Source organism: Pseudoalteromonas arctica, assembly GCF_012927645.1.
In the GTDB taxonomy this organism is placed as follows: domain Bacteria; phylum Pseudomonadota; class Gammaproteobacteria; order Enterobacterales; family Alteromonadaceae; genus Pseudoalteromonas; species Pseudoalteromonas arctica_A.
On the sequence record NZ_JABBMT010000006.1, the window covers coordinates 1 to 57,671 of the forward strand.

At 41.2% G+C, this 57,671-nt stretch carries 47 protein-coding genes (1 of these 47 running past the window's edge); 13 read left to right on the forward strand and 34 right to left on the reverse strand.

The annotated features are described in order from the left end of the window. Window positions 1-115 precede the first annotated feature (115 nt). From HHO47_RS05435 to prlC, 6 genes are all read right to left on the reverse strand, one after another. Window positions 116-736, reverse strand: a complete 621-nt coding sequence (locus tag HHO47_RS05435) for a TniB family NTP-binding protein (RefSeq protein ID WP_248290932.1) — start codon at window positions 734-736, stop codon at window positions 116-118. Beyond that, on the reverse strand, window positions 733-2,574 hold the full coding sequence (locus HHO47_RS05440; RefSeq protein WP_064668640.1) for a Mu transposase C-terminal domain-containing protein: 1,842 nt from the start codon (window positions 2,572-2,574) through the stop codon (window positions 733-735). Before HHO47_RS05440 ends, HHO47_RS05435 begins: the two co-directional genes overlap by 4 nt. Beyond that, entirely contained in the window at window positions 2,571-3,119 is a 549-nt protein-coding gene (locus tag HHO47_RS05445; protein ID WP_227008880.1) for a TnsA endonuclease N-terminal domain-containing protein, read from the reverse strand. Before HHO47_RS05445 ends, HHO47_RS05440 begins: the two co-directional genes overlap by 4 nt. A 329-nt stretch (window positions 3,120-3,448) precedes the next feature. Continuing rightward, complete coding sequence (locus HHO47_RS05450) at window positions 3,449-4,204, reverse strand: class I SAM-dependent methyltransferase (protein WP_169019371.1); 756 nt, start codon at window positions 4,202-4,204, stop codon at window positions 3,449-3,451. A 57-nt stretch (window positions 4,205-4,261) separates the two neighbouring features. Beyond that, complete coding sequence (locus HHO47_RS05455) at window positions 4,262-5,443, reverse strand: response regulator (protein ID WP_169019372.1); 1,182 nt, start codon at window positions 5,441-5,443, stop codon at window positions 4,262-4,264. Window positions 5,444-5,569: 126 nt separating this feature from the next. Beyond that, entirely contained in the window at window positions 5,570-7,621 is a 2,052-nt protein-coding gene (gene prlC, locus HHO47_RS05460; protein ID WP_169019373.1) for an oligopeptidase A, read from the reverse strand. A 131-nt stretch (window positions 7,622-7,752) separates the two neighbouring features. On the opposite strand from prlC, the gene gorA reads away from it, so the two are divergent. Both gorA and HHO47_RS05470 read left to right on the forward strand, forming a co-directional pair. After that, window positions 7,753-9,114: a glutathione-disulfide reductase gene (gene gorA, locus HHO47_RS05465; RefSeq protein ID WP_169019374.1), complete on the forward strand. Its 1,362-nt coding sequence runs from the start codon at window positions 7,753-7,755 to the stop codon at window positions 9,112-9,114. A gap of 164 nt (window positions 9,115-9,278) precedes the next feature. Further along, complete coding sequence (locus HHO47_RS05470; RefSeq protein ID WP_169019375.1) at window positions 9,279-10,106, forward strand: mechanosensitive ion channel family protein; 828 nt, start codon at window positions 9,279-9,281, stop codon at window positions 10,104-10,106. Between the two features lie 95 nt (window positions 10,107-10,201). Here the strand turns inward: HHO47_RS05470 and tldD are convergent, their stop codons facing one another. The 9 genes from tldD to HHO47_RS05515 form a co-directional block, all read right to left on the reverse strand. Beyond that, complete coding sequence (gene tldD, locus HHO47_RS05475) at window positions 10,202-11,641, reverse strand: metalloprotease TldD (protein ID WP_169019376.1); 1,440 nt, start codon at window positions 11,639-11,641, stop codon at window positions 10,202-10,204. Next, window positions 11,638-12,447 (reverse strand): carbon-nitrogen hydrolase family protein, encoded by an 810-nt coding sequence (locus tag HHO47_RS05480; RefSeq protein WP_169019377.1) that lies wholly within the window; start codon window positions 12,445-12,447, stop codon window positions 11,638-11,640. Before HHO47_RS05480 ends, tldD begins: the two co-directional genes overlap by 4 nt. After that, a complete protein-coding gene (locus HHO47_RS05485; RefSeq protein ID WP_169019378.1) occupies window positions 12,444-16,304 on the reverse strand; it encodes a YhdP family protein in 3,861 nt (1,286 codons plus the stop codon). Before HHO47_RS05485 ends, HHO47_RS05480 begins: the two co-directional genes overlap by 4 nt. Continuing rightward, window positions 16,304-17,776, reverse strand: coding sequence for a ribonuclease G (gene rng / locus HHO47_RS05490; RefSeq protein WP_169019379.1), 1,473 nt, complete (start codon window positions 17,774-17,776; stop codon window positions 16,304-16,306). The genes HHO47_RS05485 and rng overlap by 1 nt, the downstream gene beginning before the upstream one ends. Before the next feature lies 1 nt (window position 17,777). After that, entirely contained in the window at window positions 17,778-18,347 is a 570-nt protein-coding gene (locus tag HHO47_RS05495; RefSeq protein WP_169019380.1) for a Maf family protein, read from the reverse strand. Next, window positions 18,347-18,826 (reverse strand): rod shape-determining protein MreD, encoded by a 480-nt coding sequence (gene mreD / locus HHO47_RS05500; RefSeq protein WP_169019381.1) that lies wholly within the window; start codon window positions 18,824-18,826, stop codon window positions 18,347-18,349. The genes HHO47_RS05495 and mreD overlap by 1 nt, the downstream gene beginning before the upstream one ends. Continuing rightward, window positions 18,819-19,661, reverse strand: a complete 843-nt coding sequence (gene mreC, locus HHO47_RS05505; protein WP_211183620.1) for a rod shape-determining protein MreC — start codon at window positions 19,659-19,661, stop codon at window positions 18,819-18,821. Before mreC ends, mreD begins: the two co-directional genes overlap by 8 nt. Then, the gene (locus HHO47_RS05510; RefSeq protein ID WP_016709506.1) at window positions 19,661-20,704 is read right to left on the reverse strand and encodes a rod shape-determining protein; all 1,044 of its coding nucleotides are present in this window, start codon (window positions 20,702-20,704) and stop codon (window positions 19,661-19,663) included. The genes mreC and HHO47_RS05510 overlap by 1 nt, the downstream gene beginning before the upstream one ends. 138 nt (window positions 20,705-20,842) lie before the next feature. After that, window positions 20,843-22,867, reverse strand: coding sequence for an SUMF1/EgtB/PvdO family nonheme iron enzyme (locus tag HHO47_RS05515; RefSeq protein ID WP_169019382.1), 2,025 nt, complete (start codon window positions 22,865-22,867; stop codon window positions 20,843-20,845). A gap of 303 nt (window positions 22,868-23,170) precedes the next feature. Between HHO47_RS05515 and HHO47_RS05520 the strand changes: the two genes are divergently transcribed. Next, the gene (locus tag HHO47_RS05520; RefSeq protein WP_169019493.1) at window positions 23,171-24,025 is read left to right on the forward strand and encodes a 1-aminocyclopropane-1-carboxylate deaminase/D-cysteine desulfhydrase; all 855 of its coding nucleotides are present in this window, start codon (window positions 23,171-23,173) and stop codon (window positions 24,023-24,025) included. Here HHO47_RS05520 and HHO47_RS05525 read toward each other — a convergent pair. The 3 genes from HHO47_RS05525 to HHO47_RS05535 all read right to left on the reverse strand — a co-directional run bounded on the left by HHO47_RS05525 (window position 24,022) and on the right by HHO47_RS05535 (window position 28,194). Continuing rightward, window positions 24,022-25,821: an EAL domain-containing protein gene (locus tag HHO47_RS05525; protein ID WP_169019383.1), complete on the reverse strand. Its 1,800-nt coding sequence runs from the start codon at window positions 25,819-25,821 to the stop codon at window positions 24,022-24,024. The two genes, HHO47_RS05520 and HHO47_RS05525, sit on opposite strands and share 4 nt — an antisense overlap. Before the next feature lie 280 nt (window positions 25,822-26,101). Then, window positions 26,102-26,806, reverse strand: a complete 705-nt coding sequence (gene ssb, locus HHO47_RS05530) for a single-stranded DNA-binding protein (protein ID WP_169019384.1) — start codon at window positions 26,804-26,806, stop codon at window positions 26,102-26,104. A 20-nt stretch (window positions 26,807-26,826) separates the two neighbouring features. Then, complete coding sequence (locus tag HHO47_RS05535) at window positions 26,827-28,194, reverse strand: MFS transporter (RefSeq protein ID WP_169019385.1); 1,368 nt, start codon at window positions 28,192-28,194, stop codon at window positions 26,827-26,829. 164 nt (window positions 28,195-28,358) lie between these two features. Between HHO47_RS05535 and uvrA the strand changes: the two genes are divergently transcribed. Then, entirely contained in the window at window positions 28,359-31,184 is a 2,826-nt protein-coding gene (gene uvrA / locus HHO47_RS05540) for an excinuclease ABC subunit UvrA (protein ID WP_169019386.1), read from the forward strand. A 215-nt stretch (window positions 31,185-31,399) separates the two neighbouring features. Here the strand turns inward: uvrA and trpS are convergent, their stop codons facing one another. From trpS to rpe, 3 genes are read right to left on the reverse strand one after another with little or no spacing between them, the layout of a single operon-like run. Beyond that, the gene (gene trpS, locus HHO47_RS05545; protein ID WP_169019387.1) at window positions 31,400-32,404 is read right to left on the reverse strand and encodes a tryptophan--tRNA ligase; all 1,005 of its coding nucleotides are present in this window, start codon (window positions 32,402-32,404) and stop codon (window positions 31,400-31,402) included. 48 nt (window positions 32,405-32,452) lie between these two features. Next, the gene (locus tag HHO47_RS05550; RefSeq protein ID WP_169019388.1) at window positions 32,453-33,118 is read right to left on the reverse strand and encodes an HAD-IA family hydrolase; all 666 of its coding nucleotides are present in this window, start codon (window positions 33,116-33,118) and stop codon (window positions 32,453-32,455) included. Next, window positions 33,118-33,801 (reverse strand): ribulose-phosphate 3-epimerase, encoded by a 684-nt coding sequence (rpe, locus tag HHO47_RS05555; protein ID WP_169019389.1) that lies wholly within the window; start codon window positions 33,799-33,801, stop codon window positions 33,118-33,120. The genes HHO47_RS05550 and rpe overlap by 1 nt, the downstream gene beginning before the upstream one ends. Window positions 33,802-34,085: 284 nt before the next feature. Here rpe and HHO47_RS05560 point away from each other — a divergent pair, with 284 nt between their 5' ends. Together HHO47_RS05560 and HHO47_RS05565 are read left to right on the forward strand one after the other, a co-directional pair. After that, complete coding sequence (locus HHO47_RS05560; RefSeq protein WP_169019390.1) at window positions 34,086-34,379, forward strand: hypothetical protein; 294 nt, start codon at window positions 34,086-34,088, stop codon at window positions 34,377-34,379. Between the two features lie 4 nt (window positions 34,380-34,383). Next, window positions 34,384-34,569: a DUF2970 domain-containing protein gene (locus HHO47_RS05565; RefSeq protein WP_169019391.1), complete on the forward strand. Its 186-nt coding sequence runs from the start codon at window positions 34,384-34,386 to the stop codon at window positions 34,567-34,569. Here the strand turns inward: HHO47_RS05565 and HHO47_RS05570 are convergent. The 9 genes from HHO47_RS05570 to HHO47_RS05610 form a co-directional block, all read right to left on the reverse strand. Then, complete coding sequence (locus tag HHO47_RS05570; RefSeq protein ID WP_169019392.1) at window positions 34,532-35,383, reverse strand: Dam family site-specific DNA-(adenine-N6)-methyltransferase; 852 nt, start codon at window positions 35,381-35,383, stop codon at window positions 34,532-34,534. The genes HHO47_RS05565 and HHO47_RS05570 overlap by 38 nt on opposite strands. Window positions 35,384-35,436: 53 nt before the next feature. Continuing rightward, the gene (locus tag HHO47_RS05575; protein WP_169019393.1) at window positions 35,437-36,756 is read right to left on the reverse strand and encodes an AAA family ATPase; all 1,320 of its coding nucleotides are present in this window, start codon (window positions 36,754-36,756) and stop codon (window positions 35,437-35,439) included. Beyond that, window positions 36,756-37,826, reverse strand: coding sequence for a 3-dehydroquinate synthase (gene aroB, locus HHO47_RS05580; RefSeq protein ID WP_169019394.1), 1,071 nt, complete (start codon window positions 37,824-37,826; stop codon window positions 36,756-36,758). Before aroB ends, HHO47_RS05575 begins: the two co-directional genes overlap by 1 nt. 25 nt (window positions 37,827-37,851) lie before the next feature. Further along, a complete protein-coding gene (gene aroK, locus HHO47_RS05585; RefSeq protein ID WP_008466255.1) occupies window positions 37,852-38,370 on the reverse strand; it encodes a shikimate kinase AroK in 519 nt (172 codons plus the stop codon). Between the two features lie 184 nt (window positions 38,371-38,554). Further along, entirely contained in the window at window positions 38,555-40,639 is a 2,085-nt protein-coding gene (locus HHO47_RS05590) for a type IV pilus secretin PilQ (RefSeq protein ID WP_169019395.1), read from the reverse strand. After that, entirely contained in the window at window positions 40,626-41,162 is a 537-nt protein-coding gene (locus tag HHO47_RS05595; RefSeq protein ID WP_169019396.1) for a pilus assembly protein PilP, read from the reverse strand. Before HHO47_RS05595 ends, HHO47_RS05590 begins: the two co-directional genes overlap by 14 nt. Further along, window positions 41,159-41,779 (reverse strand): type 4a pilus biogenesis protein PilO, encoded by a 621-nt coding sequence (locus tag HHO47_RS05600; RefSeq protein WP_169019397.1) that lies wholly within the window; start codon window positions 41,777-41,779, stop codon window positions 41,159-41,161. The genes HHO47_RS05595 and HHO47_RS05600 overlap by 4 nt, the downstream gene beginning before the upstream one ends. Continuing rightward, a complete protein-coding gene (locus tag HHO47_RS05605; protein WP_169019398.1) occupies window positions 41,779-42,342 on the reverse strand; it encodes a PilN domain-containing protein in 564 nt (187 codons plus the stop codon). The genes HHO47_RS05600 and HHO47_RS05605 overlap by 1 nt, the downstream gene beginning before the upstream one ends. Then, a complete protein-coding gene (locus HHO47_RS05610; RefSeq protein ID WP_169019399.1) occupies window positions 42,330-43,409 on the reverse strand; it encodes a pilus assembly protein PilM in 1,080 nt (359 codons plus the stop codon). The genes HHO47_RS05605 and HHO47_RS05610 overlap by 13 nt, the downstream gene beginning before the upstream one ends. A gap of 132 nt (window positions 43,410-43,541) precedes the next feature. Here HHO47_RS05610 and HHO47_RS05615 point away from each other — a divergent pair, with 132 nt between their 5' ends. Further along, a complete protein-coding gene (locus tag HHO47_RS05615; protein ID WP_169019400.1) occupies window positions 43,542-46,037 on the forward strand; it encodes a PBP1A family penicillin-binding protein in 2,496 nt (831 codons plus the stop codon). Window positions 46,038-46,108: 71 nt separating this feature from the next. On the opposite strand, the gene metL is transcribed toward HHO47_RS05615, so the two are convergent. Together metL and metB are read right to left on the reverse strand one after the other, a co-directional pair. Then, a complete protein-coding gene (gene metL / locus HHO47_RS05620) occupies window positions 46,109-48,454 on the reverse strand; it encodes a bifunctional aspartate kinase/homoserine dehydrogenase II (protein ID WP_169019401.1) in 2,346 nt (781 codons plus the stop codon). A 6-nt stretch (window positions 48,455-48,460) separates the two neighbouring features. After that, the gene (gene metB, locus HHO47_RS05625; protein ID WP_169019402.1) at window positions 48,461-49,723 is read right to left on the reverse strand and encodes a cystathionine gamma-synthase; all 1,263 of its coding nucleotides are present in this window, start codon (window positions 49,721-49,723) and stop codon (window positions 48,461-48,463) included. Window positions 49,724-49,958: 235 nt separating this feature from the next. On the opposite strand from metB, the gene metJ reads away from it, so the two are divergent. Further along, entirely contained in the window at window positions 49,959-50,279 is a 321-nt protein-coding gene (gene metJ / locus HHO47_RS05630; protein WP_016709540.1) for a met regulon transcriptional regulator MetJ, read from the forward strand. 109 nt (window positions 50,280-50,388) lie between these two features. Here the strand turns inward: metJ and HHO47_RS05635 are convergent, their stop codons facing one another. Then, window positions 50,389-51,630 carry a malic enzyme-like NAD(P)-binding protein gene (locus tag HHO47_RS05635; protein WP_169019403.1) on the reverse strand — a complete coding sequence of 414 codons (1,242 nt, stop codon included), beginning with the start codon at window positions 51,628-51,630 and terminating at the stop codon, window positions 50,389-50,391. 564 nt (window positions 51,631-52,194) lie between these two features. Continuing rightward, window positions 52,195-52,407, reverse strand: a complete 213-nt coding sequence (gene rpmE, locus HHO47_RS05640; protein WP_145238505.1) for a 50S ribosomal protein L31 — start codon at window positions 52,405-52,407, stop codon at window positions 52,195-52,197. A 233-nt stretch (window positions 52,408-52,640) separates the two neighbouring features. Here rpmE and priA point away from each other — a divergent pair, with 233 nt between their 5' ends. The 5 genes from priA to HHO47_RS05665 all read left to right on the forward strand — a co-directional run. Next, window positions 52,641-54,827 carry a primosomal protein N' gene (gene priA / locus HHO47_RS05645; RefSeq protein ID WP_169019404.1) on the forward strand — a complete coding sequence of 729 codons (2,187 nt, stop codon included), beginning with the start codon at window positions 52,641-52,643 and terminating at the stop codon, window positions 54,825-54,827. A gap of 21 nt (window positions 54,828-54,848) precedes the next feature. Further along, window positions 54,849-55,379 carry an SPOR domain-containing protein gene (locus HHO47_RS05650; RefSeq protein WP_169019405.1) on the forward strand — a complete coding sequence of 177 codons (531 nt, stop codon included), beginning with the start codon at window positions 54,849-54,851 and terminating at the stop codon, window positions 55,377-55,379. Window positions 55,380-55,460: 81 nt separating this feature from the next. Then, on the forward strand, window positions 55,461-55,979 hold the full coding sequence (gene hslV, locus HHO47_RS05655) for an ATP-dependent protease subunit HslV (RefSeq protein ID WP_054204888.1): 519 nt from the start codon (window positions 55,461-55,463) through the stop codon (window positions 55,977-55,979). A gap of 11 nt (window positions 55,980-55,990) precedes the next feature. Then, the gene (hslU, locus tag HHO47_RS05660) at window positions 55,991-57,319 is read left to right on the forward strand and encodes an HslU--HslV peptidase ATPase subunit (protein WP_169019406.1); all 1,329 of its coding nucleotides are present in this window, start codon (window positions 55,991-55,993) and stop codon (window positions 57,317-57,319) included. Window positions 57,320-57,401: 82 nt separating this feature from the next. After that, window positions 57,402-57,671, forward strand: the 5' portion of a protein-coding gene (locus HHO47_RS05665; RefSeq protein WP_169019407.1) for a gamma-butyrobetaine hydroxylase-like domain-containing protein. The gene runs 105 nt beyond the window's last position; only the first 270 of its 375 coding nucleotides appear in the window; its start codon is at window positions 57,402-57,404; its stop codon lies beyond the right edge, outside the window.

Consider the following 57,671-nt stretch of genomic DNA (forward strand, 5'->3'; position numbering starts at 1 on the left):
AATGACCTTGTGGTGCATGACTATATCACTACTTGCTTACAGCACCTTGCTGAGCAGCCAGATAACCTTGAGCCACTGCTACCTTGGAATATTAAGCAAGGCTAGGTGTCGTTAGCTATACGCTTACGCTGAAGTATTCAAGTTTTCTTTTTCTGACTAACCGAGAAGACCATTGTGGTTCTTCAGCTATTTTTGCAGCCCAAGGCATACCAACTAGCACTATTGGCACTTTGGCTTCTTCACTAATAAACTTTAGCCCATTTGCGATTTGTTGCCTTTCTTGTACGCTTTTAAACTCTATTAACTCCTGAAACTCGTTAATAATTAATAACTCTACTTGAGCTTTAATTAAGCTTTCTACAAGCTTTTTAGTAAGGTCTGTTTTGTAGCCTCGTTTTTTCATTTGGCTACTTCCGAATAGCTCCAGATCTGCCAGCATTTGGATTAAAGTTGCATCTAAGCCTTTCCCCCTAGATATACGACTTACTAATACTGGCATAGTGTTTCGACTATAGCTTTGTGTAGCTAGGACTCTTTTTTTATAGTGATTAATGGTATGGCTTTTTCCTACTCCTGTATCACCAATTAATAGCATACATTGCTGATCTGACTGAAATTTACGATTTAATCTTAGCTCATCAAAGTCATTAAAAATTGTTTTAATTTGAGGATGCATAACGATGCAATCGCTAAAGTTGCGTAACTGTTCTATCTGTATTTCTGTTAAGGCATTCATTCAAATGCCTCTAAGTCATCATCCCAATCATCACAAGTGTTGTTACTAATATTTTTTTGCACAGGGACTGCATCATCTTCAGAGACCTTAATAGTTCCTTTGCCTGTATTACTTACATCTGCTATTTGAGCCTGCTTTTTAACAGCTGTAATCTTTGCTTTAGTTTTTGACTCAATAAAAGCTTCTTGTTCTTGCTTTACTCGCTCATGAATAGCCATGCGAGCTTTAGCTAAACCCAAACTATTTTTAGATTCCCTAATGATTTCTCTGTTAATTTTTTTTATTGTTTTATGCTCATAGACACTTAACCCATCCGTATAACCGGTAGGGTCTGTACACGGTACTTCTAGGTAGCTTTCTAACTCTTCTAAATAAACATAAATTTTTGAAATATCATCAGGGTCGACTTTAATCAGTTTTTTTAAAGTTTCTTTTGTTTGCGGATAATGTTTACGATAATCAGCTAAAGCAGTCGAGTCATACATTAGCTCTTGATATTTGATACCATTTCTCGATAATGTTCTTGAGTCTGAGATGCGCATTAACATTGAAAAACGCGCTTCCTCCTCTTCATTCATAGTCAATGGTGGATAAACATCAAACCCTTGTTCCCATCGCTTAATTGGGATACGAGTTTCACGTGAGTTACTATCTTGGTGGTATACATCAACAATCCAGCGGTGAAATTCTTCTACAAACGTTGAAAAACGCATGATCGCATCTTTCTCAGGTTTATATTCTTCTTTTTCTAAAATATTTGAGAATGTTTTCCCTGGTAATTCTGGTAAGAAATATTCATTAATCACTCCAAAAAAGCGCTCTATAAACGGTTTTAACCAAGGCTTACGTACAGGGTTATATTGAATATTTATTCCTGCTGACTGACAAGCATGCTCTAAGTTTTTTGACCAGAACTCAGCACCATTATCTACTACTAAGTTTTCAAATTTTCCAAAGCAAGGCCAATCATTTTGTAGTTGTATATTCAGAGCATCAAGTGACTTTGGCTTAATCGCATGAGCAATAGCCTTCGCTGCAGATACATACGAAGGAGATTTATAACTAAGATGAAAACCAAGAACACAGCCACTAAATACATCAATAAGTAATGTTAGGTAAGGTCTTCCTATAGGGATAAGTAACTCATCATCAAGTAGAATTAAATCAAGTGGGGTATGATCAATCTCTACACGCTCTAATATTCTTGTGGGGGGGACATGAGCAGCGCAGTAAGCAAACCATTGATCTGCTTTAAATTTGCCATGTCTTGCCACCGCGACCGCATATGGGGGTATTGCTTTGATTCTTTTATTAAAGGCAGTGTAAGATATTATTGGGATCTTACCATCAACAATACTCTCATTTTCAATAATAATAAGGTCTTTATAGTACTGATAGGCAGTTGCTATAGTCGGTCTTTTAGCGTCTAAAAATCGCTCTAAAGCTTTATCAAAAAACTTATCATCCCCTTCTATACGGTTGGTTCTGTTTCCCATTTTATGGCTTTTATCAGCAAGGGAGGCAATATCCCCATTGCTGTCGATGTATTTTTTACGCCAACGAGCAACAGTCCGCCAATTTGGCCGAACTTCGTCACGCCCTTTAAAAATCTCATCTAAAATAGGGTTTAAATTTAGCTGGGTCCATCCACGTGAAAGTTTTTTATCTATAAAGCTAATTAGCTTATACCTTTGTAGCGCTTGGTTTTTCAAATCATCCGTAAAGGTATCCAAATCACGCTTGATCAAGTTAGTGTCATCTAATTTGACATATTGTGTAGGTGTTTGTGGTTTGAGTGGCGCTAACGACTCGTCAAATTCATCGAAAAAATCTGTCATTGTGAAATCCATAATGTTGGGTTATTCGTTAGATCATCATCCTCTAAATCTGCTTTCAGCAAACCTTTATGAATCAACGCATATAAAAAAGACCGTGCTTCACCAATTGGTAAACCAAGCTGAGAACTTATATCATTTAGCTTGATTGCCCCTGATTTATGAATAAAACTGAGCAGTTCGTTTTGAATGCCACTAACACCATAAACACCGGAATAACGGTGTAATAGTTTTAAGTTATTTAATATTGGATCTACCCTAATTTGCCTATCAGTTACTAGAACAAGGTCAATTCCCATTTTTAATGATGCATCTCGTCTAGCAGCAAATTTTGCTCTAAATAGTGGAGAAGCAATTTTAGAGCAAGGTTTATATTCGTGGTATTTTTGGGTTTTATTCGTATACGAAATCAGTGCATCAGGTGTGTATGGTAAGCTTTTACCCATAAACTCATATTTAAAGCCTTCAGGCTGACTCCCAAAACTCTCTATCAAGTCGTTATATTCATGATGAAAACATGCATCAAACTCTAATGTACTTTCACACATGATTACACTACAGACTTTAGTGCTTGCAAATTTGAATACATTTTTATTAGGAGAAGGCTTTCTTAAGTTGCGTATATACATGAGTAAAATAACTATTTTTTATTTGCATTGTACACATACTATACAAATAAAAATAAGTTATGTCACACTATGGTTTAAAATAAAAATAACCAACTGATATTAAAGAGGTTAATTATTTACCTCTATTTTCATAAGAGGTTTTATGTCAAAGTATGATTTAATTATGTCAAGCTATGGTTATATTATGTCAAACTATGGTTTCAGCGACACAATTAATGAGAATATGACAAAAAAATACGAATAAAGAATTACACCATAGCAGCTTTGACATACACATCAAAACGGTTCTTTTTGGTTTTAATCTGCATACTAGGCGTTTGGCTATTTAAAAACGGGGCGTAATCGGGGCGCTTAACCACCACTCGCTTACTGGCAAGTGGGTAGGCAAATGCGAGTAAGTCATCAGCATCATTATCAGCACCAACCAAGTCTTGGAATACCCGCATTTCTTTTTTTACTAGCGCTGATTTTTCACGGTGTGGAAACATAGGATCAAGGTAAACTACATCGGGCATGCTGTCACATTGCGCAAGTAAAGTATGGCTTGAGCCAAATACTAAGCTCATGTTTTGCTGCATCCATAAGCCAATTTCAGCGTCATTGTAAGCGCGTTGCAAGCCATCATAAAGTAATGCCGCAACAACCGGGTGGCGTTCATATAAAATTACTTTACAACCCAGCGATGCCAATACAAAACCATCACGTCCAAGGCCAGCTGTGGCATCAAGTACAACCGGTGTTGCGCCTTTATTCAAACCCACCGCTTTGGCGATAGACTGCCCTTTACCGCCGCCAAATTTACGACGATGGGCCACAGCACCGGTAACAAAGTCAACGCTAATAGCGCCAAGTTTTGGTTCATCGGTTTTTCGTAAGCTTAATCCTTGATCATCATAATGAAGTGAAAAGCCTTCAATTTGTGCAGCCCACTCAGCAAGCCCAAAGCGCTGTTCAATTTCATTAAGATAAGCACGTACTTCTTTAAAAGGACACTGTATAACCAAAATAAACTCCGACCATAAATAGCCCGCGAAGTATATCAACTGCTTGGCGCTATAGCACTAAAATAGCTCAATACCAGTTTGCGCATTAACGTCTTGAGTGTGCTCCGGCGTAACAGTTTTACTCAAGCTGTCGATAAACTCGCTGCGCGATTCAATAATATGATTGAGCTGATGCTTAATAAAAGCCAAGTCATCATTTAAGATTGTTAACTGTAATTGTGTTTGCTCTAATTGCTCAACTTGCAGTGGCAACGCTTGATGCGCAGCAAAAGTGGGATCTTGCTGTATAAGAGTGCGTAAATCAGATAGCTGAGTTGCTAGTTTTGCTACGGCATCTTCACGCGCCTCGCTACTGACAAATAATTGCGAAGAAAGCTCATTAAAAGCATTACCAACCGCATGCGCTTGGGCCAGTGCTTTTTCGTTTACTTCCATATCTTGGATTTTAGCATTGGTTACTTCCAAAATATGCGGGAATAAATCTTTATAGCGGCCATACAACACAACATCATCTAAAGGCATATTTTTAATTAAAATAGACACTTTCGGGTAATTAACAATAGTACGACTACTAAAATCAACAAAGCGATTAGAATAACGATGCTTTTCTAATAACTCTTGCTCTAACGGACAAACACCACCGTCATCAGTACACACAATCCCTACATCTTGATACCAAAATGCCACAACCACATCGAGATTTAATGGTCGGAAGAGTTCAAAAAAATAGGCTGATAATGCTTGCACATCATGGGCGTGATAGATTTGCCCAACATAACGCATTATGCGACCCATATCACCGGAGTCAGTCATGGCTATTTCAGCGGTGTTCTGCGCACGCGCTACATCATTTTTTAACTTAATAGAATGCTGACGATATTGATATAGCACCTGAATACGCGCCATTAACTCCTCTGTATTAAAGGGCTTTACAATGTAATCTGCAGCACCGGCATTATAACCTTTAACACGCTCTGGTAACTCACTCTTACCTGATAAAAACATAACCGGGATATCTTTGGTTTGCTCAATATTTTTTAACTCAGTGCATACTTGGTAACCACTTTTACCGGGCATTTCTACATCCAGTAAAATTATATCTGGGTTATATTTTAGCGCTTGTCTTAACCCTTCATCACCATTTTTAGCATGAATTAACTGACAAAACCCCGCTAATGATTCTTCAATTACATGGTGAACATATTTATCGTCATCAATTGCCAGTACCAGTTTTGTCATGCCCCATTCCTTTTTATGGATTACCTAAAAAGCATAGTACGGAGCCCTAGTTTTGCGAAGAATTATTAGCTTAAAAGTAAAAAAGCGCCAAACGGCGCTTTTAAAACAATAAAATCAACTTACGATTTAAGCTGCGATACCGCTGTGGCGCAATAGTGCATCTACACTTGGCTCACGCCCACGGAAGTTTTTAAACAATTCCATTGGCTCTTCACTGCCGCCTTTTTCTAAAATATGCTGCATAAAAGCTTGCCCTGTTTCTGGGTTAAAAATACCTTCTTCTTCAAATTTAGAAAACGCATCAGCCGAAAGCACTTCAGCCCATTTATACGAATAATAACCCGCGCTATAGCCACCTGCAAAAATATGACTAAAACCATGTTGAAAACGGTTAAACTCTGGCGCTTTAACAACTGACGTATGGCTACGTACTTCATCTAAACGCGCTTGAATTTGGCACTCTTCACCCGCTTGATAATCGTTATGGATTCTAAAATCAAATAACGAGAATTCGATTTGACGCAGCATTTGCATGCCTGAGTTATAGTTTTTAGCTGCTAGCAGCTTATCCAATAACTCTTTAGGCAATGGCTCACCCGTTTCATAGTGACCTGAAATAAAATTAAGTGCTTGTTCTTCATAACACCAGTTTTCTAAAAATTGGCTTGGTAGCTCAACAGCATCCCATGCAACACCATTAATACCCGCAACTGGCGCTGCATCAACTTGGGTTAGCATATGGTGAATACCATGACCAAACTCATGGAATAAAGTGGTAACTTCATTATGAGTAAACAGTGCAGGCTTATCGCCAACCGCTTTATTAAAGTTACACACCAAATACGCAACTGGCGTTTGTAACTCGCCATTGGCGCGTACTTTGCGACCCATACAGTCATCCATCCACGCGCCACCGCGTTTGTGATCACGCGCGTATAAATCAAGATAAAAACGGCCACGCAGGGTATTGCTACTGTCGTAAATTTCAAAAAAGCGTACATCTTTATGATAACTATCAATGTCTTTTAACTCTTTAACACTAATACCAAATAAACGATTTACGGTTTCAAACAAGCCGCTTAGTACTTTATCAGCAGGGAAATACGGACGCAGTACTTCATCTGATATTGAATATTTTTCTTGCTTGAGTTTTTCACCGTAATAGCCATAGTCCCATGCAGCTAATTCATCCATGCCGTGTTTTTCCTTGGCGTACGCTTGTAGTTCAGCGAGCTCTTGCTCAGCTTGCGGTTTAGATTTAGCGGCTAAGTCTTCTAAAAATGAGAATACTTGCTCTGGTGTTTCAGCCATTTTAGTAGCGAGTGACTTTTCAGCATAACTGGCAAAACCTAACAGTTGCGCAATTTCATGACGCAGCGCGAGTTCTTCGCTCATGATCGCTGAATTATCAAACTCACCTGCGTTAGGCCCTTGATCAGACGCACGAGTGATAAATGCTGTGTACGTTTCTTCACGTAATTCGCGATTATCAGCATACGTCATGATCGGTAAGTAAGACGGGAAATCAAGGGTAAATACCCAGCCGTCCAATTCTTTGCTTGCTGCGGTATCTGCCGCTAGCGCTAATGCCGACTCAGGTAAACCAGCAAGCTCAGTTTCATCTGTTATGTGCTTTTGCCACGCCAGAGTTGCATCCATCACGTTATTACCAAACTTAGCCGCGAGCTCTGATAAGCGCGCGCTGATTTCGCCGTAACGCTTTTGCTGCTCAGGCGCCAAGGCAATACCTGACAATTCAAAGTCACGCAAGGCATTGGTGATGGTTTTTTGTTGCGCTGTATTTAAGGTTTTAAACTCGTCGCTGTTGTGTAGAGCGTTGTAGGCTTCATATAAGCCTTGGTGTTGACCTACAAAGGTTGAATACTCAGAGATAAGCGGTAAACACTGTTCGTATGCTTCACGTAATTCATCGCTATTAACTACTGAGTTCATATGCGATACCGGCGAAAACATTCGGGATAATTTATCGTCAACTTCTTCAAGAGGTAACACTAAGCCCTGCCAAGTGAATGATTTATTAGCCAGCACTTCATCTATTTTAGCGCGGCATTCATCAATACCCGCTTTTAGCGCTGGCACAACATGCGCTGGCTTTATTTTTGAAAACGGTGGCAAGCCTTCAAGGCCTACTAGTGGGTTATTTTGTAAATCGCTCATGTTAGCTCTCAAATCGTTTCGAATATGATTTTTAAGTTGGGGCGCAGCGCTTGAAATACAAGGGGCTTTTAACGGGTCTTTCATGTGTTATTATCGGATAAATACGTTTTATATAAACTTGAGGAATAACTATGGCTCAGCATTTTGACTACATTGCAATTGGCGGCGGCAGCGGCGGAATAGCGTCAGCTAACCGTGCAGCAATGCGTGGCGCGAAAGTGGCACTAATTGAAGCAAAACATATGGGTGGAACCTGTGTAAATGTAGGCTGTGTGCCAAAAAAAGTAATGTGGCATGGCGCTCAAGTTGCTGAAGCAATTAACTTATACGCTCCAGATTACGGCTTTAATGTTGAAGTAAAAGATTTCAACTGGAGTAAGCTAGTAGAAAGCCGTGAAGCCTATATAGGCCGTATTCACAAAGGCTATGACAATGGCCTAGCTAAAAACGGCGTAACTGTTATAAAAGGTTTTGCTAAATTTGTTGATAGCAACACAGTTGAAGTTGATGGCGAACTTTATACCGCTGATCATATTTTAATTGCCGTAGGCGGTCGCCCTAGCATTCCAAATATCCCAGGTGCTGAACACGGCATCGATTCAAATGGCTTTTTTGAGCTAAACGAGCAACCAAAACGCGTTGCCGTTGTGGGTGCCGGTTATATCGCAGTAGAGATTGCCGGAGTACTACACAGCCTAGGAACAGAAACCCATTTATTTGTGCGTAAAAATAAACCACTACGCTCATTTGACCCATACATCATCGACACATTAGTTGATATTATGGCCAAAGAAGGCTCGACGCTACACACTGAATGCACAGCAAAAGAAGTGGTTAAAGAAAACGATGGTAGCTTAACCATTCATTTTGAAAACGGCTACAGCCATAATGTTGACCAGGTTATTTGGGCTATTGGTCGCCAGCCAACAACTGATAAAATCAACCTAGCAGCAGCTGGCGTTAAAGTAAACGAAAGTGGCTTTGTAAAAGTAGATGAATATCAAAATACCACGGCTAACAATGTTTATGCTGTGGGTGATATCATCGAAGGCGGCATTGAGCTTACCCCTGTTGCGGTAAAAGCAGGCCGTACCTTATCAGAGCGTTTGTTCAATAAAGAGCTGCCAGACGATTTAAAAATGGATTACAGCCTAGTACCTACCGTGGTATTTAGCCACCCACCAATAGGCACTATTGGTTTAACTGAGCAAGAAGCTATTTCGCAATACGGCAACGAGAACGTAAAAGTGTATAAATCAACGTTTGCTGCTATGTACACTGCGGTAACCCAGCACCGCCAAGCATGTAACATGATGCTAGTGTGCGCAGGCTCTGACGAGAAAGTTGTAGGCTTACACGGCTTAGGTTTTGCTGTTGATGAAATGATCCAAGGCTTTGCCGTGGCCATGAAAATGGGCGCAACCAAAGCAGATTTTGATTCAGTAGTGGCAATTCACCCGACTGGATCTGAAGAGTTCGTTACTATGCGCTAGTTAAAGGCTCAAAAAATAAAACCTTGCAGTTAACGCTGCAAGGTTTTTTATTGCCACCAGCTTAGATTAGTCACTTTATTACTGTTCTATCGTGGTTAAATCTGCAAAATTTCGCTAGTATTGCGGGGTGTTATTTTTATTAACGCTCCATCAATTAGGAATTTATGAACAAAGATTTACTGCTCCATCCGGTACTTATTTCATTAGCAATGATCACCATTGCGTTTGCTCTTAAAGCGCTGGTTGACAGATTTACGCGCCATAAAGCAGAAAAAAAAGAAAAAGATATTCGCTATATTTCACACAATATTAAGCACTCGATTAACTTAGCAACGGTGCTATTACTGCTATTTGTATGGTCTACTGAAATCCAGAACTTTGCGCTGTCGATAGCGGCATTTGCAGTGGCTATTGTATTTGCGACCAGAGAGTTTATTCAATGTATTATTGGCTTTTTCTATTTAGTCACTACCCGTCCGTTTCGGGTTGGCGACTGGGTGCAGGTTGGTGAATATTATGGTGAAATAGCAGAAACTGATTGGATCAAAACCACTATGCATGAAATTGACATGCACACCTATCAGTTTTCTCGCAAAACTATTTATATTCCGAATAATAAATTGATCACTAACCCAATTAAAAACTTAAACTTTGTAAAACGTTTTACCACACATCACTTTAGTGTTGTGCGTAAAGAAAGTTTTAATCCGTACCCAATTTACGCAACGCTACTCGATAAAGCGAAGCAATATTGTGAAGAGTTTCAAGATGTGGCAGGTCGTTATAATTCGATTATCGAAAGAAAGTTAGATGCAAAAATCTCTGGACCTGAGCCTGAAATACACTTTAGTACCACAGAGTTAGGCGAGTTTAAAGCCAGCTTTACGCTATTTTGCCCAACTGACAAGGCGCTTGAAATAGAGCATAAGCTAACGGCCTTTTTTATGGAGCTTTGGTACAGTGAAGCTGCAAAAAGTGAATTAAAAAACTAAATTCAAGCACTTTTAGTTATCAATCAATAAAGAAAAAGCTTAGCTCTATCAGGGACTAAGCTTTCTTTTTTACAGCTCACTGGCAGTTACAAACATTAAGCTGTGCCACCCACTGTTAAGCTATCTATTTTCAGGCTTGGTTGGCCAACTCCTACAGGCACACTTTGACCGTCTTTACCACATACGCCCACGCCTTTATCAAGCGCTAAATCATTACCTACCATCGAGATTTGCTGCATAACTTCAGGGCCGTTACCAATTAATGTAGCGCCTTTAATTGGTTGGGTGATTTTGCCATTTTCGATTAAGTATGCTTCTGAGGCACTAAATACAAACTTACCTGAGGTGATATCTACTTGGCCACCACCAAAGTTAGGCGCGAAGATGCCTTTTTTAACCGTGCTAATAATATCGGCTTGGCTGTGCTCGCCGCCTAACATATAAGTGTTGGTCATACGCGGCATAGGTAAATGCGCGTATGATTCACGACGGGCGTTACCGGTTAGACTAACACCCATCAAACGCGCATTCATTTTATCTTGCATGTAGCCTTTTAAAATTCCGTTTTCGATAAGCACGTTATAGGCTGCTGGCGTGCCTTCATCATCTACATTCAGCGAACCACGGCGATCAGCAATAGTACCATCATCAACTATAGTACATAGCTCTGAAGCAACTTTTTGACCTACTTTACCGCTAAACGCAGACGCGCCTTTACGATTAAAGTCGCCCTCAAGGCCATGACCTACCGCTTCGTGTAACAACACGCCTGGCCAGCCATTACCTAATACCACTTCCATAGTACCTGCTGGGGCATCAATAGCTTCTAAGTTTACTTTAGCTTGACGAACGGCTTCTTCTGCAAAACCCATCCAACGAGGTTTACCTTCTACTAACTCTTTAAAATAACCATAATCTAAACGTGCACCGCCACCTGCACCACCACGTTCACGGCGGCCATTTTTTTCCAACAACACAGAGCAGTTTAAACGGATCAATGGGCGAATATCGGTGGCAAATGTACCATCACTGGCCGCGATTAATACCTCTTCATAGACCGCTGACATTGAGCTGATCACTTGCTCAGCATCGGGGGCCAGTTCGCGAATGTAGTTTTCAAGCTCACGTAATAAACTTACTTTGTCTGTATCAGTCATGCTTTGAATCGGCTGTAATGGGGCAAACTGCTGTTTTACTGCCACATCACTAAATACTTGAATCGCTTTGCTTTCACCTGCTTCGGCAATGCTGCGCGCAGCAGTTGCGGCTTTGTTAAGCGCTTCTAAGTTAATTGCATCAGAATAGGAAAAACCGGTTTTTTCACCGCTAACTGCGCGTACACCGACGCCGCGTTCAACGTTGTAAGAGCCTTCTTTAACTAACCCATCTTCAAGCACCCACGATTCATGGTGGCTTGATTGAAAATACAGATCCGCATAATCAACGTTACGCTGATGAATAAAACCGAGCGTTTTTTCGAGTTCTTCTCGATTTAGCTGGCTGTCGTGTAATAAATGCTGTTCAACTGTGTTCATAATAAATGCTCTTTAAATCGTTGGTGAGATTGCACTGGCATATCTCGACGAATGGCGTGTAAGCGGTTTAGATCTGGCTGACAACCAATAAACCCAATGCCATTTGCAAGCTCGCTGAGGACATCGCCCCAAGGAGAAATAATAATACTGTGGCCGTATGTCGCGCGACCATTTTCGTGTTGCCCTACTTGTGCAGCAGCAATAACATAACTTTGTGTTTCTATCGCTCTGGCCGTTAATAACGGTTGCCAATGGGCTGCACCGGTTACGGTGGTGAACGCACTGGGCACTAAAATGATTTCAGCCCCAGCTCGTTGCAAAGCACTAAATAAGCCACTAAAGCGTAGATCATAACATACTGTAAGGCCTATTTTACCAAACGGTGAATCGACCACAACGGTGTCACTGCCCGCTTGAGTGAAGTTAGACTCGCGATACGCGCCAGTTCTATCAGCAACATTAACGTCAAATAAATGTATCTTATTATACTGAGCCAGCACTTCACCTTGATCATTAAACAACAAAGATGCTGCAAAGTATTTTTTGTGCACAGTGGCAATAGGTAAAGTTCCAGCGGCTAACCAAATATCATGCTGGCAACATAACTCACTTAATTGCTGCTTATAAACATCACTTTGCTTTGCAACAACAAGTGTTTTATGACCGCTATTGGTAAATACTAAGAAGCTCTCAGGTAAACACACCAATAACGGACGTGTTGCAGGAAGCTTAGTTAACAGCTGTTTAAGTTGATTCATGTTGTCATCAGCACACAATCCTGAGCACATTTGTAGAGCAACTATCATCGTTTAATGCCTGATTGGGTGACTGTATCTACGGCACCTTTAAGTGTTAGTTCATTAGAAGCTGCGGCTTGAGGTTGGTTTTGTGCAGCTTGCGGAAGAGTCACTTCACGACTTTTACGGTCTACTTCTTTCACCACAGGATCAGTCATACTGCCTGTCACTTTAAAATTAATTTCTGAAATAACCCGCGCCGAGTGGATCACTTTATCTATCGCCAGTGCAGCCAATCCGGTTACGGGATTAACCATCCAAGCAACAATCACCGGAATACTCGATGTTACTTGTGGAGCAACCGCTAAATCATAATCTATTTCCATGGTATTGAGATTAGTATGGCCTTTAATGGTTAAGTCGGCAGGAACACCATCCATTTTCGTATCTTGGGTATAGGCAACACCTTTATCTAACTGCATAGTACCTTGTAAGCTGTTATAGAAAAACCCCTTCGAAAATACATCTCTAAAGTCGAGCTTTAACTTACGCACTAATGAATCAAGGCTCAGTAACGAAAATACCCGCGCTCCGCCATCGCTTATCTCAGCTAAGTGCCCTTCACCTAAGCGCCAATCTAAATTACCCGACAAACTTGCTACATCAAATAAATAAGGCGCATCTTGCCACCCGAGATTAAATTGAATGTCCGCAGTTGAATCTTCAACTGTAGTAGTAATATCAAACTCATCAAATAGTTCACCAATATCATCACTGTGCATATTACCGCTAAATTGGCTTATCCCTTCTTGCCATTGCCCTTTAGCACGTAACACATGTTCGCCTTTATCAACTACTAGCTCAGATATGGTGAGCTTATGACCATCACCATAAAGCGATGCGCTGACCTTATCTAATTGATAGCTAGCCACTTTACAATCAGTACACTCAAATTCAATGGCCGGTATGTCACTCAGCCAAGTGTAATCTTGTGGAGTTTCAGATAGCGGCAATACGTCTGTTGCTGGGGCAAAATTAACACGTAAATAATCACTGTTAATATGAATCGGACGACCTGATTTATCGAGCGGAATAAGTACTTGCGAGCGTAATTCTTTGGCGTTAAGGCGCAAGCTCAAATCACTGGCAACTGGCGCTAAGCGCATTTCAAAATCATTAAAGGCGATATCGGCTATGGTTAATTGCTGTATATTACCGACAACTTCTTTTAGTGGTGGCAACACACTTTGTTGCTCACCCTCTGCTTGGCTAATAGTGATGATCTGCTGGATCAAATCAAGCCATGGTAATAAATCTGTTTGCTCTAAATTTATAGCAACAGTTAAGTCTTGCTGATTTAATCCTAAATCTTGTTTGCCTAAGATGATGTGTGCATTGTTTAACACGCTGCTGCTGTTCTCTAAGATGCCATTAAAATATAAATTGTTATTGATATTGGCCGTGATCAAATTAGAGATATCATCACCTTGAACAACCGCTGTTAGCGGCCAAACCTGATCCGCGCTTTTACTATAGGGGGCAGGTAACTCACTGCTCAGCCCTTCGAGTTGCGAACTAACATTAGCGCGATAATCAAAGCCGTCCGTTAAAAAGTTTAGATCAAGGTTAATAGCCACTTCACTTTCCCCATGCACGTAACCTTTTAATAAGTCTTGGTTATGAGAAATTAACGTCTCAGCATTTAACTGTGCTTTTATATCAACGTCGGCACGGTAGTTTGGACCAATATTTTTACCATTAACGTTAACTTTCAGCGGCATTCCTAACCAGCTTGCGTTAGCATTTTCTAAAGTGATCTGATCATCATTGAAATAGAGTTTACCTGTTACATCTTCAAGCTGCAGCCCTGGTTGTGCTAAATACACTGGCAGATCTTTTAAATTAACCATGCCTTTAGCTGTTACATCTAATTCATTTAAATCAACCAATAACTCAATATCAGCGCTGGCAGTGCCTTTACCTTGGATCACCGCAAATACATTCGCTAGTGGGTCAGCAATTGGCGTTGCTTTAAAAAACGGAAGTAATGTTTCCATCTCAGCACGTTTATTAATTTTTACGCTCAGTAGATCTGCGTTCATTAGATCTGCAATGCTGACATGCACGGCATCTGCAACGGCTAAATTAACTAATTGTCCCTGCTGAGAATAGATGTCCATACGTTGATTTTCAAAGTGTAATTTTGCACCAGCTTTAGTGACTTCAGGCCAATCAGGGGCGAATTGATAAGTGGCGTTATCGACCTGTGCTAACACTTCAAACTGTCCTGAGTTATCAGCAAACGGGAAACCCGTTAATGGTCCAGAAAACAGCACTTGTGTTTGCGTGAGTTCGCCACTTTTAATAGCCCCAGTTAAGTAATCAACTAAGTTTTTAGTCATTACAGGGCGTGGGAAATAATGGCTGGCAATACTGACATCCGGCGCAAATGCTTCTGCGTATAAATCTAGCCGTGGCTGCTCGCCTAAGCTAAGCTTCATTTCGGCTGCAACAGTAACGTCTTCATTATCAAGCCACATATTATCACTGCTGATCTGCCAACCTTGCTTACTATTGGCTAAATCAATTTGCATATTCAGTTGCTTATATTTGATTGGCTGACTAAAAGTATCAGCGGTAAGTAACTCGCTGTTTTCACCAAACAGATTGATACGACCACGATCTTGATTTAACAAACCATCGACAAGTAAACCCTGTACACCAGGCACGCTTTGCTCTGCAAGCCAACCCAACTGCTGAGCTTCAAACCATAATTGCCATTGCTGTGTTGATGTAAACTGCACATAAGCGCGTTTAACTTGACCACTGGGTTGACGATTTAACAGCGGATCTAATTCAGCAAAATCACTTAACTGGGCTAACCTTGTAACCAAATCAAAATCGAGCTCTTGCAACCAAATCTGTTGTTGCTTGTTATCCAACTGCGCTTCAAATTGAAAGTCGGGCCAATGCTGTTGATCGTTTGAAAGCCGCACCCCTGAACTTTTTAGCCGCCAACCTTGCTGCCAAGGGTAAAGGTGAACCCCCCCTTCACTTAAACTAAATTGATGATTTTTTGTATCTTGCTGCCAATTAATAAAGCTTGGTAACCATTTAACTGTGACATCTTTGATCAAGCCTTTTTCAATACTCAACCATGATTCTAAGTTGATGTCAGAATTGAGCTGCTCTTTACTCGTATTAATATACTGAGCCAGCCATTTCGACACATCAACATTATTTGCGTGCACATAAACATCACCCAACATAGTTTCTAGCGTGGTTCCGGTTAATGCTAAACGAGCATCAAAAGTCCCCACTGAAATCCCAGGTAGTGCTAACGTGCCACTACCCAAGTGTTGCTCGCGTTGGTTTTGCCAAACGATGTTCTCAAGCACCACCCGACGCTTTTTACCATCTGCCAATATAAAATTAAGACTACTATTTTCAACTGCAAAATGACCAGTTTTACCCAAGAACAAGCCTTCAATTAGCTCTTTTTGTTCAAAGGTTACCGCACTGCTGTTTGACTGCAACATAGTCGACATATCAACATCAGCATGAAAACCATTGATCACAAAATAGTTAGATTTTAACTGTCGTGTTTTAATGGTTTCCCATACGTTTAATTCAAGACTAGCTTTAGCGATGGTCAGTGCAATGGGTGAGGTTTCATTATCTTCAAAGGTGATATCTTCCAAGACAATAGAAGGACCTTTGCCATGCCAGTTGGCAGAAATAGCTCCAATTGATAAATTAACAGCAAACTTATCAAATAGGTAACTCTCTAGGTCACCTTTATAGTCATTGGCATACGGCAGGGTATATTTTACAACCGAAACAACAACGGCCAATAGTACCAAAGTGATAGCACACATTTGCCATAACTTGTGGATACAAAAAAAACAGACCGTATTTGCTTTCATTACATCATAACCACATCAAACTGCTCTTGGCTGTAAAGGCTTTCGGTTTGAATGCTCACTTGCTTACCAATAAATAACTCTAGCTCTGCAAGGTTATGATACTCGTCATTAAGTAATGCCTCACTTACTGCAGGAGCGGCATAAACCATAAATTTATCAGCCGCGTAAGCACGGTTTACGCGGACAATTTCACGCAGTATTTCATAGCATACGGTTTCCACGGTTTTTTGTGAACCGCGCCCAGAGCAGGCCGGACATACATCACATAAAATATGTTCAAGACTTTCTCGAGTACGCTTGCGGGTCATTTCCACTAGGCCTAGTGCCGATAAACCATTAATATTTGATTTAACGCGATCTTTACCCAGCGCAGACTCCAGTGAATGCAATACCCTGCGCTTATGCTCTTCGCTAATCATATCAATAAAGTCGATAATGATAATACCGCCCAAGTTACGCAACCTAAGCTGACGGGCAATCGCAGACGTGGCTTCTACGTTAGTGTTAAAAATAGTTTCTTCGAGATTTCGATGACCAACAAAGGCTCCGGTATTAACATCGACCGTGGTCATCGCTTCGGTTTGGTCGATAATTAAATAGCCACCAGACTTTAACGTCACTTTACGATGTAAGGCTTTTTGTATTTCGTTTTCAACATCAAACAAATCAAAAATTGGTCGCTCGCCTGGGTAATACTCTAAAGCATCGGAAAGGATTGGTACAAACTCTGCGGTAAAGCTTTTTAGCTCTTCATAAGTTAGCTTTGAGTCAACCCGAATACGCTCCATATCTTCCCCTACGTAATCTCGTAGAGTTCTAAATGCTAGGGTTAAATCTTCATGCAGAATACTTTCTTTGCTGGTTTTTTTACGTTTAGTGACGATTTTTTTCCATAGTTTCTTTAAAAACTCGGCATCGTGACGCAATTCAGCTTCGCTGGCGCCTTCTGCGGCGGTACGAACTATAAAGCTGCCATCTTCATCCCCATACTCACCAACAATGCTTTTTAAGCGTGCGCGTTCTTCTTCAGTTTCTATGCGCTGGCTCACACCAACATGGGTGGCATCTGGCATAAACACTAAATAACGAGAAGGAATGGTGATGTCAGTTGTTAAACGTGCGCCTTTAGTACCCAGTGGATCTTTTACCACTTGCACCATAATGTATTGACCTTGGCGCACTAACTCGCGAATATCTTGTACTTTTTTGATTGGTTGCTCGTCAACACCTTCAACAATAGAGGCGCTATTTACAATATCAGACGCGTGTAAAAAAGCCGCTTTATCTAAGCCAATATCAACAAACGCAGCTTGCATACCCGGTAGCACTCGGCTTATTTTACCTAAATAAATATTACCGACGATACCTAAATTGCCAATACGCTCTAGTTGAATTTCTTGTAATACACCGTTTTCAATCAGGGCAACACGGCTTTCACTCGGGGTGACGTTGATCAGTAATTCTATACTCATGTTACCTACTTAGGAATTCGCTTAATAATTTTTCGCATTCATATAAAGGTAAGCCTACTACTGCAAAATAGCTACCGGAAATATTGGTAATAAAGCGCCCACCGAGTCCTTGAATGCCATAGCCACCCGCTTTATCTTGTGGCTCACCAGTTTGCCAGTATGCTGCTAATTCTTGTTCTGAGAGTGTTTTAAAACTCACTTGCGTGGTCACTACACTACTCATGACCTGATGCTCAGTGGCAAATGCAATTGCCGTTAATACTTGATGACTGCGCCCAGACAAACGTTTTAGGGTTGCCATAAAGTCAGCTTTATCGCGGGGTTTACCAAGTGACTGATTATCGATGACCACCACGGTATCACTGCCGAGTACGGGGCGATCTGTATATCCCATAGCAACACCGGTTTGAGCTTTTAGACGCGCTAAACGCTCAACAAGTTCAAGAGGAGTTTCGTCTGCTAGCTGGCTTTCATCAGCATCGACGCTAAATTGTGAAAATTCGATACCAAGCTGAGTGAGTAATTCTTTGCGCCGAGGAGAAGCTGACGCTAAATAAATGGCAGTTTGCATTACCTGATCCTAAAATGACGGCGATATTTACGTAGCAATAAGAAAATCCAAGGCCAACTTAACATGCCAGTCACCACCGGCCATAAATACTGCGGGTTGAAATAAACGTCCATTAAAAAGTGATTAAGCCAAAATTGCATTAAGTGATATAGGGTTAAAAATAATCCCACCAGTATCGCTTGCTGCCAAATTGAAAAATTACGAATTTTTTGAAAGTTACTTACGGTTACAAAAATACAAATTGAGTAAGTGAGTGAGTTAATTCCTAGCGGCGACCCTGTGGCTAAATCAATCAGCAAGCCAACCACCCAAGCCGTACCAATATTTAATCGATGTGGAACAGCTAACGCCCAGTACATTAATACTAATAACACCCAGTCAGGACGAAAGGGGTCAAACGAAAAAGGCAATGGCATCAATGCCATGATCAACGCAAGGAAGATGCTCACGGCTATCAATAAAAAGTAACGACTATTCATTGCTGATAGTTTCCTGCTGATTACGCCATAAGATCACTAGTAAGCGAATACGATCTAACTGAGCTATCGGCTCGGCGTATACTTGAGCAAACGGGCGACCCTCATCACGATTAATTTCAGTTACTACCGCAACCGGGTAGCCCTCAGGAAAAGTGCCTCCAAGTCCTGATGTAACCAGCACATCGCCAATCCGTACATCTAAACTATGGGGTACATGAGAGAGTTTAACTGAATTGATTTTACCAATCCCTTCAACCACAGTACGCACATCATTACGTAAAATACGTACTGGTGTGGCATGGGTTGTATCGGTCATCAGTAACACCCGTGACGTCGTTGAACCTACTTTAGTAAGTTGTCCGACGACCCCCATTTCATCAACCACCGCTTGACCTTCACTGATGCCATCTATGGTGCCACGATTGATCACCACTTGATGACTATAAGGATTTGAATGAACCGAGAGAACTTGGGCAATAATTTTACGATTTGACTGCTTAGCAGAAGAACCTAGTAATGCGCGTAGCTTTTGATTTTCTTTGCTTAAAAATTGATATTGCTGAAGCTGTTCGCTTTGCAGTAATTGTTTTTTCTTGAGGGCTTCGTTTTCAGTTAATAACTGATCGCGCGTGTGTAAGCTTTTAGCCCCGAGGCTAAATACTTCATAAGGTAAATTGGCTAAATACAATAACGGACTAACTAAGGTGTTTAAACTAGTGCGTACTGTGGTGCCACCTTGGGTATAACGATCGCCTACGATCAACATAACACTCAATACGACTGCGACAAAAAGCCGCAGTTGTAAAGAAATGGTACGCCCAAACATTAATTTCATTAGTCGTAACTAAATACGTCACCACCGTGCATATCAATCATCTCAAGGGCTTTACCGCCGCCACGTGCTACACAGGTCAATGGATCATCAGCAACCACAACTGGAATGCCGGTCTCTTCCATTAATAAACGATCTAAATCTTTAAGCAATGCGCCGCCGCCCGTTAACACCATGCCTTTAGCAGAGATATCTGACGCCAGCTCTGGTGGTGATTGCTCAAGGGCAACCATAACTGCGCTAACAATACCCATTAATGGCTCTTGTAAGGCTTCTAAGATTTCATGCGAGTTAAGCGTAAATGAACGCGGTACACCTTCAGCAAGGTTACGGCCACGTACTTCAATCTCAATGGGCTCATCTGTTTTAAACGCTGAACCGATTTGATGCTTGATGTTTTCAGCAGTTGCTTCACCGATTAAGCTACCAAAGTTACGGCGTACGTAGTTGATAATTGCTTCGTCAAACTTATCCCCACCAATACGTACAGATGATGAGTACACCACGCCGTTGAGTGAAATAATCGCAACTTCAGTAGTACCACCACCGATATCAACAACCATAGAGCCTGTCGCTTCTGATACTGGTAAGCCAGCACCGATTGCAGCAGCCATTGGTTCTTCAATTAAATACACTTCGCGAGCACCTGCTCCCATAGCTGATTCGCGAATCGCACGCTTTTCTACTTGCGTTGCACCACAGGGTACACAAATAAGTACGCGCGGGCTTGGCCGCATAAAGTTATTGTTATGCACCTGTTTAATAAAGTGTTGTAACATTTTTTCAGTTACATAAAAGTCAGCAATTACACCGTCTTTCATTGGGCGAATAGCTTTAATGTTACCAGGCGTTCGGCCAAGCATTTGCTTAGCTTCAGTCCCTACTGAGGCAACACTTTTAGGACCACCAGCGCGCTCTTGACGGATCGCAACTACTGATGGTTCATTAAGGACAATGCCTTCGTCTTTAACATAAATGAGGGTGTTGGCTGTACCCAAGTCGATCGATAGATCGTTTGAAAAAATACCACGGAGCTTTTTAAACATGAGGCTGGATGACCTTTGAAAAACATTCTTATATTAGCTTATGCAACTTTACCATGCTGAATCAGTTCGGCAATAAAAAGTGCAGCTACCTTTGTTAATTGGGTAAAAAGGAAGCTATGCTTCCTTTTTAAATTAATTCTATCGTTCGCGTACTAGACGAAAACCGATATAGTTTGCACGAAAGTCTGGTGCTAAAATCAAACGAGTTGAGGCACGAGCTAAACTAGGCGCAAAATTCCACGCCCCACCACGGACAGTAACATCCACTTGCTCAGCTGACTTATGAGTCCATTCCCATACATTTCCTACCGTGTCGTAGAGACCAAATGCATTAGGTGCAAATGAGCCAGTTGGCGCTGCACTTTTGTTTGACCATTCACTACTACACCAACCACAATTGGCTAAATTTTTACCTATTTCATTACCCCACGGGTATTCAGTTTTCGTACCAGCGCGTGCTGCATACTCCCACTCCACCTCATTAGGTAATCTATATTGCTGACCTGTTTGTCCAGACAACCAATCCGCATATGCTTTTGCATCGTTGTAAGTTAAGCACACAGCAGGAAAATCACTGCTTTGCTCAAAACCTGGATTGCGCCAATTTAAATTAACTTCCCAGACTGGTTCGCCATTTAAATAATAAGCACAGCCACGATTACGCTCCGCTTCTGTTTTATAATTCGTATTAGATACAAACTTTTGATAAGCACCTACTGTCACTTCTTTATTTTGCATCGCAAATGAGCTTGCAATGGTTTTTTCAACAACTGGACGCTCATTTGCAAGTCCATTACCATTGATATCCCCCATTTCAAACTTACCTGCGGGAATAACTACTACGTCAACAGTTGCAGCATTGCCTATAGCTGTACTAGTTACTGATATCGTATTACGTTGCTCGCTGGTGTATGTCGGTGCAGCAATCGACTTAGGCTTTTTTACCAACTTAGCATGAATCGTCTGCGGCTTTCGTAAATCAACACGCACACGATAAGGTTTATAACCCTGCTTGCGAACTTCAACATCATGAATACCACTTGGTAAAGTCGTTGCTAAACGTGTTGAACCAAAACTTACGCCATCAATAAACACTTCGTCATCGTATACGTTAGAACGCAGTGTAAATTCAATCATTTTATTACTATCAACAACTTGTGTATCAACCGTTGACATTCGTTTGACTGAATAATCACGTATCGGTTGCTCACTCAAGCGTGACACCGAAACGTTGGCATTATCCTGACTATCACTGAATGTTAACTGACTATCAGTGAAAGTAGTATCATAACTGATGGTTTGATATCCAGTGCTAAGAGGTGTGCCATATTCTGAACAGTAACGGTTATCGACGTTCAATAAATTACATAAACGACTGCTATTTACATCACCGCGCATAGTAACACTTAAGTTAACGTTATAATTGCCTTGGCCGCTAAAAGCACTATTGACTACGTGGCTACTTAAAACCTGTACTTGTGCGCCTGCCATATTGCGCTTTGGTTCAACAAGCCGCTCTTCAGTTAAGTTAGCAAATATTTGGTCAACAAAACGCTTCGTTGCTTTTTGTAAGCCCATTTGCTGGCCGCGTTGCTCACAGGCTGCCAATGTTTCTGTACGTTTACAGTTGATGGTGTGATTAACTTCTAATGTACCTTCGCGGGTAAATTCGTTGCGTAAACGTTCAACTCGGGCTGTTGTTAACTGTTCTTTTAAGCTTTCGAGTGTATTTAACTGGGTATGTTTTGCTACGCGAATTTGTTCAATATCTTTGCGGTGGGATGCAATTGCCGCCAACTGCATCGCGATATCATCTTTATTCTGCTTATGATCAACCACAGCTTGTTGATACCGCGCTTGTGCAGCACTAATATCAATAGTGGGATCATCAATTAAACGACGATACATTTCATTCATGGCATCAAGTGCTTGATTTTTTTCTTTGTCTAGCTCAGTTGAACGAGTGCGTAATAAACTCAGCTGGCTTTGTAACTGACTTTCTTCTTTTAAATGTTTTTCAAGTATCTGTGTAGCGTTATCGTATTCAGCTTGTTTAATACTGATCTCAGATTCAATTCCAGTAACAGTTGCTGTATCTTGTGCAAAAGCACTTGATGCAAACAAACTAGCTGAAATTAACAGAGATAAAGGAGCAATTCGCATATATTCCATTCCCAAAAAGCGGCAATTATTTGGTCATTATTTATTTTTTATAATTAAACTCTTATGCTATGTACTTGCAAGGCAAAACACAAGCTTTGTTCAAAAATTATCTGAGTTTACAACCATTACCATACCTCACGCCAGTAAATTACCATCCCATAGTATGAAAACCGCCTCTTTTGTGAGCCAATTACTAATCCTTTTCTTGTTCATGGCTAATTTGTTAAACTTATGGCCCATTTATTTTAAGTTGCAACTGTGAATTTAATACCTGAGTCTCCACTGCAAAAAATCACTTATTCGATGCTGAGTAAGCAAAAAATATCTTTATCGATAAAACGTGACGATCTTCTGCATCCGTTAATAAGCGGCAATAAATGGCGAAAATTAAAATATAACTTAACCGCCATGAAAACACAGGGTAAAACAGAATTAGTTACTTTTGGTGGTGCTTTTTCAAATCATATTCATGCCTGTGCCGCCGCAGGAAAGCAGTTCAACTTGAAAACCCATGGCATTATTCGCGGCCCTGAACTTGATCAACACAACCCCACCTTACAATTTGCTAAGCAATGCGGTATGCGACTTCACCCTGTAACACGGATAGAATATCGAGAGCGTAACACTCCAGATTACCTAGCTCAGTTACAAGCACGTTTCCCCGATGCATATATATTACCGGAAGGTGGCACTAATAAAGCCGCCTTGTTAGGTTGTAAAGAGCTCGCTCAGTCATTACCTCTCGCGGATTATGTTTTATGCCCAACAGGTAGTGGCGGCACCCTAGCAGGACTGATTGAAGGCTGCGATAAAACTACTCAGGTTTTAGGGGTTGCGGTATTAAAGCAAGCTGATTATCTAGTGGATGAAATCAAATCTCTTAGTGCAATTGCTACGCAGCAACAAAACTGGCAATTACTCACCCAGTTTCATGATAGTGGCTATGGTAAATTTAGTCCTAAACTTTGGCAGTTTTGCCAAATGATGCAAACCCAACACCACTTACCACTTGAACCTATTTATTCAGGAAAAATGATGTATGCCTTATGGCAATTAATTGCACAAGGCTACTTTCCAACAGGAAGCCGGATCGTTGCGATTCATACCGGCGGCCTGCAAGGCTTAGATGGGCTGCGTTACCGCCAGTTAATAGATTAATTAACCATTACATTAGTAAACTCTTGCAAAGGCTCCGTAAAATAAAATCCTTGCCCAGCTATGACCCCCTGGTTTTTTAGCATGTTCAGTTCTTGCTGCGTCTCAACACCAACACCGTATACAGGTAAGTTCACTCGCTCTGCGCTCACGACTATTTGACGTACCATTTTTTGCTGCCTTGTATTTTTATCAATATTGTGAATTAGCTCGTAGCTTAATTTGAGCCCTTTAATTCCTTTATACGTTGCTAACAAAGCAATTTTGTCACTCGATGATACGTTATCAATTAACACTGAGCTGCCAACTGACTGAATTGCGCCAAAGGCACAATTCAGTAACAGTTGATGTTGATAAAAATCCACTTCCGATATTTCAAACTGCAACTTATCAGCCCCCTTCACGGTTTTCATTCTCTGACTAAACCAGCGCCAATAATCCTCAGAAAACCAATTAAATGCATGTAAATTAATACTCACCGTTAACGAACTTGGCTCACTTTCTAATAACTTAATAACTTGATCCAAGACTGTTTTATCCAATAAAGTAATTGCGGCATCACTTTTTAATTGCGGAATAAACTGCTTCGCAGAAAGCATACCCAAGGACTTATGACGAACCCGGATCAAAGCTTCATGCTGCAATATATCACCACTGGCGAACTCAAATAACGGCTGAAAAAATAACATAAATTTCTTTTTGCCAATGTAATCAGCTAAATTTTCACCGCTATTTGCCAGCACTGTTGATCGTGTATGATTAAATGGCAACCGGTGAATATGCTGCCATGGACTTTGTTTTGCTAATGCGAGTGCTGATTTAGTTAACTGATAAACCACAGTTTGATCTGCACCATCACGGTAATTACATACGCCTATTTTAATTTGTTTGCGAGATAGATCACCGCGATAAAGTAAAGAAGCTTGATAAATAATTTGATGTAATCGCCTAGTGTAAGCATCGATCTCAGGCTGTGGTATATTCTCTAAGGTAATTGCTAGCCCACCTGAAGATAACAACCTAACTGATACCCGAGATAACTCTTTAAAGCCTTTGATAACAACAAGTTTAAAGTGGCTTTCTAAATCAAGGTTATCTGGAAATGGCTGTGTCCAATAGAGTAAAGCAAAGAAGTGATTATGATTATTTTGAATACCGTACATTGCGGTAATTGCAGCATCCTCTGCGGAGCTTAATTTACGCTTAGCTGTAAGTGCTTGGGTGCTGTTAATTGCAATATCATTTAGTGCTAATTTAACCACATCTTTAGCCGCTTGTTGGCTGCTGGGTAATTTACTATCAGTTAATATTGCAATTGAATCCACACCGTCGTACTGTTTATATAGCAGTCGCCACCAGCGATAACTCCAAATAGCAGCGCCAATCATCACTAGGTTTAATAAAATAAATAGCGGGCTTTCTACAACCCAAAAAGGCAAATGGTAAAGCTTTAAACTAACCGTTTTATATTTATAGATATCACTCTCTTGGGTCATAAAAGCAGAAAGGAGAAATGACTCACGACCTGATTCGAGCATAAAACCATGACTTTCAGCAAGTGCAGCAATGATCTCTTTATCTGCAATTGGTTTTAGTTTGAGGCTATAGACTTGCTTAGCTAATTGGCTCCCAGTGATGTGCACTTTTTGATGCAATATCTCCCCTAAAAAAAGATTAAATACCGTTAGTAACAGCATAAAAGCAATTATATAAAGACTGAACATCCGTACTTGAGCATTTTTAAATTGAGTCACCATGGCTATTACGCTGTTTGTATCAATAGCTAAAGTGTTGTTCAAGATCCTTATAAACACAAGGCTGAGAGCGGCGTTTAAATGTTATCGAACATTATAATGAATAAAACCATCGCATTTTTAGCTACCTAAGCCGGAATAAATATTTATAATTTTTAGCGCATCACAATTGCTTTCTAAAAATAACAAAAAAACCTTTAAACTTAATATTTAAAGAGGCTTTCATTAATAATTACCACATTGTTTCATAAGTACTAATAAAATTGAAAAGGCCGCTAAACAGCGGCCTTCCAGAGTATTTTAACACTCTTAGTTTAACTGTGTGCTAGAACGGAATGTCGTCATCAAAATCGATTGGTGGTTCCATTGGATTTGATGCGCCGCCTTGCGGAGCACTTTGTGGCTTAGGTGCAAAACCACCTTGTGGTTGGCCGCCACCTTGTGGAGCATAACCGCCACCTTGGTATTGATTACTTTGCTGGGGTGCTGGCGCTTGTTGTGGCGCTGGCGCATAACCACCACTTTGCTGTGGTGCACTTTGCTGCTGAGCATAACCACCACCTTGTTGTGGTGCACTTTGCTGCGGTGCGCTCTGTTGTTGGCCGTAACCACCTTGAGATTGACCACCGTGGCTTTGCTGTTGTTGGCCACCTTGGTAACCACCACTTTGTTGGTCGCCACCACGGGCACCTAACATTTGCATTTGACCAGTGAAACCATCCACAACGATTTCAGTGGTGTATTTCTCTTGGCCTTGTTGATCAGTCCATTTACGGGTTTGAAGTTTGCCTTCAACATAAATTTGTGAACCTTTACGGCAATATTCACCAACAATTTCAGCTAACTTGCCAAAAAACACAACACGGTGCCACTCTGTTTTATCAACCATTTGACCGGTGTTTTTGTCTTTATAGCTATCTGACGTAGCTAGAGTAATATTCGCTACACCATTGCCGTTAGGCATATAACGTACTTCTGGATCTTGACCTAAATTACCAACCAAGATTACTTTGTTCACACCGCGTGCCATGGACCTTTCTCCTATAAACGTTATATTAAACCAGCCACTTTACGGGCCTGGTCTAGGTCAAATTCTTTATCATCAATCTTTAAATAACTGCGATTTTCATCACAGACTACTGTTGCTTCAATTACGCCCGGTAAAGCAACTAAACGAGAAGCAAGGGTTTGCGCTTGCTGCTCGTTACTTAATTCTGTCATTAAGCTTATCATTTTACTTCGTGGCGGGACTTGCATATTCCACGCAAGGATAAGCCATATTACCCCAACAACTGCGGCTGCGGCAAACACTGCTTGCGGCGTTGTTGATTGCGCAACGTAACCCCCTAAAATACCACCTAAAAATGCACCAAAAAATTGTCCTGACGAAAACACCCCCATCGCCGAGCCTTTTTGGCTAGCTGGTGCTAAGCGTGATACTAATGCCGGCATCGTCGCTTCTAAAAAGTTAAAGGCAACAAAATACGCCAGCATACACATCGCCATGCCGATGATTGAGTCAACACCAATTGCCATTGCTAACATACTTAGCGCAAGCACTGCGATAGAGCCAACAAATGCCAGTTTCTCTTTTTCTTTGCGGATCGCAATGATCATCACTGGTGCCATTAATAAAAATGCCAGTAATAAAACGGGAATATATACTTGCCAATGCGCTTGTGCTGCTAAACCTTTGGCAATTAACTGCCCTGGTAAGGCGACAAAAATCGTCGTTAAGGTCAAATGTAATAGCATCACCCCCAAATCTAAACGCGCTAATTGCGGATGCTTAATGAGCTTTTTAATATCGCTAACACTTGCTAAGGTATCGCCTTTGGGGGCTTTGCTAACCGCTTTTGGAACCAAAAACGATACAATAAAAATACCCACAACGGCCAAAATAGCGGTTAACCAGAACACGCCTGCAAGACCCCACGCTGCGGCAACCATTGGGCCAAGTAACATAGCAATAGCAAAGCTCATGCCTATGCTCATACCAATCACGGCCATCACTTTTGGTCGTTGCTCATCGCGGCTCAAGTCAGAAGCAAAAGCTAATAACGAGCTGGCAATTGCGCCCATCCCTTGTAATGCTCGCCCTAACGTGACCATTTGCATTGAATCGGCCGTGGCAGCAATCATCGAACCGATGGCAAAAACAGTTAAACCGCCAACAATCACTTTTTTACGGCCAATTTTATCCGATAACCAGCCCATGGGAATTTGTAACACAGCTTGTGTTAAACCATAGGCGCCAATCGCAAAACCAATCCATATCGGTGAAAACCCTGATAATTCTTGCCCATAAATCGCTAATACTGGCATTAGCATAAATAGGCCAAGCATACGAAATGCAAACACACTCGCTAAGGAAACTGCGGCGCGTTTTTCTCGTGAATTGAGTGAAGAAGCTGTCATGATTCGCGTGTTCTTGCTGTCTATTAAAATTTGAGCAGGGATTCTACCACAAGCTTACAGAGAAATAATCGTCCCAATGCGATGATTTTTCATTGATCAAGGATTAATATTCGCACGTATTATGAGATACTCAGTAAATCAACTTGGTAATGAAACGAGATAGCATGGAAAACATTGAAGTCCGAGGCGCCCGCACGCACAATTTAAAAGACATCAGCCTAACCATTCCCCGTGATAAATTAATTGTTATCACCGGTCTATCTGGTTCGGGTAAATCGTCTTTAGCATTTGATACCTTATATGCAGAAGGGCAGCGTCGGTATGTAGAATCTTTATCGGCTTATGCCAGGCAATTTTTATCTTTAATGGAAAAACCAGATGTTGATCATATTGAAGGGTTGTCGCCGGCAATTTCAATTGAACAAAAATCAACGTCACATAATCCCCGCTCCACCGTTGGCACCATTACCGAAATATATGATTACCTACGCTTAATGTTTGCCCGTGTTGGCGAACCGCGTTGCCCTACTCACGATTTGCCACTCGCGGCACAAACTGTTAGCCAAATGGTCGACACCGTGCTGGCGTTCCCTGAGGGCAGCAAGCTGATGTTGCTAGCCCCTGTAGTGAAAGAGCGCAAAGGTGAGCACGTTAAGTTATTAGAGCAACTAGCCAGCCAAGGTTATATTCGCGCCCGTATTGATGGCGAGGTGTGTGACCTTTCAGATCCACCGACTTTAGAACTACATAAAAAACACACTATTGAAGTCGTGGTCGATCGTTTTAAAGTGAAAGATGGCTTACAACAACGCTTAGCCGAATCGTTTGAAACCGCGTTAGAGCTGTCAGCCGGTGTCGCAACAATTGCATCGATGGATGACGCAAACACCGATGAGTTACTGCTCTCAGCTAACTTTGCTTGCCCAACATGTGGCTACGCCATGACCGAGCTTGAACCTCGGTTATTCTCATTTAATAACCCGGCAGGCGCATGCCAAAGTTGTGATGGTTTAGGCGTTCGTCAATATTTTGACCCCAATAGAGTGATTCAAAATCCAGAGCTTAGTTTATCTGGCGGTGCCATAAAAGGCTGGGATAAACGCAGCTTTTACTATTTTCAAATGCTGCAAGCCGTTGCTGAACACTATAAATTTGATTTAGAAGTACCGTTTCAAGATCTTAGTAAAAGCGCTAAAAAGATAATTCTTGAAGGCTCTGGCGATACAAAAATTGCGTTTAATTACCGTAATGATCGTGGTGATTTAATTACCCGTAATCACGAGTTTGAAGGCGTACTCAATAATATGAACCGCCGCTACCGTGAAACAGAGTCTAATTCTGTGCGCGAAGAGCTGGCGAAATATCAAACCAGCCAAGCTTGCCCAAGTTGTAAAGGGTCACGCCTACGCCAAGAAGCACGCAGTGTATTTATCGGACAAACTAACTTACCCGCGATCACCAGTATGAGTATTGGTGAAGCGATGAGCTTTTTTGAGCAACTAAGCTTAACTGGCCAAAAAGGCCAGATAGCTGAGAAAATCTTAAAAGAAATTCGCGACCGTTTATCGTTTTTGATCAACGTCGGCCTAAATTATCTCTCTTTAGAGCGCAGTGCCGATACTTTATCTGGCGGTGAGGCGCAACGTATTCGCTTAGCCAGCCAAATTGGTGCAGGCTTAGTAGGCGTAATGTATGTACTTGATGAACCATCGATTGGTTTGCATCAACGCGATAACGACCGTTTACTGCAAACGCTGATCCATCTACGCGATTTAGGTAATACCGTGATTGTGGTAGAACACGATGAAGATGCCATTCGTGCCGCCGATCATATTATTGATATTGGTCCTGGAGCTGGCGTACATGGCGGCTATATCATCGCCCAAGGTACTCGTGATGATATTTTAGCTAGCGAAGAGTCAGTAACAGGGCAATTTTTATCTGGCCGACGCAAAATAGAAGTTCCCAAAGAGCGCCATAAAATCAACGACAAGTGGTTAGATCTATTTGGTGCTAGCGGTAATAACTTAAAGAATGTCGATTTAAAAATACCTTTTGGTTTAATGACCTGTATTACGGGAGTATCAGGCTCTGGTAAGTCAACGCTTATCAACGACACTTTATTTAAACTTGCTCATACCGAATTAAATGGAGCGACCACTGCCGAAGCTGCACCGTACAAATCAATTAGTGGCCTTGAGCATTTTGACAAAGTTATCGATATTGACCAAAGCCCGATTGGCCGCACCCCACGCTCAAACCCAGCCACATATACCGGTATTTTTACTGGCATTCGTGAGTTGTTTGTCGGCACGCAAGAATCTCGCTCTCGTGGTTATAAAGTGGGTCGCTTTAGCTTTAACGTTAAAGGTGGCCGCTGTGAAGCCTGCCAAGGTGATGGCGTAATTAAAGTAGAAATGCACTTTTTACCGGATGTATACGTACCATGTGATGTCTGTAAAGGGCAACGCTATAACCGTGAAACGTTAGAAGTACAGTATAAAGGCAAAAATATCCATCAAGTATTAGAAATGACGGTGGAAGATGCACACGACTATTTTGATAAAATACCTGCCATTGCGCGTAAACTAAAAACCTTAATGGATGTGGGCTTATCTTATATTCGCTTAGGCCAAGCCGCCACCACACTCTCAGGTGGTGAAGCGCAACGGGTTAAACTCGCCCGCGAGCTATCTAAACGTGACACAGGTAAAACCTTATACATTTTAGATGAACCAACCACAGGATTGCACTTTGCTGATATAGAACAACTGTTAGTTGTATTACATCGCTTGCGCGATCACGGCAATACTATCGTAGTAATTGAACATAACTTAGATGTAATCAAAACGGCTGACTGGATTGTTGATTTAGGCCCTGAAGGTGGTGCTGGCGGCGGAGAAATACTGATTGCTGGAACCCCTGAGCAAGTAGCCGAATGTGAGCGTTCACATACCGGCCACTATTTGAAACCCCTATTATCAAAATAGGGTTTTCTCTTTTATGTACTCAGGTTGCCCGGTGTTAAGATATATAAAAATTGCCAAATGGCGTGCAAACAAACAGCTGAGGCAACAACAGCAAAATTTGCAGTCTCATAAACCGCGCTTTGATGAGCAAGGTAAAGCTATTTGGTTCTGATCGCATAAAATTTATTACCCAAAGTTACTCACCTTTATTAACAGCACTTTTTATTCTAATGAAGTTAACTGCGTGGGATAAATCCAATCGCGTTGTAAACAGACTTTAAGGTTACTTCTGCGCGAGCACTGGCTTTTTCAGCACCGGTTTTCATGATGTTGTTGAGCAACGCTTGATCTTCACGGATCTCTTTAAAACGCGCTTGGATTGGCTCGATCATACTCACGACTGCGTCAGCTGTGTCTTTTTTCAGATGGCCATACATTTTGTCTTCGTACTCTGGCACTAACTCTTCAATCGAACGTTTAGTTGCAACAGACATAAGTGTTAGTAAGTTTGATACGCCTGGTTTTTCAGTGCGATCAAAATAAATACGCGCTTGCTCGTCTGAATCAGTTACTGCTTTTTTAAGCTTTTTCTCGATCTTTTTTGGTTCGTCTAACATCATGATAAAACCATTTGGGTTTTCATCTGATTTAGACATTTTTTTCAGTGGATCTTGCAGGCTCATTACTCGCGCACCAAACTCTGGAATGTAAGGTTCTGGGATCGTGAAAACTTCACCATATAAGTTATTAAAACGCGTTGCGATATCGCGTGTTAGTTCAAGGTGCTGCTTTTGATCATCACCTACTGGTACTTGCGCCGCTTGATAAAGTAAAATATCTGCGGCTTGTAATACCGGATAAGCAAACAAGCCAACGTTTACATTGCTGGTGTTCTTTGCTGACTTATCTTTAAACTGGGTCATGCGGTTAAGCTCGCCCATTTGCGCATAACAGTTTAATACCCAACCTAGCTGTGCATGTTCAGGCACTTGCGACTGCACAAATAAAGCAGCTTTATCTGGATCAATACCACATGCAACATATAAAGCGATGCCATCTAATACACGCGCTTTTAAAAGTTCTGGGTCTTGGCGTAACGTAATCGCGTGCAAATCAGCTAACATAAAGTGGCTATCATACTCTTCCTGTAGCTTTACCCACTGGTTAATAGCGCCAACATAGTTGCCTATTGTCATTCCACCGGTTGGCTGCATGCCACTTAACACTACTGGTTTACTCATGATTTTCCTTTATATTATTAAAATAAAAATACTAAAATTAAAAGCCGCTTAACGCTGGGTAAGAACAGGTATTATATCTAAGAAATTCTCACAGAGGTACTGTGGATTCAAATCAGCAAGATTTTCACCTTGGTTATAACCATAATTAACGGCAAGTACGTCTATATGTGCCGCTTGCGCCGCTAAGATATCACTTTTTGAGTCACCAATCATAATTGCTTGGCTCACTGGTACATTTAATTGCTGACAAGCAAATAATAAAGGTTCTGGTGAAGGCTTTTTAGCCATGTCATCACCACACACAATCACCTCAAAATGACTGCTTAAAGCAAGCTTATCAAGTAGCTTTTCAGTAAAACAGCGGGCTTTGTTAGTGATCAACGCTTTTGGTATGCCACGTAAAGCCGCAAGGCCGGTTTCTACGTGTTGATAAAGCACACTGTATTCACCTACTTGTTGCTCATAATGACCATAAAAAATCGCAAGTGCCTTCTCAGCTAATGCTGGTTCTAAGTGCTCACTAACTTGCATGTCGCCACTGAGACCTCGCTTAACCAGCATTTCAATGCCGTTACCAACCCAGCTTTGTACCAACCCTTGAGTTACAATTGGAAAAGCTAAATCAGATAACGTCAGATTCATCGCTATGTATAAATCATAAACGCTATCAACTAAAGTACCGTCAAGATCAAATAAGGCGGCTTCATACTTCATTATTTTACACCCTCTAGCTGGGTACGCATTTGCTCGATTACTTGTTGATAGTCTGGCTGATTAAAAATTGCAGAGCCAGCAACAAACATGTCAGCACCGGCTTGAGCCACCGCCGCAATATTATCGACTTTAATACCACCATCTACTTCTAAACGAATAGCACGACCTGAATCATCAATTATTTTCCGTGCTTGGCGTAGTTTTTCCAAAGTATGAGAAATAAAACTTTGACCGCCAAAACCTGGATTAACCGACATTAATAAAATCACATCAAGCTTATCAATCACATGCTCTAAATAACTTAAACTGGTTGCTGGATTAAATACTAACCCAGCTTGGCAACCATGATCTTTGATCAGCTGCAAAGTGCGATCAATATGCTCACTCGCTTCAGGATGAAAGGTAATAATTGAAGCGCCAGCATCAACAAATTGCGGTATTAAACTATCGACCGGTTTAACCATTAAATGCACATCAATAGGCGCAGTAATGCCATAATCACGTAGTGCCTTACACACCATAGGCCCAATTGTTAAGTTTGGCACATAGTGATTATCCATCACATCAAAATGGACTACATCTGCACCAGAAGCTAAAACACGCTCAACATCTTCGCCCAAGCGGGCAAAATCAGCAGATAAAATAGATGGGGCAATAAGGTACTTTTGTAGTGTTTCTAACATAAACAATCCTTAGTGATATTAAAAATGCGCAAAATAGCAGGGCCGTTAATTGGCATAATGTAACCTAAATCAAGCTATTCCCCAAGAACCCCTGCCAATTAAAGCTTTAACTCTATTTGAAGTTTTGCAACAGTTATATTTCAAGCCGCCAAATATAAACATTATTTTTACCTTAACCTTTTAATTTTATTAATTTTTTGTGTTTATTAATAGGGAATTAAGTTTGTTATTTGAGCATTTTTTATGTATGCTCTAGTGAGTTACACTATTATGGACTTAGTAAAATGCGTGCTTTTAAAATCGGGATCTTAACTGCGGCTGCTATAACTATCGGTACACTAAGCTATTTTTCGAAAAGTGATGGTACACTTATTGCAGCTAACGATTACGAATGTAGCTCAGGTCATTTAACAATTAATAATGCAGCACAATGCATGAAGGTCGAACAAGAATCAAGTTGGATGTCATGGCTCACTGGCGATAGCCGCAGTGCACAATTTCATTATTTAGATTTACTTGAATTATTAACCAGCTCAGACGAACCACAAAAATCGCGCTCACTTAGCCCTAGGTTCTAATCCAATGCAGCAACTGATCAGCGCTCTACAAAGTGTTATTGCGGCATTTTTTGGCGTGCAGTCTGAAAATAAACGTCACGCCGATTTCAAGCAACACTCCCCACTGAGTATTATCATCATTGCAATTATGCTATTTATTATTTTTGTTGCCGCTATTTATGGCGTGGTGACTTGGGTGCTAAATACATAGCCATTAGTTCGTTCACTTTATTACGTGATCCCCCTTTTGGGCTAATCGTCCGCTTAACTTGAATTTCAGCTAACGTTGCTTGGCTATATATTTTCCGCGTCCAGACCGTGTCGTGGTTTGAGATCAATACCGGTGTTTTGTTTTCAAATGCCGCCTGCTCAGCTAAATTAGCTAGATTCGCCTGATCATCCAAATTAAAGCCCCCCTTAGCATAAGAGGTAAACGATGCCGTTTTACTCAAAGGTACATAGGGTGGATCGCAATAGATCACGGCGTTATCGGGTACTAATTTAAATACATCGTCATAACCTAAACAAGTAAATGTGGCTAGTTGTGCTTTTTCGGCAAAAAAGTACATTTCTTTTTCAGGAAAATACGGACGTTTGTACTTACCAAACGGCACATTAAAAATTCCTTTCAGATTATAGCGGCATAAACCGTTGTAGCCATGGCGATTCATATATAAAAATAAAATCGCTCGCTCGTAGATGTCATTACTTTGATTAAACTGTACGCGATAATCATAATATGCGTCAGGCTGGTTGTTTAAATCAACAAACAGTTTTTTTGCATCGCAGATGAATTCATCTGGAGAGTTTTTTAATTCGTTATACAAGTTAATGAGATCAGCATTAATATCATTAAGAATATAATCTTTAAAATCTGTGTTTAAAAATACCGAGCCAGCGCCAACAAACGGTTCAACTAAGGTATCTGCGTGTTTACTCGCTTCATTTAAGCGCGCGCTAATATCTTCAACTAAGCTGTATTTTCCGCCAGCCCATTTAAGGAAGGCTCTGGTCTTTTTCTGCATCGGCTCTTTACTTCAAACTGGTGTGCCGCGATTTTACACTAATCAAAGTAAGTTTACTGATCTAGTAACGCGATTTCTTGTTTTATTTTACTAATTTTTTTATAAAACGGCTGATTCTTACGCACTGCTTTAGGTAGGCTTGCGAGCACTTCGCGAGCAGCATTTAAGTTATCATAGCTACCATAGGTTACCAGCCACCACATTTTACCATTACGTCGCGTCTGATAGACCTTAACTAGTGGTTGCAACCCTTGTTCAAGCACATACTGTTCAGCAATTGTTTGTTGAGTTACCGCGAGTAACTGGATCACGATCTTGCTGTCTGGCTGTTGCAGATACCAACGATTATCAACAACTTCCGCTTCGCTACTCACTGCGGGCTCAATAACAGCATCAGCTAAACTCGTTGTGACATCCACCGGCTCTGCGGCTTGCATCAAGCTATCTAATATTGCTGCGACATTATTTTCCTGAGTAGGAGTATCAATAAGCGACTGAACTTGCTCTGCTTGAGCTTGTTGATCAGTTAATCGGGCTTCTACTTCTGAGGAGTCGGTTATCACTGCAGCGGCTACAGGTTGCTTTAAAGTATCGACTGCGATTGCCGTCGCAACCGCGGTTTCTGGTTGTGGCTGATAAAAATCATGCCACCAACGGGTCATATCAGATTGATATAAAAAGCCAATGATGAGTAACATAATAATCACTAGCAGCGTTATTAAATGTACTCGCCAAGACATTTTATCAGGGACTACAACCTTAGCTGTATGCTGTGTTGGCTGCCACGCTAACAATAAACTCGGATTACCGTGTGCTTCACGTAGAAAGGTTTGAAATACCGGGTCTTCATCGTAAGGTAAATCATTAAAATAGCACTTCATCAGCTGTTTACTTTCTGCCATTGAAAGTGCTTCGAGATGAATTTCAACAGCGCTTTTAAATTGCCTCACTGATTGCGATGCCAGTAAGATATATAATGTAGTAGGACTATGTTTGGCAAGCGTTGTTAGCTCTTCGACCATTTCTTCAGATAAATGCCGCCCACCATCTAACACCCACAAACATGGGCCACAATTTTGCTGTTTGGCAAGCTGGTAAAAATTTTCTGACAGGCTTAGGTTTTGATCAATTAACGGTGAGTGGAAGCTTTGCTCCAATAGCTCACCCATTAATTGCATATCACTCATCCGTGCACTAAGCTGCACAAACGACTTATTAAAATCACTGTATTTATCGGTAATAAAGGTTTCGAGAAGATAACTTTTACCAAGTCCAGAAGAACCCAGTAAGACAATTAAATTTTGCCCATATTCAAACTGTAGGGCAATCCGATCAACCAAAGCCGCACGGCTAGGTAAGATTTGCGATTGCATTAGCGCCCTATTAAGTCTCGAACCTGTTGATCAGAGACATCATCAACCAATGTGCATTGACCAAACTGAGTGGGGAGTATAAAGCGGATCGTACCTTTTTTATTCTTTTTGTCTTTACGCATGTGATGTAAGAAATGTTCACTGTTCATTACATCAGGGATATCACACGGCAAATTATATTGTGCGATTAAAGCAATAATTCTTGATACTTCATGGCTAGATAAATCACTTCGAGTATGTGCAAGTTTTGCTGCCAACACCATACCTGTTGCAACAGCTTCACCATGGAGCCATTGACCATAGCCCATTTGCGCTTCAATAGCGTGCGCAAAAGTATGACCTAAGTTAAGCAAAGCACGTAGACCCGCTTCCTTTTCATCCTGTGCCACTATTAATGCTTTAATTTCACAACAACGAAAAATTACATGCTGAATGGTTTCTTCATCCAAAGCCTGCAATTGCGCGGTATTGTTTTCAAGAAAAGTAAATAATTCTGTATCGTAAATTAAGCCATATTTAATGACTTCAGCCATACCGGCTGCAAATTCACGAGCAGGAAGGGTATGCAATGATTGCGTATCAATAAACACGGCTTGCGGCTGATAAAAGACCCCAATCATGTTTTTACCCAAAGGGTGGTTAACCGCCGTTTTACCGCCAACTGATGAATCAACTTGCGATAATAAGGTAGTAGGTACTTGAATAAACGGTACTCCGCGTTGATAGCAGGCCGCAACAAAACCAGTCAGATCACCAACCACACCACCACCAAAGGCGATTAAGCAAGTATCTCTGCCGCAATTGTTTTCAAGTAAAAAAGCTGAAATTTTTTCAAACCATTCTAGTGATTTATATTGCTCACCGTCAGGAATAATAAAACTTAGCGGATTTAAATCAGCTAATAACGCCATTGCATCGCTTAGGTATAAAGGTGCAATGGTGTCATTAGTGATAATGATAGGTCGACAATCACCAATATGATGATGTAGCCTGTCAGTCTGTTGAAGAGCAGATTGACCAATATAAATAGGATAACTTCGCTCGTCTAAATTAACTGTTAATTCAAGCATCGCTAGTATCCTTTCTTATTGGTATTTAAAAATCTAATTTCTCGATGATTTGATTAGCGACAACTTTAGCGCTTTGCTCATCAGTGCGTACAACAAAATCAGCTACTTCTTTATACAACGGTTCGCGTTCTTCAGCTAAGCGCTCTAATACATCACGAGGTGCTTCTTCTGTTTGCAGTAATGGGCGACGCTTGTCGCGCTGCGTGCGTGCAACTTGCTTTTCGATAGGTGTCTCTAAGTATACAACAATACCACGAGCTGAAAGCTTGTTTCGTACTTCTTTACTCATCACTGAACCACCACCAGTCGCAAGTACAATACCTTGCATTTCTGTAAGATCGCCAATGACAGATTCTTCACGAAGTCGAAAGCCTTCTTCACCTTCAAGATCGAACACCCAGGCAATATCTGCACCGGTACGGCGTTCGATTTCTTGATCAGAATCGACGAATTCAAGGTGTAATTGATCTGCAATGTGACGACCAATTGTGCTTTTGCCAGCCCCCATAGGACCAACTAGAAATATATTACGTTTTTCAGCCATATCTTTTAGTACAAACGAACTCTAAAATTTGAAATAAAACCCCGCCTAACGACCTGGCCCCAAAATTAAGGAGGGGATTATCTCAGTAATTGATTGGATATTTCAAGTCAATTAGAACAAAAAGCCAATTAACGAGCAATTAAAGTTAATAATTACTCGTTGTGTAAGAATAAATCACTGTAAATTACTCTATTTGGATTTTCGGAGTAACGAAAATAAGCAATTCTTTCTTTTCATTAAACTCACTCGTGCTTCTAAACAGCACTCCTAGGTAAGGAATATCACCTAATAATGGTACTTTTTTAACTGAGTTAATGATTTGCTGCTGGAATATACCACCAAGTACCACGGTTTGACCATTCTCAACCAGTACTTGAGTTTGAATTTCTTGGGTATCAATTGCAACTGCAGGACCAGTTCCAGTTTGTACCGTATCACCTCGGGTATCTTGGGTAATGATTAAATCCAAGATAACTTTATTATCTGGGGTGATGTGTGGTGTTACCTCAAGACTCAATACTGCCTTTTTAAAGCTAACAGTTGTAGCACCACTTGAAGCAGATTCAACATACGGTATTTCGGTACCTTGTTCAATACGTGCTTTTTTCTGATTGGCGGTAGTAATACGCGGACTTGCGATAATTTCACCACGGTTTTCTTCTTCAAGCGCAGTTAGCTCTAAATCCAGTAATGTACCATTTGCTAATTTGGCAACGTGCATACCAATGCTACCGGCGGCACCTGTAATAGGCAGATTAACATTAAGGCGATCAGAAATATTTGGGATCGTCCCGTTAGAGATCGCATCAGCGCCTTCTAAAGTACCTGAGATACCACCATCACTCGAAGCATCACTAAAGCCCCAACGTACGCCTAAGTCTTCTTTAACGTTATCACGAACAGTAACCATACGTGCTTCAATGATGACTTGCTTAACAGCGATATCTAAGGTTTCGACCATACGGCGAACACTTTCAATGCTTTTAGCTGTGTCTTTAATTAACAAGGTATTGGTACGTTTATCAACCGATACACTACCGCGAGCACTAATGATGCTATTGGTATCTGTTTTTAGTAGATCAGCGAACTCTTCCGCTTTAGCATAATTCAAACGAATATACTCACTATAAAGTGGCTCTAAGTCTTCAACTTGCTGCTTGGCTTTTAACTCTTTCGCCTCGCGGGCGGCTAGCTCTTCTGATGGTGCCACCATTAATATAGAACCATCCATACGCTTGTCTAAGCCTTTAACGCGTAATACTACGTCAAGTGCTTGATCCCAAGGAACACCTTCTAAACGTAGAGTTATGTTGCCACTGACTGAGTCACTGGTTACTAGGTTGAAATCGTTATAGCCGGCGATAATTTGTAATACAGCACGCACGGAAATGTCTTGAAAGTTTAAGGTCATAGGACGACCTTGATACTCTTTACCACCTTCTAAATATGAACGTTGTGAATCATCTTTCTCGACTGTAAGAGTAAGGATATTTTCAATTTGTTGATAAGTGAATTTAAACGCAGCATTAGGGGTAATTACTACCCTACTCATATTATTTTCTTTAAATGTTTCAATTGAGCTCACTACCGTGCCAAAATCTAGCACATCCAGTTCATACAATAAGTCATCTAAAATATCAGTATGATGAAATTCAGCAATAATCTTACCGCCACTTTCATGCACATCAATTGCAGCTTGAGTATCTTGTAAAAATACCAATACTCGTGCTTCACCTTTTTCCCCGCGACGAAAATCAATAGACTGGATTGAGTTAATGTAATTACCAGTCACTTCTTTAGCGGTATTAGTATCTTCTTGTGAAGTGATCGGATTATCTGAGATGTGTAATGAAACAAGATTATTGCTCACCGTTGTTTGGTAAATTTTTAAACGCTCTAAATGAACAGTGACAATTAAGTTACCATCAACGGCTACACTATTCACTTTTTCAATACCCGCTTGATTGATTTGTACTTCACTTAAACCTTGCTCAACACTCGCTGCATTAAAGCGCATTTCAATACGGGCCGGATTATTAAATACCTGAACTTTTGGTTCTTCGGTCAACTCTTCATCAAATACCAGCTGTAGCTGTGTTTCTCCAGCTATTAGCGGGCTATAACGAACATCATACAATAACGGGGTAGCCATTGCTGATTGCGTGATAAAAAGGGCAATAACAACAAACAAAGTCTGCTGAATGCGATTACTCCAAGATACTCCTTTATGCATTTTAATTTTACCTTTTTTATTTTTAACTAGTGCCATTGGATCCCGCCTCTAACATTTCAAGCTTCGTCAGCCGCTCTTTCCAACAACCAGACCCGTCGGGAATTAATTCTAACAATTCTATATAATCACTTTTAACATCTTGCACAACACCATGATACAAACCAATATGATTACCGATAGTGACTCGGTGTAAAGTATCATCTGCAGCTTTAATTAAGGCCCATGTTTGGCCTCCAGAACCCAGCGTGCCTTTCATGACTAGGTTATCCAACGGATATTTCTCTAATACTTCACGCGTACGATCAGGATCAGGGTGCAAACAGTTTTTCACTTGAATCATGTTATTTTGAATAATTTCCGGTTGCGGCGCAACAAAAGGGCTGCGTAGTTGCTGTGCATTGTATTCAAAGTGCTCAAACTGGGTCAATTTTGGAATAGCCTCTACCTTAGGGGTCGTGCTGGCTTTTACCTGATCAATAAATTCTTTTTGCTCAGAAGTATCATCGTTACATGCGCTCACTAAAATACCGCTGAGTAAAACCAAGGCTAGTTTCTTCATTTTTTAGCCCCTACTTTCTTCACATCGCCTTCATAGCGGTAAGTTTTGGCAACTACGCTAAAGGTCAGTTTGCCTGATTCTGAACTATTAATTGAAAAGTCATGCAAACTTACGATACGAGGAAGTTGTGCCACTTTGCCAACAAAGTCACCAAACTCATGGTAGCTACCTACTACTTCAATTTTAATCGGCAACTCGGTATAAAATTCTTTTTCCACTTCTGGTAACCAGCCAATTTTAAGGAACGTTAAGCCACTAGTCGTACCCACATAAGATAAATCATCAAGTAAGCCTGGGGTTTCGTTTGAAGTCGGTAAGCGCTTTAGTAGTAAAGAAAACTTTTCTTCCATTTCAACCATTTGCTGGCGATAAACTTCTAGATTACTGGCCACAGCGTATTTCACTCGATAGGTACTGCGTAACTCAACTTCTTTACTAACCGCATTATGGTAACTATCTATTTCATCTGAAACCAATAAGCTGTAACTAAAAAATAGCACCAAGGCAGCTACAAAAGTGCAGCAAATAATCTTTACAACTATTGGCCAGTCGCCAATATTTTCAAGCTCAATTTCGTTCCATTCAATCTCTGTTAACGCTTTGATATCAAGGTTCATTATTTAACCTCTCCGATCTTATCAAAGGGTTTTACATAAAATTCCATATTAAAATCACTCAATAAACGAGACGATTTTTCACCTGCTATAATGCCTTGCATTGTCGGCTTTTCGAGCAAATAAGAGTTTTGTACTAGGCGCAACATGTTTGATAAGTAATTATTTGATTCGCTACGGCCAACCACATGAATTGCACTACCACGGCGCTCTAACTTAGTTAGATACACCCCCGTTGGTACAATTTTGGCAACTTCATCCATAATTTGCGTACCTAAATTACGACTACTTTGCAGCTCTTCAATTAAGCGCATACGTTGCTGTAAGTTTTCTTTCTTTTTATCTAACTCACGAATTTCACTAATACGCCGATCTAATTGGCTAATTTCTGTTGTAAGGTAGTTATTTTTAATATTTTGACCGTCTCGTAAACCGCCGTAATAGCTACTCAATAAATACATACTGATAAAACTACCAAGCACCACGAAAAATAAAATAGTAACAAATTTATTCTGCGATTGTTTACGCTGCTGTTCGCGCCACGGCAGTAGATTTATATGTGGCATGATGAAAAACTCCTTAATGCCAAACCCGTCGCTATTGCAAATTGAGTACGATGACGCTGTAACACATTGCGATCAACATGGTGGGAAATATCCATATTTTCAAAAGGTTCTGCCACAATGGTATGAATACCGAGTTCTTCAATTAGCAGCCTATCGAGGCCATCAATCATCGCAGTACCACCCGTAAGCACGATGTAATCTATTTGATCTTTGCCACTGGTGGTAAGAAACATTTGCACTGCGCGGCGTACTTGCTGCAATAAGGAAGTTTGAAACGGTGCCAATACTTCAAACGTATAGTTAGGCGGAAGATCGCCTGTCGTTTTACTTATTTCAGCCTCATCAAAACTTTTATTGTAATAAGCCACTATGCTGTTAGTGTATTGATCGCCACCAAATACTTGGTCTCGGGTGTAAATCGTTTCGCCACCAAGTACCACACTGACTAGCATAAGTACCGCACCAATATCGACCACAGCTACACATTTATTAAATGCATCGCTTGGTAATTGCTGATAATACACATCCATTGCGCGACTCAGGGCATAGCTTTCTACATCAACTACTTTTGCGATTAAGCCAGCCGATTCTAATGCACCAACACGGGCTTCAACACTTTCAGTACGCGCAGCTGAAAGCAACACATTCATTTTGGAAGGATCCGCTTCGTTGGTAGTGAGCTTTTCAAAGTCTAGGCTAACTTCATCTAATGGATAAGGAATAAGGCTGTCAGCTTCGATTTCTATTTGCGATTCCAGCTCTGCATCACTAAGCGTAACATCCATAAAAATTACTTTCGTAATAACGGTTTGCCCCGATACTGCCACTGCTGCCGAACGAATTGATTTAGGTAACTTACGCTTTAACTTAGTAATAATATTACCAATCGCCTCAATATCTTGAATATTGCGTTCAGCCATTGTACCTTTTGGCATTGGTTCAATTGCTAACGCTTCGAGCCTGTAGCCACTGTCTGTTTCATTCAGCAACACCGCTTTTATAGCATGTGAACCGATATCTATCCCTACCATCATCGGTGAAGACTTACTCAATAGTTGACTTAGCATGTTCGCAACTTGGCCTTTGTTTTAAGAATAAACAAGTTATAATTTTTATATGAAAAAATACTATTCATTTTTTAATCAATATATACTAGCAGTCTCCGATTCTAATTGGGAGTCCATTTAGGGAAAATATAAGTGATTTTATTGAAACGAACTTTACAATTTTTTATCATCTGCGCGTTTTTAGGACTCATTACCTTAGTAAGTCTTTATTATTACGTTAAACCTGATATCCCCAGTGTGCAAGTTTTAAAAGACGTGCAATTACAAACTCCTATGCAAGTCTTTTCTAAAGATGGTTTGTTAATCAATCAGTTCGGTGAAAAACGCCGTATTCCAGTAACTATAGAAGAGATCCCACAACCACTCATAAATGCTATTTTAGCCACTGAAGATAATCGTTTTTATGACCATATAGGTATAGATCCTATAGGTATTTTACGTTCAGCGCTCGTATTAATTTCAACTGGTGAGAAAAAACAAGGCGCAAGTACTATAACAATGCAGTTAGCTCGTAACTTCTTCTTAACCCGTGAAAAGGCCTATATTCGTAAAGTAAAAGAGATCTTCATTGCGTTACACATTGAGAACTTACTAACCAAAAATGAAATACTCGCTTTATACCTGAATAAAATAGAATTAGGTAATCGTGCTTTTGGTATCGGAGCCGCGGCACAAGTTTATTATGGTAAGCAACTAAACGAGTTAACTTTAGCGCAAATGGCAATGATTGCAGGCTTACCAAAAGCGCCGTCGGCTTTAAATCCGATCAGAAACCCAGTTCGCGCAAAGGCACGCCGTAATGTGGTACTCAGACGTATGCTCGATGAAGGTTATATCTCTCAAGCAGACTACAAGCAGAACTCTCAAGAACCAATTACAGCAAAATTTCATGGTGCCGAAATAGACTTATATGCACCTTATATATCTGAAATGGTGCGTGCAGAAATGGTCGCCCGTTATGGCTACGAAAAAGCCTATAATAGTGGCTTTAAAGTTTACACCAGTGTTGAATCTAACGTACAAGCCGCAGCCCAAACTGCACTTGTTAATAATCTCCATGCATACGACATGCGCCATGGTTATCGTGGCCCAGAGCAACAACTGTGGGATTTTGAAACGCAACCAGCCCTAAGTTCTAGTGAAATTTTAGCAAAGCTAAAACCGATAAAAGAAATTGCCCCATTATTAGCAGCAGCCGTGCTCGATGTCGGTGAGCAAACTGCCACTGTATTATTAAAAAATGGCGAACAAGCTAGTCTCAGCTGGGATAACCTCAAATGGGCGCGCAAATACATTACGCGCTACCGTCAAGGTTTCCCACCGAAAGTAGCAACCGATATCCTCAATCCTGGTGAACAAATTTGGCTACGTAAAAATGACGATGGTAGTTACCTACTCAGCCAATTACCTGAAGCGTCAAGTGCATTAGTATCGCTGGATCCGAATGACGGTCGCATTAAAGCGATTGTTGGTGGCTATAGCTTTGAACAAAGCCAATACAACCGAGCCGTGCAGGCAAAACGTCAGGTAGGTTCTAACATAAAACCCTTTATTTATTCAGCAGCACTGAATAATGGTTACACCTTAGCGTCTATTTTAAATGATGCGCCAATCAATCAATGGGACAAGAGCCTAGGGGTTGCATGGCGACCAAAAAACAGCCCAGCAGTATATAACGGCCCGATACGTATTCGTCGTGCTTTAGCACAATCGAAAAACGTTATTTCGGTGCGCTTACTGCGCGGCGTAGGCTTACAGCGCACAGCTGATCACCTATTAAAGTTTGGCTTTCAAAATAATGATATCAATCGCAGTGAATCGCTAGCTTTAGGTAGTGCGTCAATTACTCCTTTAGAACTTGCCCGTGGCATGAGCGCATTTGCCAATGGCGGTCACTTGATCACCCCTTATTTCATTAATGAAATTCAAGACTCTGCAGGTAATGTGTTATTTAAAACAGAACCATTATTAGCGTGTGATCCTGTTACACCTCCGCTAACAACGACTCAATTTGAGTCTACTTCTGGGTTAAATACCAGCCAAGCTGCAAATCATTGTGCACCGCGCATCATATCTAAACAAAATGCGTTTTTGATAGCTGATGCGATGCATAGTGCTATTTGGGGAGGCGGTAGTTGGGCGCATAAAACCGGCTGGAGTGGCACTGGTTGGCGTGCTCAGGTATTAAAGCGCCGTGATCTTTCAGGTAAAACCGGTACTACCAATGACTCTGTCGATACTTGGTTTAGTGGCTTTAACCGTAATGTTATGACCTCAGTCTGGGTTGGATTTGATAATCCTGGTAACCCGCTTGGTCGCTCAACGTATAATAACAACATGGCTAATACCCAGATCTCTGGTGCAGAGTCTGGTGCTAAAACAGCCCAACCAGCATGGATTGACTTTATGCGAGCTGCACTCAAAGATAAGCCTGAAGCGCCAATCGAGCCACCTGAAGGACTAGTGTCGGTACGAATCGATTTAGCAACAGGGCTCTTGAGTCAAAAGAACGATTACACTAGTCGCTTTGAATACTTTGAAAAAGGCACCTCGCCTACTAAGTATGTGATGCAGCATGTAGACAACGTATTTGAAGAAGAAACTAAAACAGAAGAAGAGCTGTTTTAGTCGTCGCGATATAAAATCGCTGCTATATAAAAAAGCGCCAATCGGCGCTTTTTATTTTATAAACACAAAGCTTATTTTAAGTTTTGTATTAACCAATATAAATCAGAATGCACGCCTGCTGCGGTAACTTCCTTACCAGCACCAGGACCTTGGATCACCAACGCATTATCGCTATACCACTGGCTGTTAATAACGAAAATATTATCACCGGGGGTTAAGTTAGCCAGTGCATCCCCCTGCGTTGCATAAGCCAAACCGACTTTAGCAGTTACTTTGCCATCAGCAATTGTTAGCGCACCAGTATAACGCAGCACCTTATTTTCTATCGCTGCTGACTGCGCTTTTTCAGCAATAAAGTCATCTAGCAACTGCTTATTATCAAGGAAAGACTGCCAATCACCTTGCGCTAGTTGCTCTGGCATCAACGGCGTTAAGCCAATCTCATCAAGCTCTAAGGTGAGTCCTAACTCACGCGCTAAAATAAGCAGCTTACGCTGCATATCACGCCCTGATAAATCTTCACGCGGATCAGGCTCGGTATATCCCATTTGCTGAGCTTGTAACACTAAATCGGAAAACGCCACACTGCCATCATAACAGCTGCACAACCACGATAAAGTACCTGAAAACACGCCTTCAATATGGGTAATACAGTCGCCACTGTTTTGTAAATCAGCTAACGCAAAATTAATTGGTAACCCAGCTCCTACACTGGTGTTATAACGCCACAATAAGTTACGCTCAGCTAAATTGCGGCGTAAATTTTGATACCAATCATTATTGGCAGTGCCCGCATATTTATTAGCGCTGATCAAATGGCAATCTAAATTTACAAACGCCGGGTAAAGCTGACTAAACGCTTCGCTAGCGGTAATATCAATCAACACTTTGTGTTCGTAATCGAGTTCGCTGATACGTGTCAGTAAATCAGTTTTTTGGTAATCTATTGCTTCGTTTTGCCACTGTGATTGCCATTGCTCAAGCACGATACCACTTGGGCTGAACAACATAGAGCGCGAGCGTAATAAACCAACCAGCTTAACACTGAAGTGTTGCTGTAAACGATTAAGCTGCTGACTTAGTTGCTCAATAAATACTTCACCAACATTACCAAGGCCAGCAACAATAATGGCAAGCTCTTGGCCTTTGTTGATCAATTTATCATGTAATATAGTCAATACATCACTATCAATGGATTGATCTGTAAGAAGTAAAATATAGTCTGTGTCTTGATGGCTAAAGCGCGGCACTAAACTTTGCTCACTAAGTACTTGCGTTGCTTGTTCAAATAATTGCGCTACATCATTTCGTGGTGCCACAACAGCGCAACCATGTAAGTTCGATTCAATAATATTAGCGCGCCCTTGCAAGTGGCTAACCACTTGATGGGTCGCTACTGCCGGCACTAGTAAGTAGGTATCGCCATTTTTAATAAAATAATGCAAGCTGTGTTGAATTAGCTGACTTAACTCGCCAATCTCACCGCCACGCAGCTGATCAATGCGCAGTAAATCAATATTTTCTAAGGTAGTGATAAAGCGCTTAGCTTTGCTGTAACCTTCTTTGACAATTTCTGTCGCGCTAGCTTCGCTATCGTAACTACTGCGAACGACTAACTTGATATCAGTATTTTTTAATGGCGAGAGAGTTTTAGCATGCAACACTGGGTTGCCCAAACGCGCCAGTAAGTTTGCTTGGCCACGGCATACTTTAGAGTACTTAATCGCTTTTTTTACTTTACGAGGATCAGTGCTAAACACCCCTTGAGTATCAGTCCAAATTGATACCTGACTAGCATGACAATAACTGCTTAACAAAGTCGCGCTGTAATCACTGCCATTGCGTCCCAAAGTAACGGTATTTGCTTGGCAATCAGCGGCTATAAAACCAGTAACAATATTAATGCAATTGGCTGAAATTAACTCGGCACAGGCTTGTTGATTTTTTTGATGTAATAATTGCCCATCATTAAGAGTAAACAATTGGCGAGCATCAACATCTTGAGCTGCAACATTTAACTGTTTTAAATAGCTAGCCAATAACCGTGCCGACCAAACCTCGCCGTGAGCAAGCAATGCGGCTTCTTGTAAGCTTTGCTGTTGAGTTTGCTGGGCAATTAAGGCGAGCTCTTGTGCTAATACATTTAATGCCGTATGTCGCGCTGCTGGACTCAATAACTGCTCGATCAAGGTGCGTTGGTGATTATCAAGCTGCAATAAAATATCACTCACAGCCTGTTGATCACCTTGCTGGTAACTCTGCCATAGCGTAACTAACGTATTGGTCGTTTTACCGGCTGCGGATACCACCACACAATCACCGGCTTCCGTATGGGCTAAAATAATATTTGCTACAGCCTGATAACGCTCTGCAGAACTAAGACTTGAACCACCAAATTTATGAACTATATTTACCATTTTTTATTACCACAAAGCCGTATGTGCAGGAGTCAGTTTAAATAAGCTTGATTGCTCATCATCTTGTTGTTGCGAAACTGATGTTGCTGCAGCTGTTGTATGCAGCTGTTGACCTGGCTTCACTTTATTAAACACTCGTTCTAAATCAGCGACTAAATCTTTCACATCTTCAATGCCCACCGAAATACGGATCAGGGTATCACCGACTCCCGCCGCAAGACGAGCAGTTGCCTCCATACCTGCATGAGTCATCGTCGCTGGGTGACAAATTAAACTTTCTACCCCACCTAATGACTCAGCTAAGCTAAATTCTTCTAAGCTCGTTAAAAATGCCGCAGCATCGTTAACATCTCCTTTGATATCAAAGCTTACCATACCACCAAAACCACGTTGCTGCTGTTTAGCAAGTTCATGCTGTGGATGAGATACCAACCCAGGGTAATATACTTGACTTACATAAGGGGAGTTTTCTAAATACTGGGCAATAATAAACGCATTTTCTTGATGCTGGCGTAAACGAACATTCAAAGTACGCAAGCCACGTAACGTTAAGTAGCTATCAAACGGGGCACCGGTAATGCCTATGTTATTGGCCCACCAAGCAAGCTCATCACCCAGCTCTTGGGTAGCGGCAATCACCGCACCACCAACAACATCTGAGTGACCGTTAATATATTTAGTGGTCGAATGCACCACAATATCAACACCAAACTCAATTGGGTTTTGCAAAGCCGGTGATAAAAATGTGTTATCGGCACCAACCAACGCACCGCACTGCTTAGCAATCATGGTGATCGCTTTAATATCGGTTAAGCGTAAGATAGGATTACTCGGTGTTTCAAGCCAAATCAACTTTGGTTTTATCTCAAGAATTTTTTGATGATTTTCAGATTTAGTTAAATCTAAAACCACTAACTTTAATAAGCCACGCTTTTCAAGTGAAGTAAATAAGCGGTAACTACCGCCATAGCAATCATGTGGGATCACTAAGGTATCATCACTGTTTAGTAGTTGAGTCACTAAATGCACCGCAGCCATGCCCGTTGCAGTGATAATACCCTTAGCGCCACCTTCAAGCTTGGCGAGCGTGTCAGCGAGTAAGTCGCGATTTGGGTTGCCGCTACGGCCATAATCATATTGGCGCTTTTTATCAAAATCAGCAAATGAGTAGGTGGTCGATAAATGAATGGGAGGCACAACCGCGCCGTGATGTTTATCTGCATCAATACCATTGCGTACTGCAATGGTTGCTTTATTCTTTTGACTCATACCGTCACCTACAATTAAATGGATGTTTAGACGTCCAAAAGGTTAGAGGATCAAATTTAATAAGTCAAAGCATTTATGCGGTTTTAGCCGCAAGATTAGAAGTAAAAACATTTAAGTTGCTAGATGGCTAAAAAACAAGTATTTGACTATCTTTTTTAACACGATAGAATTTCGCCATCTTTGCGCTGCAAAAGGTCGCGCAAACAATTAACAACCTGAGGCAACGATACATCCTATGGCTAAATGGAATGGTGAATATATTCACCCATACGCAGAACACGGGAAAAAATCAGAACAAGTTAAAAAGATCACCGTTTCGATCCCGCTAAATGTATTAAAAGTTTTGACTGATGAGCGTACTCGTCGTCAAATTAATAATCTTCGCCATGCAACAAATAGCGAATTACTTTGTGAAGCATTTTTACACGCATTTACTGGCCAACCACTGCCAAACGATGAAGATTTACGAAAAGATAATCCAGAGAAAGTGCCTGAAGAAGTGAAAAAAATCATGCTTGAGATGGGTCTTGAAGTACCTGTACTCAACGAAGATTAAGTTATCATTTATATACATTCCTGCTTCAGGAATTGGCTACAAAAAAACCTCAGTAACTTACCTTACTGAGGTTTTTATTATTGTGCCATTACAAATTGCAGCTGAGCAACTACTCCATATAGTTTTCCGGCATATCAATTTGTGCAACACCAGAATCAATTGCCGCTTGCGCTACTGCTTTAGCAATGCGCGGTAATAAACGCGGATCCATCGGTTTTGGAATAATATACTGCGCACCAAATTCAAGTTTCTCAACACCCGCCGCTTTTAGCACTTCCGCAGGTACTGGTTCTTTAGCAATGCTACGAATAGCGTCAACCGCAGCAATTTTCATTTCATCATTAATTTTGCTGGCACGCACATCTAGCGCACCACGGAAAATAAATGGGAAACACAACACGTTGTTCACTTGGTTTGGATAATCTGAACGACCCGTTGCCATGATTAAATCATCGCGAGCACCATGGGCAAGCACTGGAGAGATTTCTGGATCTGGGTTTGAACAGGCAAACACGACAGGTCGATCAGCCATTAGCTTAAGATCGTCAGGAGAAAGTAAATTCGGGCCAGATACACCCACAAATACATCAGCATCAGCAATAACATCTTGCAGTGTGCGCTTATCTGTATTGTTAGCAAATAACTGTTTGTACTCGTTTAAATCATCACGACGAGTATGAATAACGCCTTTACGATCTAACATGTAAATATGTTCACGCAATGCGCCACATTTAATTAATAGCTCCATACACGCAACTGCTGCGGCACCGGCTCCTAAACAAACGATAATCGCATCTTCAATATCTTTACCCTGCACTTCTAGTGCATTGATCATACCAGCGGCCGTTACAATCGCGGTACCGTGTTGATCATCGTGGAACACGGGAATACTACAACGTTCGATCAATGCTTTTTCTATTTCAAAACACTCAGGCGCTTTAATATCTTCTAAATTAATTCCGCCAAACGTATCAGCGATGTTAGCAACTGTATTGATGAAATCTTCGGTGGTATTGTGTTTCACCTCAATATCTATCGAATCTAGACCCGCAAAGCGTTTAAATAATAACGCTTTGCCCTCCATAACAGGCTTTGAAGCCAATGGACCTAAGTTACCTAAACCTAAAATAGCAGTGCCGTTAGTAATAACCGCAACTATATTGCCTTTACCTGTGTATTTGTAGGCATTAGCGGGATCAGCAGCTATTTCACGAACCGGCTCAGCAACACCGGGGCTGTATGCGAGTGCAAGATCCTGTACAGTTTCAGCTGGCTTGGTAAGCTCAACGCTAATTTTTCCTGGAACGGGGTGCGAATGGTAATGTAAAGCTTGTTCACGAAAGTCTGACATAACGCGATTTTATCCTGCAAGTAAGTTAAGTTGAAAGTGAGAGTAAGCAGTTCTTATATCTTATAGGGAACGATACCTATATTATAATTAAATTCAAGCAATATCAGGTCTATCCTGTTATATGCTAGATCCGTTAATTTTATGCGTTTTGTCAGCATTTTTTGCAAAAAAACCTTCAATTCACAGCTATAAAAACGTCACAAAGCATCAAAAAAACCAACTTAAAACACTCATTATGCAACGCTTTAAAGCAACAATCATGGCCTATGACTAAAAACTATCAAAGTAAGACGTTAACAACATTTAACCGCAATAAACCTAATCTTACCGACAAAAACGTTTAATTTATCGCTTTAACGAGAATGACAATATAGTCAACAAATCACTATTTGTCTGTTATTTGCTCGCCATACTGAGTATAAAAGCGGGAAATAGTCACAACATAATGAATGCGTAAAGCTGGAGCACCAGAGCAAGAAATAAAGACTAAAAGGCCGTGTTTTTAATAAATAACAGGCATAAAAAAAGCACCCTAGAGTGCTTTTTCCGACAAAACAACAAGAATTACTTGCTGCTAAGTGAACCGAAACGCTTGTTAAAGCGATCAACACGGCCACCTGTGTCTAAAACTTTTTGCTTACCAGTGTAAAACGGGTGACACGCAGAACATACGTCTAAGTGAATGTCTTTACATAAAGTAGAACGAGTTTCGAATTTATTTCCACATGAACATGATGCTGAAATTACTTCGTACTTAGGGTGAATACCTTCTTTCATAGAAACCTCTAGTTAAGGCCGCATCGCTCTCCAAACCCGAAGTCTGGCACCATACGTCGTTAAAACAAATTATTTAGGACGCGTATTCTAAGCAACAACCCCACTTGCTACAAGCTTTAAATGTCATTTTTGCTAATAAAATGAACAAAAGTTTTCAAGAAGATATTTGCAGGTAGGTTTTCGGCCATAATTTTAGTACATTAACTTCCTTATTCGTTCTTGTTTGGGTTGTTATGAGCTTTGTTGAAGTGGCTATAAAAGTACCGTTGCATCGCACCTTTGATTATCGCATTGCAGAGCAACTCGATGGTTTATCGGTGATGCCTAAAGTCGGTGCACGGGTATGGGTGCCATTTGGTAATCAGCGTAAGGTTGCGGTAGTGCTGGCGCTAAAAACCAGTACCGATGTGCCAATCAATAAACTTAAAACAGTGCTTGAAGTAATTGATGATGAAGCCGTTTTATCAGAACGACATATCGAATTATTGCGTTTTACTGCGCGCTATTATTGCTACCCACTAGGTGAAACAATTCATATAGCTCTGCCTGGCGCGCTGCGTCAAGGACTGTGCCCAGATAAAAGCAGTATTAGTATGGTGACACTAACTGAAAAAGGCGCTAAATTACCGTCTTTAAAAGCAAAGAGCCAACTAAGCTTACTCAAACAGCTGGCTGATTCGGGTAAATCATCACTTACAGAATTAAAAGCGCTAGGATTTAGTAAAAAAACCATCGACAGCTTACTTAACAAAGAGCTGATCAGCCAAACGATTGAACACGACAACCAATGGCAACAACAACCTCCCACCGTGAGCACTAAGCCGACTCTAAATAAAGAGCAAGCAGTTGCCTGTAGTACCATTAATCAAGCGGTCGGTTTCAATAGCTTTTTACTAGAAGGTGTCACTGGCAGTGGTAAAACCGAGGTTTATTTACAGTGCCTTGAAGAGGTTTTAAAACGCGGTGAACAAGCACTCGTACTAGTGCCAGAAATAGGCCTTACGCCACAAACGGTCAATCGGTTTCGGCGGCGCTTTCCTGATACACCGATTATGCTATGGCATTCAGCACTGACCGATAACGAACGCTTACAAACCTGGCGCTTTTGTGAAAAAGCCAGTTGCGCGATTGTGATTGGTACACGTTCGAGTATCTTTTTGCCATTTTTAAAGCTCGGTATGATCATTGTTGATGAAGAGCATGACGGCTCCTTTAAACAACAAGATACCTTACGTTACCATGCCCGTGATTTAGCCGCTTACCGCGCGTTTCAACATAAAATACCACTTATTTTAGGCTCCGCCACTCCTGCCCTTGAGACTTTGCATAAGGCACTTAACAATAAATACCAATTATTAAGTCTCACGCAACGTGCGCAAACCAGTACCAACAATAAATTTCAGCTGATTGATATGAAAGGCCAGCCAGATCAAGCCGGTATAGCTCATGCCAGTCTTGCCACTATTCGCCAGCACTTAAAGCGTGGTAAACAAGTGATGGTATTTTTAAATCGACGCGGCTTTGCACCCACCTTGATTTGCCACGAATGCGGCTGGCTCAGTGAATGTAAACGATGCAGCACCAGTGCGACTTTTCATAAAGCCATTGGTCAAATGATTTGCCACCACTGTGGCGAGCAAGAACACGTGCCACACCAATGTCCTGATTGTGGTAGTACACAAATATTTCCTAACGGCAAAGGCACCGAACAAATAGAAGAGTTTTTAACAACCGAGTTTGCTGATACCCCGATTAGCCGCATTGACCGCGACTCAACGCGTCGTAAAGGCAGTTTAGAAAAAGCCCTAGACGATATAAACCAAGGCGGTGAACGAATTTTAGTTGGCACCCAAATGCTTGCCAAAGGTCACCACTTTGCTGATGTGAGCTTAGTATTGATCCTTGATGTCGACGGCGGCTTGTACTCGTGCGACTTTCGCGCCACAGAGCATTTAGCACAATTGGTTACTCAAGTGGCTGGCCGTGCTGGGCGCAGTGGCGAATCAGGTCAGGTATTATTGCAAACTCACTTTCCTGAGCATCCGTTATTACAAGATTTAGTCAATAATGGTTATCAAGATTTCGCCCGTTTTGCACTACAAGAGCGCGATGACGCACAGCTACCACCTATAACTAATATGGCAATTGTCCGCGCTGAAGGTCACAACATAAAGCAAGTAGTCGATTTTTTAACGGATTTAGTTCCAGTTCAGAGTCTAACTGGTATACAATTGCTAGGGCCGATCCCTGCACCACTTGAGCGAATTGCAGGGAAATATCGTTTTCAATTACATATTCAAGCGCTCGAACGCCCTCTATTACACCAATATCTCGCGCAAATGGTCAACTATTTAAGTACCAGTAAATTAGCGCAAAAGGTACGATGGAGCTTAGATGTAGACCCAATAGATATGATTTAAGGTTAGAAGCCCAATACCACCATGGCACAACACGATTTTATTAATAAAAAACCGGGCAACCGTAATAGCAAAAAAACAGCGCCACCGAAAAAACCATTCCCTGTATTATTAGTGCTGGTTACCGTACTACTCGTTGGCGGTTTTATTTTTGGGTTATGGTATGTCAAAACCAATGCAGATCCAAAGCTGGTTGAACAACAAGCAAACCCAACACCAGCAAAAGTGCAACAAGAGTTACCTAAACCACGCCCTCCTGAATTCATTAAAGAAATCAAAGAGCATGAAATTCAAGTTGAAGTAAGAGAGCTTGAACAAAAAGGCCCTTATGTAATGCAGTGCGGCTCGTTCAGAACCCATGGCCAAGCAGAAACCTTAAAAGCGAAAATCGCATTTGCCGGATTAATCGCCGAAATTCGTGAAACAACAGGCACTAAGGGTGTCTGGTATAAAGTGCGTTTAGGCCCTTATAAAACCAAACGTTTAGCCGAAAGTGATAAAAACAAACTAAAGCGTAGCAAAATAACTGGTTGCGGAATTTGGAATTGGACTTGATTTTAGCCCATTAACCCATATTAACTCATCATCAATCGCTTTTAACGAGCCGCCCCTGCTGGCTCGATGATGAGGAATAACATGACCACTATTGTAAGTGTACGTCGCGGCGATAAAGTCGTCATTGGTGGCGATGGCCAAGTTTCACTTGGTAACACCGTAATGAAGGGCAACGCCCGCAAAGTTCGACGCCTTTATAATGGCAAAGTGATCGCCGGCTTTGCTGGCGGCACTGCTGATGCCTTCACCCTGTTCGAACGTTTTGAAAGCAAGCTTGAAATGCACCAAGGCAACCTAACCAAAGCCGCTGTTGAAATGGCTAAAGATTGGCGTAGCGATCGTGCCTTGCGTAAACTAGAGGCATTGCTTGCCGTCGCCGACTCCACAGCTTCACTGATAATTACTGGTAACGGTGATGTTGTACAGCCTGAAAATGATTTAATTGCCATTGGTAGTGGTGGTAACTTTGCCCAATCAGCAGCAACAGCCCTACTTGAAAACACCGATTTAAGCGCCCACGAAATTGTTGAAAAAAGCCTGACAATTGCCGGCAACATTTGTGTATTCACAAATAACTTCCAAACCATCGAAGAATTATAATAGGAACTGCTATGTCTGCTATGACTCCCAGAGAAATCGTTCATGAACTTGACCTGCATATAATTGGTCAAGCAAAAGCAAAAAAAGCAGTGGCTATTGCTCTTCGTAATCGCTGGCGCCGCATGCAATTAGATGAAGATCTTCGCGCTGAAGTAACGCCGAAAAACATCCTGATGATCGGCCCAACCGGTGTTGGTAAAACTGAAATTGCCCGTCGTTTAGCAAAACTTGCCAACGCGCCTTTCATTAAAGTCGAAGCGACTAAGTTCACTGAAGTGGGCTATGTTGGTAAAGAAGTTGAAACCATCATTCGCGACTTGGTTGATGTATCAATCAAAATGACCCGTGAACAACAAACTAAAAAATTCAAACATCGCGCAGAAGAAGCCGCTGAAGAGCGTATTTTAGATGCGCTACTGCCACCAGCTAAAGATTCGTCTGGTGAAAGCCAACGCGATGAAGGCTCTTCAACACGTCAGATTTTCCGTAAAAAATTACGTGAAGGTCAATTAGACGATAAAGAAATAGATATTGATTTAGCCCAAGCACAACCAAATGTTGAGATCATGGCACCACCTGGTATGGAAGAAATGACCAACCAGCTGCAAGGCATGTTCCAAAATATGGCGGGTGACAAACGCACTAAACGCAAACTTAAAATTAAAGAAGCGTTTAAATTATTGGTTGAAGAAGAAGCTTCTAAGTTAGTCAACCCTGAAGAGCTAAAAGAGCAAGCAATCTTCGCAGCCGAACAAAACGGTATTGTGTTTATCGACGAGATAGACAAAATCTGTAAGCGCGGTGAATCATCAGGTCCAGACGTAAGCCGTGAAGGCGTACAGCGTGACTTACTGCCACTGATTGAAGGCTCAACCGTGAGTACTAAGCATGGCATGGTGAAAACTGACCATATGTTGTTTATTGCCTCTGGCGCATTCCAAATGGCAAAGCCTTCAGACATGATCCCTGAGTTACAAGGGCGCCTACCTATTCGTGTAGAACTTGAAGCGCTCACTGCTGATGACTTTAAACGCATTCTAACCGAGCCGCACGCTTCATTGACTGAGCAACAACATGCACTACTTAAAACAGAGCAAGTAAGTGTAGAGTTTAGCGATGACGCCATCGAGCGCATTGCCAAAGCAGCATGGCAAGTAAATGAGAAAACCGAAAACATCGGTGCTCGTCGCCTACATACGGTAATGGAAAAACTAATGGAAGAAATTTCCTATGGTGCATCAGAGCAAGCTGGCACCAGTTTAGTCATTGATGCCGCCTATGTTGAGCAGCATTTAGGTGCACTGGTTGAAGATGAAGACCTAAGTCGCTTTATTCTTTAATTTTAAAACTAGGATCTAGGGCCTAGGTTCTAGGTTCTAGGTTCTAGGTTCTAGGTTCTAGGTTAATCACAAAGGCATAACAATGAAACAAGTGATCAAGGTACATCACCATACCGTTAGTAAAACCCTTGATGTTTATTTTGACGATGACAGCCATTGCACCTTTAGCTGTGAGTTTCTACGTGTTCATTCACCGTCTGCCGAAGTACAAGGCCACGGCAACGAACCAATGAAATTGGTACTTGGTAAATCGCAAGTCAGCATCAAAAACATCGAGCCAGTCGGCCACTACGCACTGCGTTTAAACTTTGACGATGGCCACAACAGCGGTTTATTTAGCTGGGCATATTTC

Bases quoted from the DNA above. Each gene is read 5' to 3' on its own strand.
- HHO47_RS05435 (WP_248290932.1), bottom strand. From the start codon at position 736: ATGAATGCCTTAACAGAAATACAGATAGAACAGTTACGCAACTTTAGC.
- HHO47_RS05440 (WP_064668640.1), bottom strand. From the start codon at position 2,574: ATGACAGATTTTTTCGATGAATTTGACGAGTCGTTAGCGCCACTCAAA.
- HHO47_RS05445 (WP_227008880.1), bottom strand. From the start codon at position 3,119: ATGTGTGAAAGTACATTAGAGTTTGATGCATGTTTTCATCATGAATAT.
- HHO47_RS05455 (WP_169019372.1), bottom strand. From the start codon at position 5,443: ATGACAAAACTGGTACTGGCAATTGATGACGATAAATATGTTCACCAT.
- prlC (WP_169019373.1), bottom strand. From the start codon at position 7,621: ATGAGCGATTTACAAAATAACCCACTAGTAGGCCTTGAAGGCTTGCCA.
- gorA (WP_169019374.1), top strand. From the start codon at position 7,753: ATGGCTCAGCATTTTGACTACATTGCAATTGGCGGCGGCAGCGGCGGA.
- HHO47_RS05470 (WP_169019375.1), top strand. From the start codon at position 9,279: ATGAACAAAGATTTACTGCTCCATCCGGTACTTATTTCATTAGCAATG.
- tldD (WP_169019376.1), bottom strand. From the start codon at position 11,641: ATGAACACAGTTGAACAGCATTTATTACACGACAGCCAGCTAAATCGA.
- HHO47_RS05480 (WP_169019377.1), bottom strand. From the start codon at position 12,447: ATGATAGTTGCTCTACAAATGTGCTCAGGATTGTGTGCTGATGACAAC.
- HHO47_RS05485 (WP_169019378.1), bottom strand. From the start codon at position 16,304: ATGAAAGCAAATACGGTCTGTTTTTTTTGTATCCACAAGTTATGGCAA.
- rng (WP_169019379.1), bottom strand. From the start codon at position 17,776: ATGAGTATAGAATTACTGATCAACGTCACCCCGAGTGAAAGCCGTGTT.
- HHO47_RS05495 (WP_169019380.1), bottom strand. From the start codon at position 18,347: ATGCAAACTGCCATTTATTTAGCGTCAGCTTCTCCTCGGCGCAAAGAA.
- mreD (WP_169019381.1), bottom strand. From the start codon at position 18,826: ATGAATAGTCGTTACTTTTTATTGATAGCCGTGAGCATCTTCCTTGCG.
- mreC (WP_211183620.1), bottom strand. From the start codon at position 19,661: ATGAAATTAATGTTTGGGCGTACCATTTCTTTACAACTGCGGCTTTTT.
- HHO47_RS05510 (WP_016709506.1), bottom strand. From the start codon at position 20,704: ATGTTTAAAAAGCTCCGTGGTATTTTTTCAAACGATCTATCGATCGAC.
- HHO47_RS05515 (WP_169019382.1), bottom strand. From the start codon at position 22,867: ATGCGAATTGCTCCTTTATCTCTGTTAATTTCAGCTAGTTTGTTTGCA.
- HHO47_RS05520 (WP_169019493.1), top strand. From the start codon at position 23,171: ATGCTGAGTAAGCAAAAAATATCTTTATCGATAAAACGTGACGATCTT.
- ssb (WP_169019384.1), bottom strand. From the start codon at position 26,806: ATGGCACGCGGTGTGAACAAAGTAATCTTGGTTGGTAATTTAGGTCAA.
- HHO47_RS05535 (WP_169019385.1), bottom strand. From the start codon at position 28,194: ATGACAGCTTCTTCACTCAATTCACGAGAAAAACGCGCCGCAGTTTCC.
- uvrA (WP_169019386.1), top strand. From the start codon at position 28,359: ATGGAAAACATTGAAGTCCGAGGCGCCCGCACGCACAATTTAAAAGAC.
- trpS (WP_169019387.1), bottom strand. From the start codon at position 32,404: ATGAGTAAACCAGTAGTGTTAAGTGGCATGCAGCCAACCGGTGGAATG.
- HHO47_RS05550 (WP_169019388.1), bottom strand. From the start codon at position 33,118: ATGAAGTATGAAGCCGCCTTATTTGATCTTGACGGTACTTTAGTTGAT.
- rpe (WP_169019389.1), bottom strand. From the start codon at position 33,801: ATGTTAGAAACACTACAAAAGTACCTTATTGCCCCATCTATTTTATCT.
- HHO47_RS05560 (WP_169019390.1), top strand. From the start codon at position 34,086: ATGCGTGCTTTTAAAATCGGGATCTTAACTGCGGCTGCTATAACTATC.
- HHO47_RS05565 (WP_169019391.1), top strand. From the start codon at position 34,384: ATGCAGCAACTGATCAGCGCTCTACAAAGTGTTATTGCGGCATTTTTT.
- HHO47_RS05570 (WP_169019392.1), bottom strand. From the start codon at position 35,383: ATGCAGAAAAAGACCAGAGCCTTCCTTAAATGGGCTGGCGGAAAATAC.
- HHO47_RS05575 (WP_169019393.1), bottom strand. From the start codon at position 36,756: ATGCAATCGCAAATCTTACCTAGCCGTGCGGCTTTGGTTGATCGGATT.
- aroB (WP_169019394.1), bottom strand. From the start codon at position 37,826: ATGCTTGAATTAACAGTTAATTTAGACGAGCGAAGTTATCCTATTTAT.
- aroK (WP_008466255.1), bottom strand. From the start codon at position 38,370: ATGGCTGAAAAACGTAATATATTTCTAGTTGGTCCTATGGGGGCTGGC.
- HHO47_RS05590 (WP_169019395.1), bottom strand. From the start codon at position 40,639: ATGGCACTAGTTAAAAATAAAAAAGGTAAAATTAAAATGCATAAAGGA.
- HHO47_RS05595 (WP_169019396.1), bottom strand. From the start codon at position 41,162: ATGAAGAAACTAGCCTTGGTTTTACTCAGCGGTATTTTAGTGAGCGCA.
- HHO47_RS05600 (WP_169019397.1), bottom strand. From the start codon at position 41,779: ATGAACCTTGATATCAAAGCGTTAACAGAGATTGAATGGAACGAAATT.
- HHO47_RS05605 (WP_169019398.1), bottom strand. From the start codon at position 42,342: ATGCCACATATAAATCTACTGCCGTGGCGCGAACAGCAGCGTAAACAA.
- HHO47_RS05610 (WP_169019399.1), bottom strand. From the start codon at position 43,409: ATGCTAAGTCAACTATTGAGTAAGTCTTCACCGATGATGGTAGGGATA.
- metL (WP_169019401.1), bottom strand. From the start codon at position 48,454: ATGGTAAATATAGTTCATAAATTTGGTGGTTCAAGTCTTAGTTCTGCA.
- metB (WP_169019402.1), bottom strand. From the start codon at position 49,723: ATGAGTCAAAAGAATAAAGCAACCATTGCAGTACGCAATGGTATTGAT.
- metJ (WP_016709540.1), top strand. From the start codon at position 49,959: ATGGCTAAATGGAATGGTGAATATATTCACCCATACGCAGAACACGGG.
- HHO47_RS05635 (WP_169019403.1), bottom strand. From the start codon at position 51,630: ATGTCAGACTTTCGTGAACAAGCTTTACATTACCATTCGCACCCCGTT.
- rpmE (WP_145238505.1), bottom strand. From the start codon at position 52,407: ATGAAAGAAGGTATTCACCCTAAGTACGAAGTAATTTCAGCATCATGT.
- priA (WP_169019404.1), top strand. From the start codon at position 52,641: ATGAGCTTTGTTGAAGTGGCTATAAAAGTACCGTTGCATCGCACCTTT.
- HHO47_RS05650 (WP_169019405.1), top strand. From the start codon at position 54,849: ATGGCACAACACGATTTTATTAATAAAAAACCGGGCAACCGTAATAGC.
- hslV (WP_054204888.1), top strand. From the start codon at position 55,461: ATGACCACTATTGTAAGTGTACGTCGCGGCGATAAAGTCGTCATTGGT.
- hslU (WP_169019406.1), top strand. From the start codon at position 55,991: ATGTCTGCTATGACTCCCAGAGAAATCGTTCATGAACTTGACCTGCAT.